Annotated in this window: 50 protein-coding genes and 1 other annotated feature (2 of these 51 only partly in view); of the genes, 48 read left to right on the top strand and 2 right to left on the bottom strand. The window is 43.5% G+C overall.

Annotated elements, in window-relative coordinates; all coding sequences use genetic code 11:
• From NST85_RS19915 to NST85_RS19735, 37 genes are all read left to right on the top strand, one after another.
• Positions 1 to 283: the 3' portion of a DUF3397 domain-containing protein gene (locus NST85_RS19915; protein WP_341190178.1), read on the top strand. The gene continues 89 nt to the left of window position 1, outside the view; the window shows 283 of its 372 coding nt (coding positions 90–372); the start codon falls outside the window, past its left edge; its stop codon occupies positions 281 to 283.
• 444 nt (positions 284 to 727) lie between these two features.
• Entirely contained in the window at positions 728 to 2,413 is a 1,686-nt protein-coding gene (locus NST85_RS19910; protein ID WP_341190177.1) for a peptide ABC transporter substrate-binding protein, read from the top strand.
• A 194-nt stretch (positions 2,414 to 2,607) separates the two neighbouring features.
• A complete protein-coding gene (locus tag NST85_RS19905; RefSeq protein ID WP_341190176.1) occupies positions 2,608 to 3,540 on the top strand; it encodes an ABC transporter permease in 933 nt (310 codons plus the stop codon).
• Between the two features lie 27 nt (positions 3,541 to 3,567).
• Entirely contained in the window at positions 3,568 to 4,494 is a 927-nt protein-coding gene (locus NST85_RS19900) for an ABC transporter permease (protein WP_341191141.1), read from the top strand.
• Between the two features lie 12 nt (positions 4,495 to 4,506).
• Positions 4,507 to 5,499 (top strand): ABC transporter ATP-binding protein, encoded by a 993-nt coding sequence (locus NST85_RS19895; RefSeq protein ID WP_341191140.1) that lies wholly within the window; start codon positions 4,507 to 4,509, stop codon positions 5,497 to 5,499.
• Complete coding sequence (locus tag NST85_RS19890) at positions 5,499 to 6,395, top strand: ABC transporter ATP-binding protein (RefSeq protein ID WP_341190175.1); 897 nt, start codon at positions 5,499 to 5,501, stop codon at positions 6,393 to 6,395. The genes NST85_RS19895 and NST85_RS19890 overlap by 1 nt, the downstream gene beginning before the upstream one ends.
• A gap of 159 nt (positions 6,396 to 6,554) precedes the next feature.
• On the top strand, positions 6,555 to 8,192 hold the full coding sequence (bshC, locus tag NST85_RS19885) for a bacillithiol biosynthesis cysteine-adding enzyme BshC (RefSeq protein WP_341190174.1): 1,638 nt from the start codon (positions 6,555 to 6,557) through the stop codon (positions 8,190 to 8,192).
• Positions 8,193 to 8,683: 491 nt separating this feature from the next.
• Positions 8,684 to 9,952, top strand: a complete 1,269-nt coding sequence (locus NST85_RS19880) for an adenosylhomocysteinase (protein ID WP_341190173.1) — start codon at positions 8,684 to 8,686, stop codon at positions 9,950 to 9,952.
• 481 nt (positions 9,953 to 10,433) lie between these two features.
• Positions 10,434 to 10,742, top strand: a complete 309-nt coding sequence (locus NST85_RS19875) for a hypothetical protein (protein ID WP_341190172.1) — start codon at positions 10,434 to 10,436, stop codon at positions 10,740 to 10,742.
• Positions 10,743 to 11,270: 528 nt separating this feature from the next.
• Entirely contained in the window at positions 11,271 to 11,708 is a 438-nt protein-coding gene (mraZ, locus tag NST85_RS19870) for a division/cell wall cluster transcriptional repressor MraZ (RefSeq protein WP_127191134.1), read from the top strand.
• A 23-nt stretch (positions 11,709 to 11,731) separates the two neighbouring features.
• A complete protein-coding gene (gene rsmH / locus NST85_RS19865) occupies positions 11,732 to 12,706 on the top strand; it encodes a 16S rRNA (cytosine(1402)-N(4))-methyltransferase RsmH (RefSeq protein WP_341190171.1) in 975 nt (324 codons plus the stop codon).
• Between the two features lies 1 nt (position 12,707).
• Positions 12,708 to 13,100 (top strand): hypothetical protein, encoded by a 393-nt coding sequence (locus tag NST85_RS19860; protein ID WP_127191132.1) that lies wholly within the window; start codon positions 12,708 to 12,710, stop codon positions 13,098 to 13,100.
• 51 nt (positions 13,101 to 13,151) lie between these two features.
• Positions 13,152 to 15,362, top strand: coding sequence for a penicillin-binding transpeptidase domain-containing protein (locus NST85_RS19855; RefSeq protein ID WP_341190170.1), 2,211 nt, complete (start codon positions 13,152 to 13,154; stop codon positions 15,360 to 15,362).
• A gap of 80 nt (positions 15,363 to 15,442) precedes the next feature.
• Positions 15,443 to 17,395: a stage V sporulation protein D gene (locus NST85_RS19850; RefSeq protein WP_127191130.1), complete on the top strand. Its 1,953-nt coding sequence runs from the start codon at positions 15,443 to 15,445 to the stop codon at positions 17,393 to 17,395.
• Positions 17,396 to 17,478: 83 nt separating this feature from the next.
• On the top strand, positions 17,479 to 18,969 hold the full coding sequence (locus tag NST85_RS19845) for a UDP-N-acetylmuramoyl-L-alanyl-D-glutamate--2,6-diaminopimelate ligase (RefSeq protein ID WP_341190169.1): 1,491 nt from the start codon (positions 17,479 to 17,481) through the stop codon (positions 18,967 to 18,969).
• On the top strand, positions 18,966 to 20,366 hold the full coding sequence (locus NST85_RS19840; protein ID WP_246053990.1) for a UDP-N-acetylmuramoyl-tripeptide--D-alanyl-D-alanine ligase: 1,401 nt from the start codon (positions 18,966 to 18,968) through the stop codon (positions 20,364 to 20,366). The genes NST85_RS19845 and NST85_RS19840 overlap by 4 nt, the downstream gene beginning before the upstream one ends.
• Before the next feature lie 23 nt (positions 20,367 to 20,389).
• Complete coding sequence (gene mraY, locus NST85_RS19835) at positions 20,390 to 21,355, top strand: phospho-N-acetylmuramoyl-pentapeptide-transferase (protein ID WP_127191128.1); 966 nt, start codon at positions 20,390 to 20,392, stop codon at positions 21,353 to 21,355.
• Positions 21,356 to 21,357: 2 nt separating this feature from the next.
• Positions 21,358 to 22,782: a UDP-N-acetylmuramoyl-L-alanine--D-glutamate ligase gene (gene murD, locus NST85_RS19830; RefSeq protein ID WP_341190168.1), complete on the top strand. Its 1,425-nt coding sequence runs from the start codon at positions 21,358 to 21,360 to the stop codon at positions 22,780 to 22,782.
• 50 nt (positions 22,783 to 22,832) lie between these two features.
• Entirely contained in the window at positions 22,833 to 23,930 is a 1,098-nt protein-coding gene (gene spoVE / locus NST85_RS19825) for a stage V sporulation protein E (protein WP_127191126.1), read from the top strand.
• Between the two features lie 5 nt (positions 23,931 to 23,935).
• On the top strand, positions 23,936 to 25,039 hold the full coding sequence (murG, locus tag NST85_RS19820; protein WP_341190167.1) for an undecaprenyldiphospho-muramoylpentapeptide beta-N-acetylglucosaminyltransferase: 1,104 nt from the start codon (positions 23,936 to 23,938) through the stop codon (positions 25,037 to 25,039).
• Positions 25,040 to 25,277: 238 nt separating this feature from the next.
• Positions 25,278 to 26,183, top strand: a complete 906-nt coding sequence (gene murB, locus NST85_RS19815; protein WP_127191124.1) for a UDP-N-acetylmuramate dehydrogenase — start codon at positions 25,278 to 25,280, stop codon at positions 26,181 to 26,183.
• A gap of 16 nt (positions 26,184 to 26,199) precedes the next feature.
• Positions 26,200 to 27,480 carry a UDP-N-acetylglucosamine 1-carboxyvinyltransferase gene (gene murA, locus NST85_RS19810; protein ID WP_307396255.1) on the top strand — a complete coding sequence of 427 codons (1,281 nt, stop codon included), beginning with the start codon at positions 26,200 to 26,202 and terminating at the stop codon, positions 27,478 to 27,480.
• 76 nt (positions 27,481 to 27,556) lie between these two features.
• Positions 27,557 to 28,324 (top strand): cell division protein FtsQ/DivIB, encoded by a 768-nt coding sequence (locus NST85_RS19805; protein ID WP_341190166.1) that lies wholly within the window; start codon positions 27,557 to 27,559, stop codon positions 28,322 to 28,324.
• Positions 28,325 to 28,568: 244 nt separating this feature from the next.
• Entirely contained in the window at positions 28,569 to 29,816 is a 1,248-nt protein-coding gene (gene ftsA, locus NST85_RS19800) for a cell division protein FtsA (protein ID WP_127191121.1), read from the top strand.
• A gap of 56 nt (positions 29,817 to 29,872) precedes the next feature.
• Positions 29,873 to 30,991, top strand: a complete 1,119-nt coding sequence (gene ftsZ, locus NST85_RS19795; RefSeq protein ID WP_127191120.1) for a cell division protein FtsZ — start codon at positions 29,873 to 29,875, stop codon at positions 30,989 to 30,991.
• A 216-nt stretch (positions 30,992 to 31,207) separates the two neighbouring features.
• Positions 31,208 to 32,224, top strand: coding sequence for a sigma-E processing peptidase SpoIIGA (gene spoIIGA / locus NST85_RS19790; protein ID WP_307396659.1), 1,017 nt, complete (start codon positions 31,208 to 31,210; stop codon positions 32,222 to 32,224).
• Between the two features lie 18 nt (positions 32,225 to 32,242).
• On the top strand, positions 32,243 to 32,965 hold the full coding sequence (sigE, locus tag NST85_RS19785; RefSeq protein WP_127191119.1) for an RNA polymerase sporulation sigma factor SigE: 723 nt from the start codon (positions 32,243 to 32,245) through the stop codon (positions 32,963 to 32,965).
• A gap of 89 nt (positions 32,966 to 33,054) precedes the next feature.
• The gene (gene sigG / locus NST85_RS19780) at positions 33,055 to 33,837 is read left to right on the top strand and encodes an RNA polymerase sporulation sigma factor SigG (protein WP_127191118.1); all 783 of its coding nucleotides are present in this window, start codon (positions 33,055 to 33,057) and stop codon (positions 33,835 to 33,837) included.
• A 163-nt stretch (positions 33,838 to 34,000) separates the two neighbouring features.
• Complete coding sequence (locus NST85_RS19775) at positions 34,001 to 34,342, top strand: YlmC/YmxH family sporulation protein (RefSeq protein ID WP_341190165.1); 342 nt, start codon at positions 34,001 to 34,003, stop codon at positions 34,340 to 34,342.
• A 77-nt stretch (positions 34,343 to 34,419) separates the two neighbouring features.
• Positions 34,420 to 35,271: a peptidoglycan editing factor PgeF gene (gene pgeF, locus NST85_RS19770; RefSeq protein WP_127191182.1), complete on the top strand. Its 852-nt coding sequence runs from the start codon at positions 34,420 to 34,422 to the stop codon at positions 35,269 to 35,271.
• A gap of 7 nt (positions 35,272 to 35,278) precedes the next feature.
• Complete coding sequence (locus tag NST85_RS19765) at positions 35,279 to 35,971, top strand: YggS family pyridoxal phosphate-dependent enzyme (RefSeq protein WP_341190164.1); 693 nt, start codon at positions 35,279 to 35,281, stop codon at positions 35,969 to 35,971.
• Positions 35,971 to 36,420 (top strand): cell division protein SepF, encoded by a 450-nt coding sequence (locus NST85_RS19760; RefSeq protein WP_127191115.1) that lies wholly within the window; start codon positions 35,971 to 35,973, stop codon positions 36,418 to 36,420. Before NST85_RS19765 ends, NST85_RS19760 begins: the two co-directional genes overlap by 1 nt.
• Positions 36,421 to 36,427: 7 nt before the next feature.
• Positions 36,428 to 36,697 carry a YggT family protein gene (locus NST85_RS19755; protein ID WP_127191114.1) on the top strand — a complete coding sequence of 90 codons (270 nt, stop codon included), beginning with the start codon at positions 36,428 to 36,430 and terminating at the stop codon, positions 36,695 to 36,697.
• Positions 36,694 to 37,476: a YlmH family RNA-binding protein gene (locus tag NST85_RS19750; RefSeq protein ID WP_127191113.1), complete on the top strand. Its 783-nt coding sequence runs from the start codon at positions 36,694 to 36,696 to the stop codon at positions 37,474 to 37,476. The genes NST85_RS19755 and NST85_RS19750 overlap by 4 nt, the downstream gene beginning before the upstream one ends.
• 111 nt (positions 37,477 to 37,587) lie before the next feature.
• Positions 37,588 to 38,130, top strand: a complete 543-nt coding sequence (locus NST85_RS19745; protein ID WP_127191112.1) for a DivIVA domain-containing protein — start codon at positions 37,588 to 37,590, stop codon at positions 38,128 to 38,130.
• A gap of 66 nt (positions 38,131 to 38,196) precedes the next feature.
• Positions 38,197 to 38,475, top strand: a binding site (T-box leader).
• 66 nt (positions 38,476 to 38,541) lie between these two features.
• The gene (gene ileS, locus NST85_RS19740; RefSeq protein ID WP_127191111.1) at positions 38,542 to 41,637 is read left to right on the top strand and encodes an isoleucine--tRNA ligase; all 3,096 of its coding nucleotides are present in this window, start codon (positions 38,542 to 38,544) and stop codon (positions 41,635 to 41,637) included.
• 150 nt (positions 41,638 to 41,787) lie between these two features.
• Entirely contained in the window at positions 41,788 to 42,168 is a 381-nt protein-coding gene (locus tag NST85_RS19735) for a DUF5665 domain-containing protein (RefSeq protein ID WP_246053989.1), read from the top strand.
• Here NST85_RS19735 and NST85_RS19730 read toward each other — a convergent pair.
• On the bottom strand, positions 42,155 to 42,931 hold the full coding sequence (locus tag NST85_RS19730) for a TraR/DksA C4-type zinc finger protein (RefSeq protein WP_341190163.1): 777 nt from the start codon (positions 42,929 to 42,931) through the stop codon (positions 42,155 to 42,157). The genes NST85_RS19735 and NST85_RS19730 overlap by 14 nt on opposite strands.
• Positions 42,932 to 43,088: 157 nt before the next feature.
• Between NST85_RS19730 and lspA the strand changes: the two genes are divergently transcribed.
• The 10 genes from lspA to pyrE all read left to right on the top strand — a co-directional run bounded on the left by lspA (position 43,089) and on the right by pyrE (position 55,363).
• Positions 43,089 to 43,589 (top strand): signal peptidase II, encoded by a 501-nt coding sequence (gene lspA, locus NST85_RS19725; RefSeq protein WP_127191109.1) that lies wholly within the window; start codon positions 43,089 to 43,091, stop codon positions 43,587 to 43,589.
• 35 nt (positions 43,590 to 43,624) lie between these two features.
• Positions 43,625 to 44,533: an RluA family pseudouridine synthase gene (locus NST85_RS19720; protein WP_370877672.1), complete on the top strand. Its 909-nt coding sequence runs from the start codon at positions 43,625 to 43,627 to the stop codon at positions 44,531 to 44,533.
• A 471-nt stretch (positions 44,534 to 45,004) separates the two neighbouring features.
• On the top strand, positions 45,005 to 46,258 hold the full coding sequence (locus NST85_RS19715) for an LL-diaminopimelate aminotransferase (protein ID WP_341190162.1): 1,254 nt from the start codon (positions 45,005 to 45,007) through the stop codon (positions 46,256 to 46,258).
• Positions 46,259 to 46,729: 471 nt separating this feature from the next.
• Positions 46,730 to 47,269 carry a bifunctional pyr operon transcriptional regulator/uracil phosphoribosyltransferase PyrR gene (pyrR, locus tag NST85_RS19710; protein ID WP_127191106.1) on the top strand — a complete coding sequence of 180 codons (540 nt, stop codon included), beginning with the start codon at positions 46,730 to 46,732 and terminating at the stop codon, positions 47,267 to 47,269.
• Positions 47,270 to 47,274: 5 nt separating this feature from the next.
• Complete coding sequence (locus NST85_RS19705; protein WP_127191180.1) at positions 47,275 to 48,186, top strand: aspartate carbamoyltransferase catalytic subunit; 912 nt, start codon at positions 47,275 to 47,277, stop codon at positions 48,184 to 48,186.
• Between the two features lie 54 nt (positions 48,187 to 48,240).
• Positions 48,241 to 49,533 (top strand): dihydroorotase, encoded by a 1,293-nt coding sequence (locus NST85_RS19700; protein ID WP_341190161.1) that lies wholly within the window; start codon positions 48,241 to 48,243, stop codon positions 49,531 to 49,533.
• A 34-nt stretch (positions 49,534 to 49,567) separates the two neighbouring features.
• Positions 49,568 to 50,704, top strand: coding sequence for a glutamine-hydrolyzing carbamoyl-phosphate synthase small subunit (carA, locus tag NST85_RS19695; protein WP_307396226.1), 1,137 nt, complete (start codon positions 49,568 to 49,570; stop codon positions 50,702 to 50,704).
• Between the two features lies 1 nt (position 50,705).
• The gene (carB, locus tag NST85_RS19690) at positions 50,706 to 53,918 is read left to right on the top strand and encodes a carbamoyl-phosphate synthase large subunit (protein ID WP_341190160.1); all 3,213 of its coding nucleotides are present in this window, start codon (positions 50,706 to 50,708) and stop codon (positions 53,916 to 53,918) included.
• A 72-nt stretch (positions 53,919 to 53,990) separates the two neighbouring features.
• Positions 53,991 to 54,725 (top strand): orotidine-5'-phosphate decarboxylase, encoded by a 735-nt coding sequence (pyrF, locus tag NST85_RS19685; protein ID WP_341190159.1) that lies wholly within the window; start codon positions 53,991 to 53,993, stop codon positions 54,723 to 54,725.
• Positions 54,722 to 55,363 (top strand): orotate phosphoribosyltransferase, encoded by a 642-nt coding sequence (gene pyrE, locus NST85_RS19680; RefSeq protein ID WP_341190158.1) that lies wholly within the window; start codon positions 54,722 to 54,724, stop codon positions 55,361 to 55,363. The genes pyrF and pyrE overlap by 4 nt, the downstream gene beginning before the upstream one ends.
• An 85-nt stretch (positions 55,364 to 55,448) precedes the next feature.
• Here the strand turns inward: pyrE and NST85_RS19675 are convergent, their stop codons facing one another.
• Entirely contained in the window at positions 55,449 to 57,065 is a 1,617-nt protein-coding gene (locus tag NST85_RS19675) for an S-layer homology domain-containing protein (protein WP_341190157.1), read from the bottom strand.
• Positions 57,066 to 57,270: 205 nt separating this feature from the next.
• Between NST85_RS19675 and NST85_RS19670 the strand changes: the two genes are divergently transcribed.
• Positions 57,271 to 57,671 carry the 5' portion of an ABC transporter ATP-binding protein gene (locus tag NST85_RS19670; RefSeq protein WP_307396214.1) on the top strand. Its footprint extends 421 nt past the window's final position, so the window shows 401 of its 822 coding nt (coding positions 1–401); the start codon lies at positions 57,271 to 57,273; its stop codon lies beyond the right edge, outside the window.

Below are 57,671 nucleotides of genomic sequence, written 5' to 3'. Positions count from 1 at the left end.
GGCAGCCATTAAGCTTGCGATGGATGTAACCACGTTATTTCTAATTTTGTCGGTGTCAGCACTTTTTAACAATGTATTTAATTCAGGTTTTGGGTTATACCTTATAGTTCTTATATTACTGATTGTTGGCGGATTAATTGGGGGGGCGCAGAATCGTCTGAAAGGTAAGGTTGACGCGAAGAGGTTGTTTCGGGCAGTTTGGAGATTAGCCTTTGCGGGAACGGGGGTCGCGTATATAATCTTGTTTTTAATTAGTTTTATTACATATTTAGCGGCTGCATAGTTAAACATAATTAGTGAATATCTTTCCTCCAGTGGGGAATATTTAAGGCTTAATCTATAAATCAGTGATTGACAGTATGAATACAACAGTGGAGTTTGGAGGAATGTGGACAAGCGGAGTGTTCACAGTTACAAGGAGGATTTCCACTTTATGTGGTTCAATTCAAGCACTATTCCTTTAACAGTGATGGTAACATCCTCCTAAATATAGCACCATTCCACCGTAGGGACTGTACCTCTGATTTGGATCTGAGCCTTATTTTTTAAGGTAATAATTAAAAAATATCGAAATGTCAATAATGTATAATAGACAATATTGTTAATAATTTTGTTTTTTTTAGAATGTGCAACCCTATGTCCTTAATATTTAATGGATTTTTTTGACCGCTGGTTGTATAATCTTAAAACATATACCAAAAACTTTTTTTAGGGGGGAATTTGCAAGATGAAGAAGAATAAAAGTTTATTGCTTCTGCTGACATTTGTCCTTGCTATCGGCACGCTGCTCTCAGCTTGTGGATCTAAGGATAATGCGTCAAATGGAGGGAACAGTGCTACCAACAATGGAGCAAGTGCTGAAGAAGTGTTGGCAGCAGATCAAACATTAAGAATCAATCTGGCTTCGGAACCACCTACTTTTGATCCTGGTCAGGCTCAAGACAATCAAGCACATACAGTACTTAACATGATGTATGAAGGTCTTACAGCTATGGATGAGAACAATCAACCTGTTCCTGCTGCGGCTGAGAAGTATAGTGTTGATGGAACGAAGTATACATTTGAACTCCGTAAGGATGCAAAGTGGAGTAATGGTGATCCTGTAACAGCTAACGACTTCCTATTTGCTTGGGAACGGGTATTGAATCCGAAGACCGACCCCGCTCCACCTTATGCATATCAACTGTATTACATTGCAAATGCTCAGGAGTATAATGAAGGAAAGATTACAGATTTCAATGAAGTGGGTGTGAAAGTTGTTGATGATTACACACTTGAAGTCAATCTAACTGCTCCAACACCTTACTTCTTGGGACTAACTTCCTTTTACACATTTTTTCCGGTGCATTCATCGGTTAAAGACGATGCAAAATGGGCAGTTAATAAAGACAAGATGATCGTAAATGGACCGTTTACTTTGACTACGTGGACTAAGGGACAAACGATTGAAGTGACAAAAAATGACAATTATTGGGATAAGGATAACATCAAACTGAACAAGATTAATATATCTTTGGTTGATAGTGGTGCGACTGAACTTGCAAGTTACAAAAACGGTGAATTGGATCGTGCGGGTCATCCTAATGGCGAAATTCCTACAGACCAAATCCCGATTTTGAAGAACGAGCTTAAAGACGAACTTAATATTAAATCTGTTGCTAGTGTGTACTATTATCAATTTAATTTAACTGCTAAACCTTTCGATAATTACAAAATTCGTAAAGCTTTTGCAATGTCGATTAATCGTCAAGATATTGTCGAGAAAGTAACATTAGGTGGTCAAACTCCTGCGTACGGTTATGTTCCTTTAAATGTTGCGGGAGCCGATGGAGAATTCCGTAAAGAGCATAAAGATGATTACTTCCAAGAAAATATTGATGAAGCGAAGAAACTTCTTGAAGAGGGTATGAAGGAAGAAAATTATACGAAACTTCCAGAAATTAAATTGCTTTACAATACCAGTGAAAGTCATAAGAAAATCGCATTAGCTGTTGCTGATATGTGGAAGAAGAACCTGGGTGTTGATGTACAAACTGAAAACCAAGAATTCGGTGTCTTTCTAGAAACTCGTCGTAATCTTGATTACCAAGTTGCCCGTTCTGGCTGGGTTTCTGATTACAATGACCCAATGACCTTCTTGGATCTATGGACATCAAACAGTGGTAATAATGATACTGGCTTCAAAAATGAGGAATTCGATAAATTAATCGAGGATTCCAAAAAAGAAGCTGACGTCAAATTGCGTGATGAGAATCTGGCTAAAGCAGAATCAATTTTAATCAAAGACAATATGGCAGTAATGCCTATTTATTACTATACGAACGTTTCGGTTGTTAAACCTTATGTAAAGAATATAATTGTTGACTATAGTGGTGCTGTGAATTACAACCACGCTTACCTGATAGAACATTAATTATTTGTTTAATAAGTTAATTGAATGAGGCATCACGGGATATATATTGGGTATTCCATATATATCCCGTCTTTTTTATGTGGAAAATCGATCCAGCCTTGTGCGGATTGGCAATATATGAAATAGACAAATGAAAAAGTTTATCCTAAAATCGATTTATGTCGAATATTTGATAAGAGGAGGTGCTAACGGGCATGGCACGTTATATTGCAAACAAACTGTTCTATACATTGATTTCGCTGTTCATCTTAATCTCTGCCACCTTCTTTCTTATGAAAGCAATTCCAGGTGACCCCTTCATGTCGGAGAAAAAGGTTCCAGAAGCGATTCAAGAGCGATTAAACGAGCACTATGGTTTGGATAAGCCCGTATACCAGCAGTACTTTAAGTACCTGGGAGATATCGCGCAAGGTGATTTTGGTATTTCAATGAAGAAAATTAATCAAGATGTGTCCAGCATTATCGGACAAACTTTCTCTGCCTCACTAAAACTAGGTCTAGTAGCGATTGTTGTTTCTGTGATTGTGGGTGTTGTCCTAGGTCTCTTGGCAGCACTGTATCATCGCAGAATGATCGATAATATAGCGATGGTGGTGGCTGTACTCGGAATCGCGGTTCCCAGCTTTGTAATTGCGAGTCTACTGCAATATGTATTTTCCTCAAAGTTACACATGTTCCCGACGATGGGTTTTAAAGGTCCGATGTATTATTTCTTACCAGTTGCAGCACTAGCGGCACAGCCGATTGCATTTATTGCTCGTTTGACACGATCGAGTATGCTAGAAGTATTGCATGCCGATTATATCAAGACAGCAAGAGCTAAAGGTTTACGTTGGTACTCAATATTGTTCAAACACGTTATTCGGAATGGTATTCTGCCTATAGTTACTTATTTAGGTCCCATGACTGCAAATATTGTTACGGGTTCTGTCGTTATCGAGCAAATATTCGGTATTGGTGGTATCGGTAAGCAGTTTGTACAAGCTATTGGAGTTCGTGATTATCCGGTTATTATGGGGATTACGATCTTTTACGGAGCATTGTTGATGGTGGCACGTTTCTTGACTGACGTTGCTTATGTATTTGTTGATCCGAGGATCAAACTTAGTGGTGGAAAGGAGGACTAAACTTTGGATACTAATGATATTACAGTGATGTCATCACCGGTAGATTTAAAGCCTGAAGATTTCAGGAAGATCGGTTCGGACGAGAAGCAGGCCGAAGTAATTCAACGTGAAAGCTTATCAGCTTGGCGTGACGCTTGGCAACGGCTACGCTCTAACAAGATGGCCATGACAGCACTTGGCGTTCTTGGATTGATCGTTATTGCTGCCATAGTCGGCCCGTGGATTTCGAAATATAATTATTACTCCAATGATTTGCTCAACACGAATCAGAAGCCCTCCGCAGAACACTGGTTTGGGACGGATGATTTAGGAAGAGATATGTTCGTTCGTACATGGTATGGTGCTCGGATATCTCTGATCGTTGGTTTAGCTGCGGCTATGATCGATCTCTTTATCGGCGTTATTTACGGCGGTATTATGGGGTACTTCGGTGGTCGTGTGGATAATATTATGAACAAATTTTCGGAAATATTGTATGCAATTCCGTATCTGCTTGTAACGATCCTGTTGCTTGTTGTTATGGAGCCTAGCCTACCGACTATTATATTAGCTCTAACCATCACAGGGTGGATTAACATGTCATGGATCGTCCGAGGCGAGATCATGCAACTGAAGAGCCGTGAGTTCGTACTGGCTTCGCGTTCCATGGGGGCAGGTTGGGGGAGATTGTTATTCCGTCACTTGTTACCGAATGCGATGGGACCAATTATCGTTACAGTAACATTATCAGTGCCGAATGCGATTTTCGCTGAAGCATTCTTAAGTTTCCTTGGACTCGGTGTTCAGGCACCTGTCGCTTCACTAGGTTCAATGATCAATGATGCGCTTACTGGTTGGTTGTATTATCCGTGGCGGATGTTGTTCCCGGCCCTATTAATCAGTTTGACGATGCTTTCATTCAATATATTTGGCGACGGTCTACGTGACGCGCTTGATCCAAAATTGAAGAAATAGGAGGTGAAAATGATGAAACCGATTTTACAAATCAAAGATTTACATGTTTCCTTTCAAGTCCAAGGTGGAGAAGTGAAAGCTGTTCGTGGTATGAACTTTGAAGTAGGACAAGGGGAGACGGTGGCGATCGTCGGTGAATCAGGGAGCGGTAAAAGTGTTACCGCACAAACGATTATGCGTCTAATTCCGTCACCTCCTTGTAAAATCAAACAAGGCGAGATACTGTTCCATGGACAGGATATTTTGAAGAAGAGTATGAGAGAAATGGAAGCCATTCGTGGTAAAGATATTGGCATGATCTTTCAAGATCCTATGACATCTTTGAATCCTACCATCAGAGTTGGTAAACAAATTACTGAAGTCTTAATCAAACATCAGAATATGTCAGCGGGCGAGGCGAAAAAAGAGGCCATTGAAATGCTGAAGCTTGTCGGCATTAAAAATGCAGAAGCCCGCTTTAACCAATATCCTCATGAGTTCTCCGGCGGTATGCGCCAGCGTGTTATGATTGCGATTGCTCTAGCTTGCCGTCCGGCACTTCTTATTGCGGATGAGCCAACGACAGCTCTTGATGTAACAATTCAGGCTCAGATTATGGATGTTATGAAGGATATGCAGCAACGTCTAGGTACATCCATCATTTTGATTACCCATGATTTAGGTGTTGTTGCTGGTATGTGTGATCGTGTCATCGTTATGTATGCAGGTGAAGTGGTGGAAACTGGGGACAGATGGGAAATATTCAATAATCCTCAGCATCCTTACACAAAAGGCTTGTTACGTTCCATGCCTCGGTTGGATCAGAAGAAAGGCGAGCCGCTTATTCCAATTATCGGGACTCCGCCAGATTTGATCAAGCCACCTATCGGTTGCCCATTTGCTGCTCGTTGTGATCAAGCGATGGCAATTTGTGAAAGAATTGATCCGGCAGCTACTCAATTTAGCGAAACGCACACTGCGCGTTGCTGGGATCTGCATCCGATGGCTAAGGAGGCGCAATCATAATGAGTGAAAATCTAATCGAAGTAAAAGGTCTTAAGAAATATTTCAACGTGGGCGGAGGAAACATGCTCAAAGCTGTAAATGATATCAGCTTCTCGATAGCCAAAGGTGAAACGCTAGGCCTTGTAGGCGAATCTGGTTGCGGTAAGTCTACAGCAGGACGCACTGTACTACGTTTGTATGAACCGACTGGTGGAAGTGTTCATTTTGAAGGAACAGATATTTATAAACTGTCCCCGCAGAAAATGAAGGCGATGCGTCGCGATATGCAAATGATATTTCAGGATCCATATGCATCGCTTAATCCACGGTTCACGGTTACGGATATTATCGGTGAAGCACTAGATATTCATAATATGGCAGGAAGCAAAAAAGAACGGAAAAAACGCGTAGAAGATTTGCTCGATATGGTTGGACTCAATCCAGACCATGCCACTCGTTATCCGCATGAATTCTCCGGTGGTCAGCGGCAACGTATCGGGATTGCTCGAGCACTCGCGGTAAATCCTAAATTCATTATTTGCGATGAGCCGATCTCTGCACTTGACGTGTCCATTCAGGCACAAGTTGTTAACTTGCTTAAAGATTTACAGAATCGCTTGGGATTAACCTATTTGTTCATCGCGCATGATCTTTCGATGGTGAAGCATATTAGTGACCGTGTAGCGGTAATGTATTTAGGTCGGATCGTTGAGCTTGCGGAAAGTGAAGAACTTTACGCTAATCCGCTTCATCCTTATACAAAAACACTCTTATCGGCTATTCCAATTCCGGATCCGGCAATTGAGGCTAATAAGAAGCGTATTGTACTTGATGATACGAATAACAACTTTAATTTGGACAACTCTGAGCTTGTTGAAGTGTCCAAAGGTCATTGGGTATCAATGCCTACTAAGTAACAAGTAAGGCTAAAATAAAAGTATAGAAGTACTCATAACTGTTTTTCAGTTATGAGTACTTTTTTTCATGGGTTTCTATGAGGTTTACTTTGACGTGTGCTATGAATATTCGGTACAATCAAGGAAGGCTTTAAGGCAGAATAGGAGGGTAAACAAGAAATGGAAGTTGTTCATAAACCATTACTGTCCACTCAACCGCTGGCGGAAGCACTAATCAGTGACTTTGCCTCGGTAGGACATTTATATGAAAGTAATCCTCTTGATGAGGGGGATTGGGCTAAACGGATTGAGTGGTTAGATGGAACTGAGGATTTACGGATCGAACGTAAGGTACTTGTAACTACTTTGCGGGAATATAACTTGCTACATAATTCTAATGAGGCTGTCACGGAGTCATTGAATAAGTTGGAGAACCCTGGGACTGCGGTAATAGTCGGAGGGCAACAAAGTGGTCTCTTCTCAGGCCCGCTACTTGTTATATATAAAGCGATAAGTATTATTAAGGCCGCAGAACATGCGTCATCTAAACTGGGGCGCCCAGTCGTACCCGTCTTCTGGATTGCAGGCGAAGATCATGATTGGGACGAAGTGAATCATACGTTTGTATTATCCTCGGATTTGCAAATCAGTCGGATTCGCGTGCCAAGAGAGGATGAGAAACGTTCTCCGGTAAGCTTGACTGAGGTTAGTAAAGAAGAGTGGGACAGAGTTTCAGAGGAATTAGAACTGATGTTGCCTGGTAGTGAGTTTAAGGCGGGACTTATGGAGAACTTGAGACAAACTTTCGCCGAATCTTCAACCTTAAGCGAAAGTTTCGCAAAGCTTCTAGGTATTTGGTTCGGTAAGTATGGATTGATTCTGTTGGACTCGGCGGATCCAGCTCTTCGTAGACTTGAGATTCCAGTATTTCAAACTATCATTACTAGAAATGATGAATTAGAATCGGCATACTTTGCTTCTGCAGATCACATAGCTTCGCTGGGAGGAACACCACAGGCTGATGTAGCTGAAGGCGGAGCTAACCTGTTCTACATCCACGAGGGTGATCGACTTCTGCTATTTAAGCGTGATGGTAAATTTACGGATCGAAAAGGGAAGGTTGCTTTTACGGAGGAGGAACTCCTGTCGGTGCTGCAGTCACATCCTGAGCGTTTCAGTAATAATGTACTCACTCGTCCACTGATGCAGGATAGCTTACTACCTGTACTGGGATCGGTACTTGGTGCCGGAGAGATCGCTTATTGGGCGTTAACACGTCGGGCGTTTGATCAACTTGGACTTAAGATGCCGATATTGTTGCCTCGGATGTCCTTTACTGTTGTTGAAGGAACGCTACAGAAACAGATGGACAAGTATGATTTGACCTGGGAAGATGTAAAGGATCGAGAAATTTTCCGCGAGAAACGTGAGTCTTGGCTTGCTTTACAGGATTCGGTACATTTAGATGCTAGGTTTGATGAGATCAAAACAACCTTTGGTGATATGTATGAACCGTTGATTGAGCAGCTTGGTAGTATTCAGAATGGGCTGCTGAAATTGGGGAGTGCTAACAAGGACAAAATATTTGATCAAATTGAATATTTGCGTGGTCGCTCTAAGGATGCCTTAGAGAAAGTTAATGAAGTGGGCTTGCGGCACTTTGAACGGATTGAGCTCTCACTATTTCCACAGAACAAACCACAAGAGCGTGTGTATAATATTTTCTATTATTTGAACCGTTACGGGATGAATTGGATCGATGATTTGATGGAAATTCCGTATGACATAACGGGAAGTCACAGAGTTATCTATTTGTGAGTTTATGTTCACGAGTCTCTATAAGTTAAACTTTAATTTTGGTTAATTGGCTTTGAGTATGAAATGTTCTTAGGATCGCTGTTGTTCCTTGATTTCCTTGATTTTACGAATTCTGCTGTGGTAGAAATCCAGGAACAAAGGCGAACGCTTCGCTTCTTCAGAATCATTTCACACTCTAGCCTATACCCAATCTTTGAGGTTAATTAATTGTTTTGAACAAACTTATTCATTAATGTATTAAGCTCAATCTAAAAATCAGTGGATGGAAAAAACGAATACAACAGTGGAGTTTTGGAGGAATGTGGACAAGCGAAGCGTTCACCTTTAAAGGAGGATTTCTACCTTCTGATGTCCAATTCAGGAAATCCCCCTTTAACAGTGATGGTAACATCCTCCAAAACGTAACGCTGCTTTCCTCTATAGGGTCTTTCAACCGCTGATTTTGGTTTTGATCCATGTATTACCAACAAAACTTTTAGGAGGGTATTACAATGAACTCACAATCAATTAAGGACAGTATTGTTGCTGATTTGAAGCTAGCCCCTGAAGGACATTTGAAGATCGACTGGGTAGAGGCTCATATGCCGGTACTTGGGAGAATCCGTAAGCAGTTTGAAGCTGAACAACCTTTTAAAGGACTAAAAGTAGCTATTTCTCTTCACCTTGAAGCTAAGACTGCTTATTTGGCAAAAGTGGTGCAAGCTGGTGGAGCCGAAGTGACGATTACGGGGAGCAATCCATTATCTACTCAAGATGATGTGTGCGCTGCGTTAGTAGAAGATGGTGTGACCGTTTATGCGAAATATAATCCGGATCCGGCTGAATACAAAGAGCTTATGATTAAGGCTCTTGAGAACAAACCAGATCTAATTATTGATGATGGTGGCGATTTCGTCTCTATTATGCACTCTGAGCGTCCAGACTTGATGGAGAATGTCCGCGGCGGAGCTGAAGAGACCACAACGGGGATTCTACGCTTGAAAGCAATGGACAAAGAGGATAGCCTCAAGTTCCCGATGGTGGCTGTAAACGATGCGTATTGCAAATATCTATTTGATAACCGTTATGGTACAGGACAGTCGGTTTGGGATGGAATTAATCGTACTACCAACTTAGTAGTGGCAGGTAAGAATGTCGTTGTTGTGGGATACGGCTGGTGTGGTAAAGGCGTTGCTATGCGAGCTAAAGGGCTTGGTGCGAACGTTATAGTAACTGAGATTGATGCAATTAGAGCAGTTGAAGCTTACATGGACGGATTCCAAGTTATGCCGATGATTGAAGCAGCTAAAGTAGGCGAATTCTTCGTCACAGTAACAGGTAATCGTGATGTTATTCGTGGTGAGCACTACGAAGTGATGAGAGACGGAGCAATTTTGTCTAACGCGGGTCATTTCGATGTTGAGTTTAATAAACCGGAACTGAAGGAAAGATCAACTTCTGTTCGCACAGTACGTCGTAATATTGAAGAATATCAATTGAAAGATGGTCGTAAAATATACGTGCTTGCGGAAGGTCGCTTGGTTAACCTTGCTGCTGGTGACGGTCATCCGGCTGAGATTATGGATATGACCTTTGCACTACAAGCTTTGTCATTGAAATACGTGAACGAATCTTATGAGAGTATTGGAAATACGGTAGTAAATGTGCCGTATGAGCTTGATGAGCAAGTGGCTTGTTATAAATTAGAGAGTCTTGGTCTCGGTATCGATGTACTCACAGAAGAGCAACGGGTGTATTTGGACAGTTGGCAGGAACATTAATTATTCATAAGGTAATTTTCAAAAACCTTCCCGTTACTTGGGGAAGGTTTTTTTGAAGAAAGATGAAGTTGCCGTCTGAATTTAACGGCAGCCAAAATCAGTACATAGTGGTCATATAAGTTAGTAACATGTACAGAATGATTTTCTTTGATTAATTGAATATGGTTCAGACAATTTTGTAATGGTTATCAAAGCCCTTACGTTTCGATGAAGTGACGAATAGTTAATATTAATATACACATTCAGAAGAAATGGGGATAGGGATACAGGAATTTGTGACAGGATTTGATCATTTTCAGGAAACGGAGCCCTATTTGTATCAGAAATTCTCGGAAAGTAGGCGGCCTCATAGACACATTGTCGACACATTGGATCGATATATTCCTTTTATTTAGTTATATTACATAATTCCCCTTACTTCGACAAAATGAATAATGTAACATGTAATTGTAATCAATTACAATATATGGAGGTATTAATTATGGTAAAGAATAAATTTTTGGGTGTGTTGTTGGCTTCAGTCGTAATAAGTTCACTTGTCTCATTACCTTTTGCTTCTGCGACATCGTCAAGAACTGAGGTAAGTCCAACTAGTATCGAAATGAGGGCGCCATATAAAACCGTCTCTAAGGTTGTTAATTTTGCGAAGGGTGTTTCTATCCCGCAAACTTATTGGTATCAAGAAGGTTATTGGATGGGTTACATTCAATTAGAGAGTACAAGCGCTTCTATTGGTGGGTCGTATAATGCTGTATATTCTGGTACTGTTTATTATCTTGAAGAGAACTAATTTATACTTATTTCAACAATTTATAGTTTATTGAAATTTAGATTCAATACACAATAAACCCAATGCCTAAAAGGCATTGGGTTTATTGTATTGAGAGAATAGTAAAGGAATTTGGAGAACTCACTTGCTTGATAACGGCCCAAATTCTTGTTGAATAACGAATTCTAAATATGAATGCTGATATTGAGTCATACATGTAATGTCGAGTAGGATCTATATAATAAAGAAAACTCGTTTTACAATTGTAGATTGGTAAAGGATAATTTATTGTTCGATTAATTCAGGTGTTAGAGTAAGAATTATAGATTATGCAAAATATCTTTAAATTTGTTAGACACATGTTTGCTAACGTTCATTTAGGCATTTTTATTTTGGATATTATTGAGAGTAGATAGTGATATAAAAATTTACCAATAAAAAAATTGTGAACTTTAGAAGGAGTTTTTACATCGATGTTGAATAATAAGTATTTATAAGTGGTGAAAAGTGGTGTAAAGTGGGGGAAAGAGGTAAGGAGTGAGTTATCCAATGTTCATGGGAGAATTTCAACATAGCATTGACGATAAGGGTCGGGTTATTATACCGGCTAAATTTCGTGACCTCCTGGGCTCCTCTTTTGTTGTCACTCGCGGTTTAGACAAATGTCTGTTTGTCTACCCACTGCAAGAATGGGAAGTACTTGAGCAGAAACTTAAAGCTCTACCTCTGATGAAATCCGACGCACGTGCGTTTACCCGATTTTTTTTCTCCGGGGCAACGGAATGTGAGTGGGACAAACAGGGAAGGGTAAATTTACCGGGGAGTTTGAGGGATTACGCAAAGCTGGAGAAGGATTGCGTTGTTCTAGGTGTGTCGAACCGTGTTGAGATTTGGAGCCGGGATACATGGGAACAATACTTTCAACAGTCAGAAGATACCTTTAACGAAATTGCCGAGAAGTTGGTTGATTTTAATTTTGATTTATAAATTTTTGTCTGGAGGGCTGCAGCTTGTTTCATCACATCACGGTGCTTAAGAAAGAAGCGACAGAAGGGCTGCACATTAAGCCTGATGGCATTTATGTAGATTGCACCCTTGGAGGTGGCGGTCACAGTGCAGTTATTTTATCCAAGCTTGGTACAGAAGGCAGATTAATCGCTTTCGATCAAGATGATTGGGCGCTAGATAACGCGAAAGAACATCTATCCTCGGAAGGTGAACGTTTAACCTTGGTTAGAAGTAATTTTAGACACTTAGAAGAGAAGTTGGCTCAGATAGAAGGAGTGCCACAGGTTCAAGGCGTTCCTCAAGTAGATGGGATATTGTTTGACCTTGGTGTATCTTCTCCACAATTTGATGAAGGAGAGCGTGGGTTTAGTTACAACGCGGATGCACCTCTTGATATGAGAATGGACCAAACTGCTGAACTCACGGCAAGAGAGATTATCAATGGATGGTCAGAGCGAGATATCGCCAAAATATTGTTTCAATACGGCGAAGAGAAGTTTTCTAGACGGATTGCTAAGGTCATCGTAACGAAGCGTGAAGAAAGCCCGATAGAGACGACAGGACAACTTGTTGAACTGATTAAAGAAGGAATACCTGCAGCAGCACGTCGTACGGGTGGGCATCCTGCCAAACGAAGCTTTCAAGCGTTACGTATTGCGGTGAACGATGAGCTAGGCGCATTTGAAGAAGCGTTGCATGCGGCGGTTAAATGTTTAGCACCTGGAGGACGAGTCTCCGTCATTACGTTCCACTCGTTAGAAGATCGAATTTGTAAGCAAATATTTGTCGGATACGTGGAAAAATGTACATGCCCATCTGATTTTCCAATGTGCGTATGCGGTAATAAAGGTCAGCTTAAATTAATCAACCGGAAGCCAGTAGTTCCGTCAGATGAAGAGCTGGAACAAAATCCCCGGGCGCGCTCAGCAAAATTGCGTGTGGCGGAGAAATTGCAATACTTAGCGGAGGAAAAGTGATATGGCGTATACACGGGGGAATTTGGCAGTAAAACAAAAGTCTGCGGAACGCAGCTACCAACCAGAGCGTTACCGCGAGACGACCAAAGTTGTAACACGCCGGTCACAACTTCCGGTAGGAGAGAAGCTCCTTTATTTGCTGACGGTTCTAATCTGTGTAGCTGTAATGGGTGGTCTGTTATTGCAGAATTCGGGGATATACAATATTAAACGACAAATGTATAACATGGATGCGGAAATTCAGAAAATGAATACAGAAATCAATGAATTATCCATCCAGAAGGAAGTATTAGAACAGCAAATTCCTGAAAAAGCGGCAGAACTTGGCTACGTAGAGCCGCTAGTGGAAGGCTTTAACGTAACGGTTCCAACATCGACGGCAGACCATAGCTAACAGTGACAGTACAACTACGGTTCAGAAATAAAGAATTGATGAGGTCCTATTATGATAAAGAGAATTAAGCTTCGAACACTGTTGATAGGAGGGTGCATCACCCTCTTTTTTGCTTTATTGGTAGGAAAAGTGTTTGTGATTCAGGTAGTTCAGGCAGATTTTTGGCAGGGACATGCTGAGGAACTATGGTCTAAGAAAAAAATCTTGCCGGCTTCACGTGGGGTGATTACAGACAGAAATGGAGACGTGCTGGCTATTGATGCACCTGCATATACCGTAGCCGTTAATCCGAAGATCATTAACCAATATAATCTTCAGGACGAGATTGTAGAGGGCCTAAGTAAGATCTTGGATAAGAAAGAGAGCGAACTAAGAGTACTAGTTAACGCGAAGCGAGAGAACGGTGAATTTTATCCCCAACGAGAAGTACGCAAAGAAGGATGGAAGATCGATCAGGAGCTAAGAAATAAGGTCGAGGAATTCAAAAGTGAGCTCATGGAAAGCCATGATTTAGAAGACGTAGGCATTACTCTGATTAAGGAACAGAAGCGATATTACCCTAAGGAGACTCTTGCAGCTCATATTCTGGGTTATGCAGATCGTGAAGGTAATGCGGTGTCAGGACTAGAAGCCTATTACAATGAGGAACTTATGGGCCACAATGGCTCAATTGAATATAAAAGTGATGGTCGAGGGATTGAAATTCCCAAAGCCAGTGAGATATATACGCCTGCGAAGAATGGTAAGAATCTGCAACTCACGATAGACGATACAATTCAGTATTATATTGAAGAAGCTATGAAGGAAGCGTTTGAGGAGTTAGATCCGATCAGTATGACGGTCATTGCAGCTGATCCTAAGACAATGGAAATTCTCGGAATGGCAAATATGCCTACGTATAATCCAAATGAATACTGGAAAGATGTCGATCAGAAGAACTTTTATAATCATGCGATTAAATCAACATACGAGCCAGGCTCCACGTTCAAGATCGTGACATTGGCTGGTGCGGTTCAGGAGGGATTGTTTGATCCAAATGCGACGTATATGTCAGGTAGTATTCGAGTGCCAGGGCAGACCATCCATGATGTTAAAAGGTCAGGTTGGGGACCGATTAGTTATTTAGAGGGAGTCAAGCGCTCAAGTAACGTTTCCTTTGTTAAATTGGGATACGAAATGCTCGGCCCTGAGCGCTTAAAGGAATATGTCGACAATTTTGGTTTTGGACAAAAGACGGGGATTGAGTTACCAGGAGAGGCAAAAGGTACTGTTGCGCCAGTCCAACCAGCCGACTTTGCGGCGATGTCATACGGTCATGGGACCTTGGTAGTAACACCACTACAACAAATAGTTGGGGTGTCTGCTGTGGCTAATGGTGGTAACCTAATGGAGCCACACATTGTGAAGTCAATTACCGACCCACAGACGGATGAGACGATAGAGACACAACCCACGGTTGTTCGCCAAGTCATTACACCTGAAACGGCAAAGGAAGTCAGCAGTTATTTGGAACAGGTCGTATCGGACCAGAAGATCGGGACGGGGCGACATGCTTATATCGATGGTTACCGCGTTGCTGGTAAGACAGGTACCGCCGTGAAGCCTGTTAAGGGAGTATATGATTACACGAAACAGGTTGTTTCATTTATCGGATATGCACCTGTGGATGATCCTAAAATTGCTGTAATTGTTGTAATCGATGAACCTAAGAATTCAGATCTTGGTGGTGGGGCGATTGCAGCACCGATCTTTAAGAAAATTGTAAATCAATCGCTGCAATATATGGGTGTACCTAAGAAATATGCTGATGATACTTCAAATAAAACAACCGGGTCTCAAAGCAATACTTCCAAAGCGCCAGATTTAAAGGGGCTTTCCATAAGAGAATCCAAAGATCTACTCGCTAGTAAAGGAATTTCCTATGTTACTTTAGGCAAAGGTTCAGACCTTGTCTCTCAATTTCCTAAAGCCGGAAATCTACTCAAATCGGGACAGCACATGTATCTACTCACTGAGGAAGGGAAAAACATGAAAATCCCGAGTCTTAAAGGTGAATCGCTCCGCGATGCAATGGAACTATTATCGGTACTTCAAGTATCGGTTAAAGGACAGGGAGCAGGGTATGTGGTTGATCAAACTTCAACAGAGGAGAATGGCCAAAGAGTGGTCACTCTCATCTTGGAACCGCCCGCAGAGAATGAGAACGCGGAGGGAAGTAACTCATCTACTGTTCCGGAAGATGAGACTGGCGAGTCGCCATAGCTTGTTCTAACGCCTCCTTGTCCTGAATAATCATGATATGGAACAATTCATGTCTCAGGAAGTAACAAGGAGGGCAATCTATGAAAAATTCCAAGGTTATCGTCAGACGGAGGCTGTTATGGCTTCTAATGCTGTTATGTTTGCTGTTTGCGGCACTTGCCGTACGGCTTGCCTATGTGCAATTTGGCAAAGGTGCAGAGTTGTCAGCTCAGGCGGAGGATTTATGGCGTCGTAATATTCCTTTTTCTGCTAAACGCGGAGAAATTAGTGATCGTAACGGAATTACGTTAGCTTATAATATAACTACACCAACTGTCATGGCTATTCCGGTGCAGATTAAGTCACCTGAATTAACGGCTCGAAGTTTAGCACCACTCTTAGGTATGACTGAGGAAGCAGTACTGAAAAGTATTACCAAAAAACAATCTATAGTCAGGTTACAACCCGGCGGACGCAAAATTACGATGGAAAAAGGTCAAGAAATTCGTGATTTGGGTCTCCCGGGTATTGTTGTTGCCGAAGATAACAAAAGGTATTATCCTTATGAAGGGCTTGCTGCCCATATTCTCGGGTTTACGGGGAGTTATAACCAAGGACTAACAGGTCTTGAAAGCAAGTATAATAGTGAACTCAGTGGTATGAATGGTAGTGTATCCTATTTGTCTGATGCTGGTGGAAGATTGATGCCTGGCACATCGGAGAAGTATGTAGAACCGAAGGATGGCCTTAGTCTGCAGTTAACGATAGACAAGTCTATTCAGAGTATCATGGAGCGGGAACTTGATGATGCCATGACCAGATTGCAAGCCAACTCTGCACTTTCTATCGCGATGAATCCCAAAACGGGAGAAATATTAGGCATGGCAGCTAGACCGGGGTATGAACCGTCGCAGTATCAGGAGTATCCAGCTGATGTTTATAATCGCAACTTGCCGATCTGGATGACCTACGAGCCGGGATCTACTTTCAAGATTATTACACTTGCTGCAGCATTGGAAGAGAAGAAGGTTGACCTGTACAATGATCATTTTTTTGATCCAGGATATGTTTCAGTTGGCGGTGCCAAACTACGATGCTGGAAGCGAGGCGGACACGGTAGTCAGACCTTTCTTCAAGTCGTAGAGAACTCCTGTAACCCAGGGTTTGTGGCGCTTGGCCAGCGTTTAGGTAAGGAAACACTGTTCAAATATATCAAAGACTTCGGTTTTGGGACCAAAACGGGTATTGATCTTTCTGGTGAGTCAAATGGAATTCTGTTCAAATTGCCTCAAGTTGGACCTGTAGAATTGGCAACGACTTCATTTGGTCAAGGCGTATCGGTGACACCGATTCAACAAATCACGGCCGTCTCCGCAGCTATTAACGGTGGGAAGTTATACAAACCATATGTAGCGAAATCTTGGACTAATACCGAGACGGGAGAAGTCGTCGAGAATGTGGAACCACAGTTAGTTCGGCAGGTCATTTCCGAGGAGACTTCGAAGTTAGTTCGTTCCGCTTTGGAAAGCGTAGTGGCCAATGGAACTGGAGGGAATGCGTTTATCGACGGTTATCGTGTCGGTGGGAAGACAGGTACGGCTCAGAAGGTTATAAACGGACGATATTCTTCAAATGAACACATTGTCTCGTTTATTGGTTTTGCGCCAGCTGATGATCCGCAAATCGTCGTGTACACGGCAATAGATAATCCACAAGGGATTCAATTTGGTGGCGTTGTCGCTGCGCCAATCGTCCGTAACATTCTAGCGGATGCACTGGAGTATATGAAAGTTCCACCTCGTAAGGATCAAGTTGTTAAGAAGTATAAATACGGAGAAACACCGATTGTAACGGTCCCTAGTTTGGTTGGTCAGTCAGCGCAAGAGATCTATGAGGATATGAACATGAACTTTAATCTAGCTAAATCAGGCGTAGGAACTGTGGTTATTAATCAAGCACCAAAGGCGGGTGCGAGGGTAGAAAAAGGTTCGACAATTCGAATTTATATGGGCAGCGAGTCTGAAGCGGAACAGGGCCACGATCACAGTGAGTAAAAATCCTGAAATTTCAGCTTTTTGGTGATAATATATATAAGAGTATTTTTCAGAAATTGAAGGATTTGACGGAGGGGTAATCTATGCTGCTAAAAGATTTATCAACTTACTTAATAGCTTCCCAAATACAGGGAGACGGTGAGACGAACTGCAATGGAATCGTAATTGATTCGCGTAAAGTTCAGCCGGGCGATTTGTTTCTTTGCCTGCCGGGACATACAGTTGATGGTCACGATTATGCACAGCGGGCTGCTGAGCAGGGTGCTTCCGCACTAGTAGTGGAGAGATGGCTGGAAGATGTATCGCTTCCTCAGCTTAAAGTGAAAGATAGCCGGCTAGCTATGGCGGTACTAGGCAATGTCTTCTTCCAAACACCGAGCTCTCAATTGAAGGTAATTGGGGTGACCGGAACCAATGGAAAGACGACAACTACTTATTTGATTGAACGCATTCTGCAGGAGCAGGGTAAAAATACGGGGTTGATCGGTACAATCGAGCGGAGATATAACGGACAAACTTTTCCTATGTCTGGAACGACACCAGAGTCGCTTGATTTACAGCGCTATTTACATGAGATGGTTCAGGCACAAACTCAGTATTGTGCTATAGAAGTATCTTCGCATGCGCTTGAACAAGGACGAGTAAAAGGAACAAATTTTCGTACCGCAGTATTTACAAACTTAACTCAAGATCATTTGGATTATCATAAGACGATGGATGAATATCGTGCTGTAAAAGGTCTGTTCTTTTCTCGCTTAGGCAACACTTATGCAGCGGACCCTGAATCGCGAAGCTATGCGGTATTAAATGTGGACGATGAAGCTTCCGCATATTATGCCAAACAGACAGCGGCAGAGATTTTTACTTATGGCGTGGATAATAAGGCGGATGTTTCCGCTTCGAACATTGCAGTAACCTCTAAAGGGACCTTTTTTCATGTGGATTCTCCTTACGGAAGTACGGATATTTCTCTTCGTATGGTTGGTAAGTTTAATGTATATAATGCACTGGCAGCTATTGCAGCAACCCTACTTGAGGGTATTGCACTTGAAGATATCAAGGCGAGTTTGGAATCCATTCCTGGTGTAGAAGGCCGGGTAGAAGCAGTAGAAGAAGGTCAGGATTTCGCAGTGATTGTTGATTATGCACATAGTCCTGATGGGTTGGAGAATGTACTAAAGACAGTGAATGAGTTTGCTAAAGGCCGTGTGATTTGTGTCTTTGGTTGTGGAGGGGATCGAGATCGTACGAAGCGGCCGATTATGGGGAGAATTGCTGCTCAGTATGCAGACCATGTCATTGTGACATCTGATAACCCTCGTACTGAAGATCCAGAGTTGATTCTAAAGGACATCAAGGTTGGACTGGAAGAAGCAAATGTAAGCTCAGAACAATATGAACTTATTATTGATCGGCGGGAAGCTATTCAAAAGGCTATTGAAATGGCAAGCCATGAAGATGTAGTATTGATTGCGGGGAAAGGTCATGAGACCTATCAATTGATCGGAACTGCGGTGCACGATTTTGATGATCGTGTCGTTGCAAAAGAAGCGATAAGGGGTTTGGCAAAGTGATAAATAGAAGCTTAGCGGAAATTGCCGCGTTGTGCGGCGGACATGTCGCAAATGTCGGCGATTCCGACATATTCATAAAGGGAGTCGCTACTGACTCCCGTAGTATTTCGGCCGGATGTCTGTTTGTCCCTATACGGGGAGAACGGTTTGACGGCCATGTCTTTGCCGGTGATACTTTAAAGGCTGGTGCTGGAGCATTACTGTGGTCAAAGAGCAATGGCCAACCGCCTGGGCCAGCAGTAGTTGTAGATGATACGCTCCAAGCATTACAACTTCTCGCGAAGAATTACCTACTCGAATGTAAAGCGAAAGTGATTGGAATTACAGGAAGCAATGGTAAGACGACGACTAAAGACCTCGTTTTCTCATTGTTAAGGGCAACCTACAAAGTGCATAAAACGAAGGGTAATTTTAACAATCATATTGGACTACCACTGACTATTCTGGCGATGCCGGAAGATACTGATATTGTAGTATTAGAAATGGGAATGAGTGGGCGCGGAGAGATTGAAATGCTGTCGATGCTTGCAGAACCAGAGACTGCTATTATAACGAATATTGGTGAGTCTCATCTTTTGCAGCTCGGTTCGAGATTAGAAATTGCTCGGGCCAAGCTGGAAATCTTAGCGGGACTAAAACCTGGTGGTCTCTTAGTCTATAATGGAGACGAACCTTTGATAACGAAGACGCTACAAGACCCTGCTACAATAAAACCAACGGAGTTCAATACGGCTACCTTTGGATTACAAGCAACCAATGATGATTATCCAAGTGGAATGATGTTTTTGGAGGGGAGCACCGTGTTTACTTCGAGCAAAGAGGGGGGCACGCCATTGCAACTCCCACTACTTGGAGAACATAATGTTGTAAACTGCTTGGCTGCCCTGACGGTGGCTAGGCATTATGGCGTTTCAGAGGAAGCGATCCGAGAAGGCCTACAGCATGTTGAACTTACAGGAATGAGAATTGAGATTGTCAGCGGGATCAGCGGAATTACGATTCTTAATGATGCATACAATGCTAGCCCTACCTCGATGAAAGCGGCAATCAGCGTGATGGAGAAGCTGAAAGGATATCGACGGAAGTTTCTGATTCTCGGTGATATGCTAGAGCTAGGAGAGTTGGAGCAGGATTATCATAAGGAAATAGGCAAGTTTCTAACGGTGGATAAGGTGGACCAATTATTCACTTACGGTCCTTTGGCAGGGTTTATAGCGGAAGCGGCTGCTGAAAATTTGGACACGAACAACATTCATGCATATACTGATAAAATCGAGCTTATTGATAAGTTGAAATCGATGTTACATCCGAAGGATGCCTTGCTTGTTAAGGCGTCACGAGGAATGAAACTGGAGGAAGTCGTTGATGCAGTCAAAGACTTTAATCTACAACAATAATACCGGCGAAAGGGGGTAATCCCATGGATTTTGGACTTATACTAATAACGATCGGCGTTTCATTTATTCTGGCGGTTATTGCGGCTCCACTTGTTATTCCGTTGCTACGAAGAATGAAATTTGGACAACAGATACGGGGCGAGGGACCGGAATCTCATCAGAAGAAGTCGGGAACGCCAACAATGGGTGGTATTATCATTATTTTGGCGTTTACTTTGGCTTTCTTGAAATTTTCTGTCGTTAATACAGACTTTTATATTTTGCTTGTGGCCACGCTTGGATTTGGGCTTGTTGGCTTCTTAGATGATTACATCAAGATCATATTCAAACGTTCCTTGGGACTAACGCCCAAGCAGAAATTGTTCGGACAGCTTCTTTTTGCCGGTATCATCGTTGCACTTCTAATTTCAGAAGGACATAGCACCGCAATCGGTATTCCGGGAACTGGGGTATCCTTTGATTGGGGCGGTTGGTTCTACTATCCTTTTATTGTACTAATGATGTTAGCAGTAACCAATGCGGTTAATTTCACCGATGGTCTAGATGGACTGTTGTCCGGTGTTAGTGCGATTGCATTTGGAGCATACGCAGTTATTGCTATGCAGGCTACATCGATCCCAGCAGCAGTCTCCGCTGCAGCGATGATTGGAGCAGTGCTAGGATTTCTTGTCTTTAATGCGCATCCTGCGAAAGTGTTTATGGGTGATACGGGCTCATTGGGTATCGGTGGTGCTATATCAGCGATAGCCATTATTACGAAGAGTGAACTCCTGTTTCTTGTGATCGGTGGTATCTTTGTTATCGAGATGTTGTCCGTGGTGATTCAAGTAGTTTCCTTTAAGACGCGAGGTAAGCGAGTATTTAAGATGAGTCCTATCCACCATCACTTCGAGCTATCAGGGTGGTCGGAATGGAGAGTTGTAGTTACTTTTTGGACCGTTGGTCTCATACTAGCGGTAGTTGGACTTTATTTGAACAAGGGGTTGTAGTGATGAATCATCCAGAAGAATACCGGGGGCAACAAGTGGTTGTCCTCGGTCTCGCTAAGAGTGGAGTGCAGGTCGCCAAAACCCTTCATCGGCATGGTGCGATCGTAACGGTAAATGATAGAAAAGAAAGACAACAATGTCCCGAAGCTTCTGAACTTGAGGCTTTGGGAATTTCTGTAGTTTGCGGAGGTCATCCGGAGGGACTGATTCATCCGGAGGTACAGCTTGTAGTCAAAAACCCAGGTATTCCTTATAGTGCGCCTCCTGTGGCTAAAGCATTGGAACTTGGTATCGAAATAGTGACAGAAGTTGAAGTGGCCTATCACTTGTGCCGTGCTCCAATCATTGGTATAACGGGTTCTAATGGGAAGACAACAACGACGACATGGGTCGGAAAGATATTAGAAGCAGCGGGACTTAACCCAATTGTAGCGGGTAACATCGGAACACCATTATGTGAAGCTGCCGAACATGCCGAATCGCACAATTGGATGGTAGTTGAACTGAGCAGCTTTCAATTAAAAGGGACTCAGGAATTCTTACCGAAGATCAGTTGCCTGCTGAATATTGCGGAGACACATCTTGATTATCATGGCACGATGGAGGATTATATCTCCTCCAAAGCCAAGCTGTTTGCTTGTCAAAGTGAGAGTGACACAGCTGTGATCAACTGGGACGACCCTGTTTGTAGACAGTTGGTTCCCTATATTAAAGCTAGACTAATGCCTTTCTCTATGACAGAGGAATTACAGTCTGAAGGGGTATTTGTTCAACCTTCGTTTATACCTGATGTGGAAGATGGCTTGAAGCGTACTTTAGTCTATAGAAATGCACTGGGTCAACTACATACCATTGTAGAGGTGGATGAGATCGCTCTTCCTGGCCGTTTTAACCTTGAGAACGCTCTTGCCGCGATTGCAGTGTCGCTTGCTGCCGGGGCGGCCCCAGAGGCTCTAGCAGAGCCGTTGCGGAGTTTTCGCGGTGTAGAGCATCGACTGGAATATGTGGATGTTAAGGAAGGTGTAACTTACTATAATAATTCCAAAGCGACTAATTCCAAGGCAACAACGATGGCATTAGGCGCTATAAGCGCTCCTATTGTTCTTATTGCCGGGGGACTGGACCGGGGATCGGATTATATGGAGTTGCTGCCTGTGTTTAAAGACAGAGTTAAGGCTGTTGTAGCGATTGGCGAGACGAAGGAGAAAATCGGGCATGTCGCGACTCTTGCCGGATTAACCGCCATTAAGCTTGTCGATACTGGAGATAACGCTGCCGAAAGTCTGCGCTCCGCAATAATAGAAGCTGCTAGATTGGCGAAGGCTGGAGATGTTATATTGCTCTCTCCGGCGTGTGCTAGTTGGGATATGTTTGCTTCTTATGAAGAGCGTGGACGCATTTTTAAAGAGGTGGTGCATACCCTTTAAGTAGGGGGGTGGATAAGCCCCTACTTCCTGGTTAAGAGGTGGCTTCCACGATGGGAAAGAGCCGTACGGCACCGGATTTTTGGTTGTTGGCCAGCATTCTAGGACTGCTGGCCATTGGAATTGTAATGGTCTATAGCGCGGGTTCTGTACTCGCTTTTCACGATTATGGCGATTCTTTTTATTTTGTGAAGCGTCAGCTATTATTCGCTACACTTGGTTTGGTTGCTATGTTCTTCATGATGAACTTGGATTATCGAATCGTGCGAAAGTATGCTAAGATCATACTCATTATCTGTTTCGGCATGCTTATACTGGTGCTAATTCCAGGTGTCGGTGTTGTGCGTGGTGGTGCAAGAAGTTGGATTGGGATCAGTTCTTTTGGTATTCAACCATCTGAATTCATGAAGCTTGGGATGATTTTGTTTCTCTCGTATTGGTTAGGAAAAGAGGATTATAGAATTACCTCTTTTAACAAGGGCCTGTTACCTCCGCTCGCTCTCATGGGGTCTGCATTCGGTTTGATCATGCTCCAACCGGATTTAGGGACAGGAACGGTCATGATGGGAGCGTCATTATTGATCGTTTTCACTGCCGGTGCAAAAATTAAGCATTTGGCGGGACTTGCATCGATAGGTGTCTTAGGATTCATAGGTTTGATTTTAGCCGCTCCATATCGACTTCAACGGATTACAGCGTTTCTTGATCCTTGGTCAGATCCACTAGGAGCAGGATATCAAATTATTCAATCGTTATACGCCATTGGGCCAGGGGGACTGGCAGGTTTAGGGCTTGGAATGAGTCGTCAAAAATACAGCTATGTACCTGAACCCCAGACTGACTTTATTTTTTCGATTTTAGCTGAAGAACTAGGATTTATTGGAGGCATGCTTGTCCTCTTATTATTTTTGATTTTGGTGTGGCGTGGTATGAGAGTTGCCATGACTATAGATGATACTTTTGGGAGTTTACTTGCCGTCGGAATCGTTGGAATGGTAGCTGTGCAGGTTGTTATTAATATCGGTGTTGTCATCGGTTTGATGCCTGTCACAGGGATTACTCTACCGCTGATCAGTTACGGTGGTTCATCGTTAACGCTAATGCTTACAGCATTTGGCATTCTATTAAATTTATCCCGTTATGCGAGGTGAGGACTATGCGCGTAGTACTAAGCGGCGGCGGAACGGGAGGACATATTTATCCCGCACTAGCTGTTGCCAGTCAATGTGCTGCTGAATATCCCGATGCTGAGTTTTTATATATCGGTGGGCAAAAAGGATTAGAGAGCACTTTGGTGCCTAAAGAAAATATTCCATTTGAAGCGATCGACATTTCCGGCTTCCGTAGGAAGCTGTCATTAGAAAATATTAAAACGGTTGTTAGGTTCCTCAGAGGCGTATCAACTTCCAAAAAGTTACTGCGTCAATTCAAGCCGGATGTGGTAATCGGTACAGGTGGATATGTATGTGGACCGGTTGTTTATGCAGCGGCGAAGCTTGGAATTCCGAGTATTATACACGAGCAGAATGCAGTTCCGGGGTTAACCAATCGTTTCTTAAGTAAATATGTATCTACGGTTGCCGTGAGCTTTGAGGACTCGAGTGCGTCTTTCTCTGGCGCAAAGAAAGTTATTTATACCGGAAATCCTCGGGCAACAACGGTTCATGAGGCAGATAAGAATAAAGGCTTTGCCTCTCTAGGCTTGCCCAATGGCAGTTCTGTAGTATTGGTGGTTGGCGGTAGCCGTGGAGCGAGGGCGATTAACGACGCTATGATTGCGATGGCTCCGTTTGTGAAGTCGATGGAGCATATTCGTTTTGTATATGTAACAGGTGACAATTATTATAAACCTACATTAGAGGCAATTACTTCTGAACTGGGACAATTGCCTGATAATCTACAGGTGCTACCCTATGTGCATAATATGCCGGAGGTACTGGCATGTACCTCGCTTATTGTAAATCGTGCCGGTGCGTCTTTTCTAGCTGAAATCAACTCGCTCGGAATTCCCTCGATTCTGATACCGTCACCGAATGTGACTAATAATCATCAGGAGAAAAATGCGAGAACACTGGAGAAGTCTGGTGCGGCCGAAGTTATTCTGGAACCAGCTTTATCAGGAAAGACCTTATTTGCTTCCATCGAGCGAATTATGAAGAACCCGTCGATGCATAGTTCTATGTCGGCTGCTTCAAAACGGCTAGGTAAGCCGGAATCGGCTCGTTTGATTGTTGAAGAGATAGGTAGGCTAATAAAATAATTCATGCATCGCTAGAACGTGAAGTGCGCAATGGGCGACTGTCACACTCTCCGTGAGGAGGGCATAAGATACTCTATAAATCGTGACAATCCATACGGGGATGAAGAAGAAGGTTCTGCTCCTTCACACCTCTCTCCGTGGACCCGGACGCCTGGCGGAATTTCAAGTATAACTGGAATTAAGAGGGTGCTATGCCAAAGAGATTTTCCCGGCACTTTAGTCAAGGAGGAATATTGCGATGCAGCAGTGGATATCGAAATTATCAGAGCAAGAAGTGGGGACTGTAATACCAAACGAGCCTATGTCTAAGTATACAACTTGGAAAATAGGTGGCCCCGCTGACGCTATGATCGTTCCCGAGAACAACCAACAGCTAGCGTGTCTTATTACTCAGCTCTATGAAGGGCAGATTCCTTGGTTGATCGTCGGAAAAGGCTCAAATATGCTTGTATCTGATAAGGGAGTCCGCGGAGCTGTGATAAGACTGAGTGGAGAATTGGAAGAAATTCGATTCTCCGATAACGAAGTCGTGGCTGGTGGTGGTGCTTCATTTGTCAGGTTAAGTATTATGGCGGGAAAACAAGGATTGACTGGTCTGGAGTATGCCGGAGGTATTCCTGGCACCGTCGGTGGTGCCGTATATATGAATGCTGGAGCTCATGGGTCCGATGTGTCACGTATATTCAAATCCGCTGAAATTGTTCTGGAGAACGGTGAATTGGCAACTTATACTGCGGAGGATATGGACTTTTCTTATCGTCATTCTATCCTGCACGAAAGGCGTTGCATTGTGACAAGGGCTTCATTCTCACTCGACAAAGGAGAGAGACTAGAGATTGGGGCAGCTATGGCAGCGTTCAAGGATAGACGTCGTAAGACGCAGCCTTTGAAGCAACCTTGCGCTGGAAGCGTCTTCCGTAATCCGCAAGGAGATCATGCAGCAAGACTGATCGAGGCGGCCGGTCTTAAAGGTCATAGAATCGGCGGAGCTGAAGTCTCCAATTTGCATGCTAATTTCATCGTCAATACTGGGCAAGCGACAGCAGAGGACGTTCTTACGCTCATGGAGCAAATCAAGGACACCATCGCTTCGAAGTTTCAAATTGCACTGGTGCCGGAGGTCTTCTTCGTGGGTGAACGGTAAACTCGGAGGTGATACATTGGACAAATTGGTGATTGAAGGTGGGAGACCCCTATCAGGATCCATTCGTATCCATGGAGCGAAAAATGCCGCACTGCCGATTCTAGCAGCCAGCTTGCTGTCCGAAGGCAATGTGGAGCTTAGAAATGTTCCACGTCTGCTGGATATTGAAGTTATGCTGGGCATACTGAGCCGCTTGGGCTGCAAAGCGTCACACAATGGCGATACGGTGATAATTGATGCGGGCTCCACCGATTCCTATCATGTGCCGGAAGATTTGATGAAACAAATGCGATCATCCATCTTTCTTATGGGACCTCTACTGGCCAAGTTCGGTGAGGTGTGCATCTACCAACCGGGTGGCTGTGCAATTGGAGAACGAAAGATTGATCTACATTTAAGAGGGTTACAGGCGCTAGGTGCGAGTGTTGAAGAGAGAAATGATCAAATCTGGTGTAGAGCTAGCAAACTGATAGGTAGCGACATTCATTTGGATTACCCAAGTGTAGGGGCCACTGAGAACATTATGATGGCAGCGGCACTAGCTGAAGGGAACACTGTAATTACCAATGCTGCTCGTGAACCAGAAATTCAGGACTTGCAAAACTTTCTGAATTCTATGGGTGCCAGCATCATGGGTGGAGGAACGGACACGATTACGATCCGGGGAGTTAAGCGATTATATTCTTGTCAATACGAAATCATTCCCGATCGAATTGTGGCCGGAACTGCGTTAATCGCAGCAGCTGCTACTAGAGGAACAGTCACGCTATCCCATTGTAATCCCTCGCATTTGATCTCGCTGCTTCATGTACTACGGCGCGTCGGTGTTCAAATCAGGGCATGTAATGATATAATAACTGTAAGTAGCGTTGGACGACCGAAGGCGGTAGAGGCTATTGTGACCTCACCCTATCCTTCTTTTCCTACCGATTTGCAATCTCAGGTCATGGTACTCCTGTCTCTGGCTGACGGATTTAGTCTGATGAAGGAGACAGTATTTGAAGGCAGATTCAAGCATGTGGACGAATTAGTTCGTATGGGTGCTGACATTTCTGTGGACTTGAATTCGGCGTTCATTCGCGGTGTGCCTAGGTTATACGGGGCAACGGTGGAAGCGACTGATCTGAGAGCAGGGGCTGCACTCGTTATTGCTGGATTGGCCGCACAGGGAAGAACGATTGTTGAACAGGTTCATCATATTGACCGCGGATATGACCGGATTGAATTGATGTTCCAATGTCTGGGTGGCATCGTGCATCGGGAAGTGCCCATATTGAAACAATTGGATTTAGCCTGATCAATGCCTTGATTGTCCCCTCCGAGTGAGGGGATAAAGGCTTTGTCATATATTTAAATGGTATCGGAGAAATGGTATGCCAAAAGCAAATGTTCCTATCCTAAAAGAGCTAAAACCCAAAAAGAAAAGTAGCAAGAAAATACTAGGGATACTCATCCTATTATTTCTTTCTTTGCTGTGCGTGCTTTTCTTTCGTTCTTCTCTGAGCAAGATTACGAAGATTAGTTTTGTAGGCAATTCGTATACAACGAATGCTGAGTTGCTTCAAGCTAGCCAATTGAAAGTCGGAACTGCGTTCTTCGGGGTCAGCGCTAACTCAATTCAGAGTAAATTACTTGAACTCCCTTCAATTCAAAATGTAGAGGTGGACAAGTCTTTTCCTGGGGCTATCGAAATAGTAGTACAAGAATATAGTCTTTCTGCCTATGAACTTACCTCAACTGGACAACTTAATGGGCTGCTAGCGAATGGAACAAAGATTGATTTGGGCAAGGGTTCCATCCCGATAGATAAACCGATTCTGACCGGATGGAAAGGGGATGATCCTAATTTGGCCAAGCTGTGCAGTGCACTTGCACAGATTCCAGATGAACTAATCTCTGATATATCGGAGATAACCCCATCACCTACATTGTCGTATCCCGATCGGATCAAAATGTATACGAAGTCACGTTTTGTGGTGATCTCAGCGGTTTCATTGTTACCTAGTAAAGCAGAATATATGAATATGATCTTGGAAGCACAAGATCCGGGTACACTCAAAATGTTAGATGCTGATTCATATGTGCCATTTAATCCCGCCGGAAGCGAGGATGAAGAAGAAAATGATACTACTAATCAGTGAAAAATAATGATAAAATACAATTTATGGACCCGTTTCTTTTCTCTCTCTTTTTTCTTTTGATTTTTGCGTGTAGGTTATAGGTAGGACAACACTTTCTAGTAATAGTTCTATCTACTCTAATGTAAATGTTGGAAGGTAAAAAATTTGTAGAAAAAAGAGGGAAAGGTTAAACGACGTTGAATATGTAGAGAGTACATTTTGCTTGATATTATATTTTTACTGAGAAATAGGAGGTGCCAGGGGCTTGAGCAACAATGACATCATTGTTAGTTTGGACATCGGTACATCCAAAGTTCGTGCTATTATTGGGGAAATTAGTAATGGAACCTTTAATATTATTGGGGTTGGATCTGCCGACTCGGAAGGTATTCGCAAAGGTGCGATTGTAGATATTGACCAAACCGTTCAGTCAATCCGCAGTGCTGTGGATCATGCAGAGCGTATGGTGGGTATTCAAATATCGGAAGTATATGTCGGCATTTCAGGAAATCATATTGGACTCCTAACGAGCCACGGAGTTGTAGCCGTACAGAACGAAGACCGCGAGATCGGGGAAGATGATATCGATCGGGTCTTAAAAGCAGCGGAAGTGATTGCGCTGCCACCAGAACGGGAAATTATAGACATCGTAGCTAAACAATATGTGGTAGATGGCCTTGAGGGGATTAAAGATCCTCGGGGTATGATTGGTGTACGTCTGGAAGTGGAAGCGACAATTATTACTGGAGCTAAGACAGCGATACATAATTTGCTCCGCTGTGTGGAGAAATCTGGACTTAAGGTTTCGGATCTAGTTCTTCTATCGCTTGGCGCAGGTCAACTTGCATTATCCAAGGACGAGAAGACAATGGGGGCTGCGTTAGTAGATATTGGCGCAGGTTCTACAACGATCGCAGTGTTTGAAAGCGGCACTATTGTAGCGACATCAACGCTTCCGATAGGAGGAGAATTTATAACGAATGACATTGCCTACGGACTCCGTACTTTAACCGAGCAAGCAGAGAAGGTCAAGCTTAAATATGGCTGTGCTTCAATGCAAGATGCGGCTGCGGACGTCACTTTCAAAGTGACGAGAATCGGAAGCAATGTGGACAAGGAATTTACACAGGAGGATCTCGCTGCGATAGCTGAACCTAGAGTTCAAGAAATATTCCAGTTGATCTCTCAAGAAATGAAGCGACTTGGTTATAATGAACTCCCTGGAGGTTATATCCTTACGGGAGGTACTGTTTCAATGCCAGGTTTGCTGAAGATTGCACAGCAAGAGTTAGACGCTTCTGTCCGGGTGGCTGTGCCTGATTATATTGGTGTACGTGATCCCGGATTTACGGGAGGCGTAGGAATATTGTACAAAATAATCAAAAATATCCGTGTCCGTAACGCTGCTCCGAAGAAGCCGGCGAATAGGAATAAGCCTGCTGGGACAAAAGAAACCGTCCGGAAATCAGGTGTTATGGAACGCCTTAAGAATATATTCAGTGAATTCATATAATGGTTCAAAGATGATGGACGAGCCATCCATGCATAACGAGGGGGAGATGGAAGCGTATGTTGGAATTTGATTTCGAAATGGAAAGTTTGGCTCAAATAAAAGTGATTGGTGTTGGTGGCGGTGGTAGTAATGCCGTAAACCGAATGATCGAGAACGGAGTGCAGGGAGTAGAGTTCATCACTGTGAACACGGATGCCCAAGCTTTACATTTGGCTAAATCCGAGCACAAACTGCAAATTGGTGATAAATTGACGCGTGGTCTGGGTGCAGGGGCTAACCCAGATGTAGGTAAGAAAGCCGCCGAAGAATCTCGCGATCTGATTGCCAGCACACTTAAAGGTGCGGATATGGTTTTTGTTACAGCGGGTATGGGTGGAGGTACAGGTACAGGTGCGGCTCCTGTCATCGCGGAGATTGCTCGCGAGTGTGGAGCACTTACCGTAGGTGTTGTTACACGTCCATTTACATTTGAAGGACGTAAGCGTTCTTCTCAAGCTGAGCTAGGGATTGAAGGATTAAAGGAAAAAGTTGATACTCTAATTGTTATTCCTAATGATCGGCTCTTAGAGATTGTCGACAAAAAGACACCGATGTTGGAAGCCTTCCGTGAAGCGGATAATGTATTGAGACAAGCTGTTCAGGGTATCTCTGACCTGATTGCTGTACCAGGTCTAATCAATCTTGACTTTGCAGATGTAAAGACAATTATGACTGAACGCGGTTCTGCTCTAATGGGGATTGGTGTAGCATCCGGTGAGAATCGTGCTGCTGAAGCAGCTCGTAAAGCAATTATGAGCCCACTTCTTGAAACTTCTATTGAGGGTGCACGTGGAGTTATTATGAATATTACGGGTGGTTCTAATTTATCACTCTATGAAGTCAATGAGGCAGCAGAGATTGTAATTTCTGCATCTGATCCAGAAGTTAATATGATCTTTGGTGCTATTATTGATGATAGCTTGAAAGAAGAGATCAAAGTTACGGTCATTGCGACTGGCTTTGAGCAAAAGACTTCAGCACCTCTAAGTCGTAAGCCTATTGCTGGTGCATCAGAACCACAGGATAATCGTTCGGCGGCGCCTAGTCTTAGGCCATTTGGAAATGGTCCGACTAGTGGCGATCAGTTGGATATTCCGACGTTTCTCCGCAATCGTTCACGTAACGATAACGAATAATTACTATAATAATTCTCTCCCAAACAACCTTCATTCCACGATTAGTGGACTGGAGGTTGTTTTGCATTCCTCGACAAAATTAGTGCAGTTCTTCATTCAATTTTAGACAGACTTTACATATAGATATATTTATACTGATAAGAGTCTCCCCGCCATATGTCCATTATTTATAGCCTGGTAAAAAGAAGCTTAATAGGGAGCAGGCAGGTGAATCATGTGATCGTTTATATCGATTTGATTTTCTTAATGAATCTACTTATCGATGCCATCCTGTTGGCTGCTACAGCCTGGATGAGGAAACAGAGAATGGTAATATGGCGAATCTCACTATCGGCAATAGTTGGAGCATTATATGTGGTAATGATGTTTTTGCCGGAACTTTCCTTCCTATTTACCTTTCTGGTGAAGTTTCTATTCTCTGTTGTTATGCTGTGGATCGCATTTGGTTTTGGGAGTCTGCAAAACTATTTGCGAAATATGGGGGCATTTTACATCATTAATTTTGTGGCGGCCGGAGGGATTCTGGGCGTTCATTATTTGCTACAAAACTCAGGGCAAGTTTGGAGCGGAATATGGTATTCAGCTTCTGGCGGACTGGGGTTTTCATTAAAAATTGGTACCTTATTCACGTTTATCTTATTTTTTGTTGTATTGATTTGGTTTAAAGTCGTAATTGGTTCAAGGCGGAACGTAGAGAGGGTGGCTTCTTTCCTTGCGGAAGTTGAAGTCCGGATTGGCGAGACAAAGATAGGTTGTATGGGATTGATTGACACGGGTAACCAACTTCGAGACCCGCTCAGCCGTTTGCCAGTGATGATAATGGAAGCCTCACTCTGGCAAGAGTTTCTCCCAGATTCATGGAAGGGCAAGCTGAATGCAGAGCATGCGGACAACCTTATCATGGAATGGATGGAAGAGGACTCTTTTATATGGCGAGATCGGTTAAGATTGGTACCCTACCGTGGGATCAACAAAAGTACGCAGTTTATGATTGCTTTGAAACCGGATGAAGCCTCAGTGAATTTAGAAGGTCGAATTATCAAATCCACCCGGTTACTTGTTGGTTTAGACGGGGGGGCATTATCAACCGAGGGGGCGTATCAAGCCATTATCCATCCGGTGATGATTGAAGGAGTGGAGGGTGGAATAACTCCACCAACAGCTACTATGAATTTGGAGCGTGCTCCTGAATTAGAGCGGGGTTCTGATTTCATTTATGAAGCAGGATCGTAAAATGGGAGGAAAGAGAAGATGTATGTAAAATGGAAACTGTTGCTCCAGTTACAGTACTACCGGTTGTTATTTTTATTTGGGCTTAAAAGCGAAGAAATTTATTATATCGGTGGAAGCGAAGCACTCCCCCCTCCATTGACTCGTGAAGAAGAGGAAGTTTTACTATTACGTCTTCCTTCCGGCGACTCAGCTATCCGGGCAATGCTGATCGAAAGAAATCTGCGTCTAGTGGTTTATATTGCTCGAAAATTTGAGAATACAGGTATTAATATTGAAGATTTGGTATCTATCGGGGCTATCGGGCTTATCAAAGCTGTGAATACGTTTGATCCAGAAAAGAAGATCAAACTTGCCACGTACGCATCCCGTTGTATAGAGAATGAGATTCTAATGTATTTACGGCGGAATAGTAAAATCCGTACCGAAGTTTCGTTTGATGAGCCGCTGAATATTGATTGGGACGGTAATGAATTACTTTTATCCGATGTACTTGGTACGGAGAACGATACGATCTATCGTAACATTGAGGAACAAGTTGATCGTAAATTACTACACAAAGCACTTGATAAGCTCAGTGAACGGGAACGGATGATTATGGAACTCAGATTCGGGCTGGTAGATGGAGATGAGAAAACACAGAAAGATGTCGCAGATCTATTGGGTATTTCTCAATCTTATATCTCACGTTTAGAGAAAAGAATTATCAAACGCCTCCGCAAAGAATTTAATAAGATGGTCTAAATGAATTCCTCTTGTTTCGAATTCAGGAATAAAAAAGCAACCCCGGGAGATACTGATCATTAATGTTTCTCCTTGGGAGGTAAGACACGATGACCCGAAATAAAGTTGAGATTTGTGGCGTGGATACCGCCAAATTACCCGTTCTAAACAATACGGAAATGCGGGAATTGTTCCACTCCTTGCAACAGGACCACGTGAGATCAGCTAGAGAGAAGTTAGTGAATGGTAACCTCAGATTAGTGCTTAGCGTCATCCAGCGCTTCAATAATCGAGGGGAGTATGTGGACGACCTGTTTCAAGTTGGCTGCATCGGACTCATGAAAGCTATTGATAATTTCGACTTATCGCAGAATGTCAAATTTTCAACTTATGCAGTACCGATGATCATTGGAGAAATTCGGCGCTATTTGCGTGATAATAACCCAATTAGGGTATCTCGTAGTTTGCGTGACATCGCCTATAAAGCGCTGCAGATGCGGGACAGCCTAACGAACCGAAATTCGCGAGAACCAACAGTTTCTGAAATCGCTGAAGCGCTAGGTATACCTAAAGAGGATGTTGTATTTGCTCTAGATGCGATTCAGGATCCAGTTTCCTTGTTTGAGCCCATTTATCATGATGGTGGCGACCCGATCTACGTTATGGATCAGATTGGTGACGAGAGGAACAAGGATGTATCTTGGATTGAGGAAATAGCACTTCGTGAAGCGATGCAGCGACTTAATCGCCGTGAGAAAATGATTCTTTCGATGCGCTTCTTTGAAGGTAAGACGCAGATGGAGGTTGCCGATGAGATCGGTATCTCCCAAGCCCAAGTCTCTCGACTTGAGAAATCCGCCATTGTACAAATGCAGAAACATGTAAAGTCGTAAATATGAAAAGACAAAGGTCCCTGCGGGGGCCTTTTTCTTATGAGTAAATAAGCGATGTGTTGACCCCGTCATTTCTTTTTTGGAGACACGATACATATAGTATATAGGCAATATGATTAGCAGGATGGGGGCGCGTCAATATGGATAGCGTGGTGAGAGTAGTATGAAAATTTCTGATTTTCAAACGAAAGACGTCATCAATGTTGTCGATGGGAAACGACTAGGACAAATTAGTGATTTGGAGTTAGATCTCAGACAAGGCCTGATTGAGGCTATTGTTGTACCGGTAAATACTAAATTCATGGGGCTGTTTGGGGGAGGGAGCGATCTCATTATCCCATGGAAGAATATTGTTAAGATTGGTGCGGATGTGGTCTTAGTTAAAATGGATGAGGTAAGAGAATCACGCGTTGGCCAGCAGCAATATGAGAATACCGTGTATATTGACAGGGATGGACGGGCGGAGCGGACGGAACGAGTAGAACGAACAGAACGTCGAAATTAAGCGTTGTCGCCTATGTTGTGGTAAACTGGGAACAGGTTACAAGTTTTGGATGAGAATCTGTATGGAGGAGATGGATGATGGAACCGTTTATATGGAACCCTAGACAAGAACAACCCGAGCGGTTCGATCTCAACTCTTGGAATTCCATGTTGCCTGGCCTAAGCGTTGGTTTTACGGGTCGAAGTGGTGGGATTGGTCGTTCACCTTATGACAGTTTGAATTTAGCATATCATGTCGGGGATGACCCAGTGATGGTTAAGGAGAACAGACGAAAGCTTGTTGAAGAACTGGGCTTTTCATCGAATTCTTGGGTATGTGGAGAACAAGTTCATGGTGTCAGGGTAGCTATTGTCAAGGATAGTGATCGTGGTAAGGGCTACTCAGATCGGAGTAGTGCTTTTCAGGATACAGACGCTTTAGTAACGAATGTACCGGATGTTCTGTTGACTTCATTTTACGCTGATTGCGTTCCGCTCTATTTTCTAGATCCGGTTCATCATGTCGTTGGGCTGGCGCATGCTGGGTGGAAAGGAACGGTAGGGCGAATAGCTGAAGCTGTAATAGAGACTATGGAAACTGAATATGACAGTTGTAGAAGTGACATTATGACTGCCATCGGTCCTTCTATCGGTCAATGTTGTTATGAGGTGGATGAAGTTGTAATGTCCAAGGTCGGGGAGGCAATACCGTTAACTGAAGGTGCTACAAGCAATCCTAATTTGATTACAGCTTCCCGAAATAACGACCGAACGATGTTGAACTTGAAAGAATTGAATCGAATTATTATGATAGAAGCAGGAATATTGCCGACTCATATCGAATGTACATCATGGTGTACAAGCTGTCATCCAGATAAGTTCTTCTCATATCGTGAACAGAATGGGATAACAGGGAGGATGGCGAGCTGGATTGGCATGAAAGTGAGGTGATCCTTCTTTGTCGCTTAAAGAACGGATAGAGCATATTAGACAGCGCGTCAAAGAAGCATGTGAACGGAGTGGGCGCAGCGAGGAAGAGGTAAACATTGTTGCTGTGACCAAGTATGTGTCCTTAGATACAACGCGATCCGTTTTGGATGAAGGGATCTTACACATCGGAGAGAACCGTCCACAGAATGCAGTCCCGAAATGGGAGGCACTTGGCGGCAGAGGAACATGGCATTATATAGGCCATTTGCAAAGTAACAAAGTCAAAGATGTCATTGGAAGATTTCAATATATTCATTCGCTTGATCGACTCTCTCTGGCGAAAGAACTGGAGAAGAGAGCGGCGACTACAGGAACTAAGGTTCTGGCGTTTCTTCAAGTTAATGTATCAGGTGAATCTTCCAAACAAGGGATACAACCCCATGAAGCAGCAGCCTTCCTTAAAGAGACAGCGGAATTATCCCATGTAAAGATTATTGGACTTATGACTATGGCTCCAATTGTAGATGACCCGGAGTTAACAAGGCCAGTTTTTCGAGCCTTACGGGAACTTCGGGATGACCTAAATACTCAGGCTTTGACTAAGGAACCATTGAAGGAACTATCAATGGGGATGTCTGATGATTTTGAAGTGGCGATTGAAGAGGGGGCGACCTGGGTGCGCCTCGGGACTCTTTTAGTGGGGAAAGGGGAAGAGACGTAATGGGAGTAATGAATAAGTTTATGAACTTTCTGGGTCTACAGGAAGAAGAAGAAATTGTGGAGCGCGAGAAATTTTCCGGTCAGGAAGAGTTAGATTTTGAAACCCCGAGCTTTGAATCCCGTAAGAATCAGAGAGGAAACAATGTGGTAAGTATTCATTCGCAGAAAAATGTTAAAGTGATTCTGAATGAACCACGTTCCTATGATGAAGCACAGGAAATCGCTGACCACTTACGATCCCACCGAACCGTTGTTGTAAATTTACAGCGGGTGCGAAATGATCAAGCTATGCGTATAATCGATTTTTTAAGTGGTACGATATATGCATTAAGCGGAAGTATTTCGAAAATTGGTGGAAATATCTTTCTCTGTACGCCAGATACAGTAGAAATCCAAGGAGCCATCACAGAGATACTGACAGAGGATCCAGATTACAACAGAATGAGGTGAAGACATCTTGGCATTTACTATTATTAGTTTGGTTAATTTGCTGTACAATATTTATTTCTATATGATTTTAGCGTATATTTTAATGTCTTGGCTTCCTAATGCTCGTGAGAGCTTTATTGGCGAATTACTTGGCAAACTAGTAGAACCATATTTAGCACCGTTCCGGCGTTTTATTCCACCTATTATGGGGACGATTGACATTTCTCCTATCGTGGCACTTTATGTACTTCGTTTAGCCCGGTACGGTCTGGTGAGTCTGATCCTTTATTTCGTATGAATTTTGATATATATGAGCATTTTCGTCCGGAAGAACGTCCATTTGCTGATAAGGCATGGGAATGGGTTAGGAATGCCGGGGAATATCACGAGGTTAAGCGGAGTGATTTCCTCGATCCGCGGCAAAGTTACATTTTGGAAACGTTGGCGAATCGCCATTTGGATGTAGTATTTCGCTTAGATGGTGGGTATGAAGGTGCTGAGAGACGGCGTGCTTTGATTGCCCCGGATTATCGGGATATCGCTAGCGAACCAATGGGCATGAAAGTACTTAGCATAACTTCAGGGGATCAGAAGTTTATTTCCCTTCAGCATGGAGATTATTTGGGCGCTATCCTCGGCTTAGGGCTCAAACGGGACAAAATCGGTGATATTCATGTTCGAGAGGACGGATGCCATGTTGTCGTGGCGGAAGAGATTACATCGTTTTTGCATTTGAACCTGCATCAAGTACATCGAATCGGTGTCATGACCGATATATTAGAACTTGAAGCACTGAGAACGACAGAGTCTACGCTCCAGCCGCTGGATTTAACGGTGGCTTCTTTACGTTTGGATGGGATTGTAAGTGATGTATTTCGTTTGAGCCGGAGTAAAGTGCTAGTTCCGATTAAGGCAGGACGGTGCAGAGTGAACTGGAAGACGGAGGAAGATCCTTCTAAATCTCTGAAGGCTGGCGATGTCGTGGCACTACAAGGTTTCGGCAGATTCAAAGTCATTGAGATAGACGGAATAACCAAAAAAGGAAGACATCGTGTCAGCATCGGTAAATTTGTGTGAAAGTTTGGCAGGAATTCGCGGATTCCTGTCGAATTTAACTACAAAATATGTACCGAAGACATCATACTCTTCCCTAAGGGATGTTTCGAAATCTATAGGAGGTGCGGGTCAATGCCATTAACGCCGCTGGATATACATAATAAGGAGTTTTCTAGACGTATTCGCGGATACGACGAAGATGAAGTTAACGAATTTCTTGATCAAATAATCAAAGATTATGAGATCGTAATTCGGGAGAATAAGGAATTTCAAAACCAGTTGATGTCCATGCAAGATAAGTTGAATCATTTCTCTAACATTGAGGAAACACTCAGTAAGACGATTATCGTGGCCCAGGAGGCCGCGGATGAAGTACGGAATAATGCGAAGAAGGAAGCTCAGTTGATCGTGAAGGAAGCGGAGAAGAATGCTGACCGGATCGTGAATGAATCGCTCTCCAAGTCGCGTAAAGTCTCGATAGAAATGGAAGAGCTTAAGAAACAGGCGTCTATTTATCGGGCCCGCTTCCGGACTTTAATCGAAGCTCAATTAGATTTGCTAAGCCATGATGGCTGGGAGTCGCTTGAAGAACGTGATCGGGATCGTGAAAGAGACCGTGAACGTGATCGTGTTCATGATACCGATCAGAATCGTGAAGTAAGAGAAATTTACTAGATCTCTCTCATGGTTGACATGATATGCATAATAAGTTATAACTAATACCAGATTAAATATACGTATATGTATTTGATGATGGGAACCAGTACGTTGCGATTTTGTTCCGCAGAGAGTTGGCATGATGCTGAAAGCCAATGTTCAAGGCGCAGACGGAATATCCTCCCGGAGAAACAAAGCTGAATTTCCTTTGGAAAGCGTAAGTTTTGTCGGCTGCCGGCCGTTATACCGGCCCCATATGAAGCGTATGGGATCAGAGTGTCATATTACTCTGCCTATCTATAAGAGAGGTCAGAGATGATATGAAACAAGGGTGGTAACGCGAGCTAAAGTCTCGTCCCTTTTGGGATGAGGCTTTTTTTGTTGTTTTTTGATTATTTAAATTTTTAAAATGGAAGGAAGTTGGTTGAAATGAAAAAAGTCGATGTTAAAGAACCTGTAAGACAACGCGATATGCGTATACTTGAGAAATGGAACACGGAGAATACGTTTAAACGTAGCATTGAAAATCGTGTGGGTCGCCCTAATTATGTTTTTTATGAGGGACCTCCGACTGCAAATGGTGCTCCGCATATCGGACACGTACTGGGACGGGTAATCAAGGACTTTATCGGTCGCTATCAAACGATGAATGGCTACAGAGTCGTCCGTAAAGCGGGCTGGGATACACATGGATTGCCAGTTGAACTGGGTGTAGAGAAGCAACTTGGGATTTCGGGTAAGCATGAAATTGAGACTTACGGTGTAGAGAAATTTATTGAGAAGTGTAAGGCTAGTGTATTTGAATATGAGAAGCAATGGCGAGAGCTGACTGAAGCCATCGGTTATTGGACAGATCTGGATGATCCATACATCACGATGAAGAATAGCTATGTTGAGACTGTGTGGCACTTGTTATCAACGATTCATGGCAAGGGTTTACTCTACCGCGGACATCGAGTTAGTCCTTACTGTCCAAGTTGTGAGACGACACTTAGCTCTCATGAGGTTGCTCAGGGCTATGAGGATGTTAAGGATCTAAGTGCAACAGCTAAATTCAAGCTTCACGATAGCGGGGACTATGTGTTAGCTTGGACAACTACACCTTGGACCCTTCCAGGACATTGTGCTTTGGCAGTTAATCCCGCGCTAACCTATGTTCGGGTGAAGCAGGAAGATGGCATCTATATTGTCGCTGAGAATCTAGCCCAGAGTGTGCTTAAGGGCGATTATGAGGTGCTATCGCAGCTTAAAGGATCCGAACTAGTAGGGAAAACTTATACAGCTCCATTTGATTACATCAAGCCTGAGAATGGACTTGTGATTGTGGCTGCTGATTTTGTAACGGATTCAAGCGGTACGGGTATTGTTCATATAGCACCAGCTCATGGTGAGGATGACTATAAGACTTGCCGCGAAAACGGAATTGAATTTATGAATGTTGTTAATCTTCAAGGGCGCTACGAGGATATCGTGAGTGATCTAGCTGGTAAATTCGTTAAAGATTGTGATATAGATATCGTAAAAATGCTGGCTGACCGTGGACTACTGTACAGCAAAGAGAAATACGAGCATAGTTATCCGTTCTGCTGGCGTTGTAAAACTCCACTGCTATATTATGCAACTGAGAGTTGGTTTATTAAGACAACAGCCGTGAAGGATCAATTAATTGCTAACAATAATTCAGTTGACTGGTATCCTGGACATATTCGTGAAGGTCGCTTTGGTAAATTCCTTGAGGATCTAGTGGATTGGAACATCAGCCGTAACCGCTATTGGGGTACACCGCTTAATGTCTGGGTTTGCGATAAGACGGGGAAAGAATATGCTCCAAGCAGCATTGCTGATCTGCGCGAACGTGCGATTGGGAATGTGCCGGAAGATATTGAACTTCACAAGCCATATGTTGATGCTATCAAGCTGAAATCACCATTCTGCGAAGACGGAGTGATGACGCGGACACCTGAAGTGATTGATGTATGGTTCGACAGCGGCTCCATGCCTTTTGCTCAACATCATTATCCTTTTGAGAACGAAGCGGCATTCGAGGATCAGTATCCGGCGGATATGATCTGTGAAGGGATTGATCAGACGCGTGGCTGGTTCTACAGCTTGCTGGCTGTATCCACACTGTATAATGGTAAAGCGCCTTACAAGGCAGTTATTTCTACGGGGCATATCTTGGATGAAAGTGGACAAAAAATGTCCAAATCCAAAGGTAATGTTATCAGTCCGTGGGAGATCATTAACGAATTTGGTACAGATGCATTCCGTTGGGCTTTGTTAGCGGACAGCGCACCATGGAACAGTAAACGTTTCTCCAAAGGTATTGTAGCTGAGGCTAAATCTAAAGTTGTGGACACGCTTGTAAATACCCATGCTTTCCTAACTTTGTATGCATCGATTGATGGATACAAACCTGAAGAGCATGCTTATCAACCGTCTGATAGTAAGCTAGATCGCTGGATTCTATCTCGCTTGAATAGCCTAATTCAAAACGTAAATAAAGGCCTTGAAGTGAATGATTTCCTCAATGCGGCTAAAGCGATCGAAGGTTTCATTGATGAGTTAAGTAATTGGTATATCCGTCGGTCACGTGACCGTTTCTGGGGTAGTGGTCTTGGTGAGGATAAATTGTCCGCCTATGGGACACTAACTTCGGTGTTACTGACATTGTCCAAGCTGATGGCTCCATATACACCACTGCTGTCTGAGGAGATCTATACGAACCTAAGTAATGGAGAAAGTGTGCATTTTGAAGATTATCCTAAAGCGGATGAATCGCTGATTGATCTAGAACTTGAAAGAGATATGGAAAGTGCGCGTCAAATTGTTGAGCTTGCCCGTAACGTTCGTAACGAAATTGGGATCAAGACTCGTCAACCATTATCAAGTCTAGTTGTATCCATGAATCGTGATTTCGCCGTGGCTGAATATGAAGAGATCATCAAGGATGAGATCAACGTCAAAGCTATTGATATCGAGACTAGCGACAGTGGATTTGTAGATTTCACACTGAAGTTAAACCTTAAAGTAGCTGGTAAAAAATACGGTAAGAATGTCGGCTTTTTACAAGGTTACATGAAGGGACTCTCAGCTGAGGAAACCGCTCAAATAGTTGAAAATGGACAGTTTACTGTGACTTCACCTGAAGGTGAAGAGTTGGTTGTTACGAGTGAAGAACTTTTGATCGAGAAACAAGCTAAACCAGGATTCGCATCGGCTTCAGGTTATGGTATTACTGTTGCACTTAACAGCGATATTACACCAGAACTAGAACAAGAAGGCTGGGTTCGTGAGGTTGTTCGTGCGGTTCAGGATACACGTAAAAAACTGGATTTACCAATCGAAAAGAGAGTACGTCTGTGCTTGGATGTAGACGATGAGCTAAAAGAAGCTATTACTGCTTTTGAAAATGTTCTGCGTGATAACGTTCTGGTTACGGATTTAGTCTTTGGCAAATGTGAAGGCGCTGGAGAGATAATCGACCTGGGTTCGAAGAAAATCGGTGTTTACATCGAAGCTTAAATTTGAATGGCGATAACTTTTAAAGGTCATACTAGAATAAACCAAAAACAAACGAGCTATGGCGTAATTCCCTTGGAAATAAGGGGGGCCAGGCTCGTTTGTATTTTGGCAGTATAAAGGCTCTGTATAAAAAGAGGATGGGATTAATGGATGATTCATCGTAATGGAAAGACGTCTGAAACTGTGGGCCCAACTGACAATCCAGAACAAGCAAAGGACAAGATCCCCGGAACACCAGAAGAACAAATGAGTGCGCTATACCAATTGACCCTGACATGGATCCAAAAACTTGAGCGATCACGTATTGCGGAATATACTGAACTGCTCAATCGTCCATGGCGCCTCATTTGGCTGAATATTCTCTCGGGAGTAGCCAAGGGAGTGGGGATCGCAATAGGGTTTACTTTTTTTGCGGCGACCATCATTTATGTTCTGCAGTTGCTTGGGGCGCTTAATCTTCCTATAATTGGTGACTATATTGCAGACATCGTTCGTATAGTTCAAAGGCAGTTGGATCTTAATACGTATTAGGCCCAGTTCCCAAAGAATCTTCACTGTCCTGACGTTCTGTAGAACTCATTAATTCATGGTATTGTCCATTGCGATAAAAGAAAACATTTTGCCCATAAATATCTGTAGCAACATAGCTTTCATAAGGTTCGACAAATCCATCCAGCTCGCTGGCTGCTTCGATTCCAATATCGCTATAGCTGTCAACATTGGAGTCTTCGGCGTATGCAGGCGAATCGGAAGAACCAAAGCCCTCTACAATTTGCCATGCATCTTCGCCGTCAAACCCTGGATTCTCGAATTCGTCCAAACTGGTTCGACCGAAAGGTGGGGAGAGTACTTCCTCTTCCACAGGTCGATCGTGTGAGACATATTGCTGAGGGCTGTGCTCTTTACAATATGCAGTCTCTGGAATGGCGCTCAGTCGATCAAAGCTAATGGGCTTGCCGCAGTTTGCACATACTCCATATTCGCCCGTGGCGATTCGCTCCAGTGCGTCCTCAATACGGGTCAATTGTAGTTCATCATGATCACAGAGTGCTAAATCTTTTTCGCGCTCAAAAAGCTCTGTTCCAATATCGGCGGGATGATTGTCAAGCGAGCTGAACTCGCTTGTATTGTCACGCATAGATCGTCCTATTCCGTAATGATCATTGTGTTCCAGATGCTGGATAAGGGAATCTTGATCGGCTTGGAGCTTTGACGTAAGTTCAGTTAACTGTTGCTTCGTCAGATGGGTCATGAGGTGCTCCTTTCGTAATAACGATGTTGGGTATTTCGTCATGATGATATTTTGCGCAAAAGCATGACGTTTTACCTAAGGAAAATCCTTTCGTGCATGGACGGGTTAATTCCCGCTGTGCTACAATATACAAGGCGTATATGTGGTTAATTCTGCCTCAGATGTTGGCAGGAAGACGAAAAACGAGGTGACTTACTGCGTGGTATACTATCTAATCGCATTGATTGTTTTTCTTATTGACCAAGGAACGAAGTATTTGATCGCAACTAGAATGACTTTGGGAGAACAAATCCCGGTTATTGGCGACTTCTTCCTCATCACATCTCATCGCAACAGTGGCGCGGCATTTGGCATATTAGAGGGCCGTCGGGTGTTTTTTATTTTAATAACAACTGTTGTTGTAGTAGGGATTATTTGGTTTTTACAAAAAGTGAAGCACACTCCAAACAAAATACTCCCTTTAGCACTTTCGCTTGTTTTGGGCGGAGCACTCGGGAACTTTCTGGATCGCGCAGTAACTGGGGAAGTAGTTGATTTTCTTCAGCTTAATTTCGGGAGCTATACGTTTCCGATATTTAACGTGGCGGACTCCGGCATTGTTGTAGGAGCTGTGTTGATTGTACTAGATTCATTGCTTGAAATGCGCAGAGAGAAACAAGCTGCACTTTCAGGACAAGAACAACAAGAGGAGAACGTATGAACGATAACAAAACCTTTGCTGATACGGAAAGTGGAATGATGGAGTGGAAGGTAGAGACTGCATCAGCCAAGGAGCGGATTGATAAATATGTTAAGGCGCTGCTAGGCGAAGATATGTCACGTAGTCAAATCCAGCTATGGATTCAAAACGGAGATATCACAGTCAATGGTGCGCAAGTCAAAGTGAACCATAAAGTGGCCGAAGGTGATTTGGTAACATTGATTATACCTGCACCAGAATATACAGAAATTGTTCCTGAGCATATTCCACTAGATGTTTATTTCGAAGATAAAGATGTAATTGTGATCAACAAGGAACGCGGTATGGTCGTCCATCCTGCTCCAGGACATCCGTCGGGCACGCTTGTGAATGCTTTGATGTATCACTGTCAAGATCTCTCTGGCATTAATGGAGAATTACGCCCTGGCATTGTTCATCGCATCGATAAGGATACTTCTGGTTTGATCATGGCTGCTAAGAATGATAAAGCACATGCATCACTTGCTGCTCAGCTTAAAGAGCACTCGGTAACTCGAAAGTATTTTGCGCTTGTTCACGGTAATTTGAGTCATGATCAGGGAACTGTTGATGCCCCAATTGGCCGGGATCCACATGATCGCAAAATGTATACAGTAATTGACCGCAACAGCAAGGAAGCAGTCACACATTTTCAGGTTGTAGAGCGATTTGGAGATTATACACTGTTAGAACTGAAGCTCGAGACAGGCAGAACACATCAAATTCGTGTTCACATGAAGTTTATCGGTCACCCGATTGTAGGTGATCCGTTATATGGTCGGAGTAAAGGTATTAAGATGAATGGACAAGCATTGCATGCTGCAGTTCTCGGTTTTGTTCATCCTTCAAGTGAGCAGTACTTGGAATTTACTGCACCGCTTCCTGACGATATGGAGGAAGTGCTTCTTGCACTTCGTAATCGATAGGAGTATCTGTTATCTGTATGCTCTGATTGAAACACCCCGAGTGTCAGTTCCGTGTAATTTCGGAATTGACGCCCGAGGGTGTTTTTTTTAGTTGTGTAATTTTGGCTCAATCTAGATATCAGTGGTTGGCTAGACGAGCGAACAGAGCGAAGGGTCGGAGGGATTCTGAAGAAACTAAAAGCTTTCCTTAGGAAAGCTACATCGGAAGCATAAGCTGTGTTCGCCTTTAAAGCCCTATTTCAACCACTAATCCTTTTCTATTCAAGAAATAAGGCTTTAACAGCGATCGCAAGAACCCTCCGAACCCGTAGCGATTCATTTAAGAGGCGTCAATCACTGATTTTGGCATTGAGCCGTAATTGTAGTCGAAAAATAAAAAAGTACAAACGTTGTGGTAATTAATCCATTCTATAAAAACCCGCCATCCTTCATATTTATAAAAGTAGATTTTCTTGAAGGAGATGGATAGTTATGACGATAGAGAGTTATCAAGATACTTATATTCAAGGGCAATTTGCGGATCGTATCGGTGGAGAGAATTACGGTAAGGATACAGCCATATATAAGTTTGAGAAGATTAAACGTGCTAAAGCGGCAGCAAAAAGGGATTATCCTAACGTAGAATTGATCGATATGGGAATAGGCGAACCTGATGATATGGCAGATGCCGGGATTGTTGCCAAGTTGGCTGAGGAAGCTACCAAGCTAGAGAATCGAGGATATTCAGACAACGGAATTCCAGAGTTCAAAACCGCCGCCGCCCGCTATTTGCAGGACGTGTTTGCAGTAGATGGAATGGACCCAGTTACGGAAATCGTGCATTGTATCGGCTCCAAGCCAGCGCTTGCTATGCTACCTACCTGTTTCATTAATCCGGGAGACATTACGATTATTACAGTTCCAGGTTATCCGATTTTGGGAACACACACGAAGTATTTGGGTGGCACAGTTTATACTGTAGAGTTAACGGAAGAGAATAACTTTTTGCCGGACTTGAACTCAATTCCAGAAGAAGTGGCCTATAAAGCGAAGCTCCTTTATTTGAACTATCCGAACAATCCTACAGGCGCGAGTGCAACGAGAGAATTTTTTGCGAAAGCTATTGCATGGGCTAAAAAATACAATGTTGTTATAGTTCACGATGCTCCGTATGCCGCATTAACTTATGACGGACAAAAACCGCTAAGTTTCCTCTCTGTCCCTGGGGCAAAAGATGTTGGTGTTGAGCTTCATTCGTTGTCTAAGTCTTATAATATGACTGGATGGAGAATAGGCTTTGTAGCTGGTAATCCACTGATCGTCAAAGCATTTAGTGATGTAAAGGATAACAATGACTCTGGACAATTTATCCCTATTCAGAAAGCAGCAGCGTATGGATTAGCTCATCCAGAAATCACTGAATCTATAGCAGCCAAATATTCCAGACGTCATGAGATGTTGGTTGCAGCATTAAATGAACTTGGGTTTAAGGCAAAGAAACCAAAGGGATCGTTTTTCTTATATGTAGCGGCACCAAAGGCAGTTGTTGGAGGGCCTACTTTTGAGACAGCGGAGGACTTTGCTCAATATTTGATTCGAGAAAAGTTAATTTCGACAGTACCGTGGGATGATGCAGGTCATTATGTCCGTTTCTCGGTAACATTTGAAGCAAACGATGAAGAAGCGGAAAAGGCAGTTATTTCTGAAATCAAGGCTCGTCTTGGTGAAGTTAAGTTTCAGTTTTAAATTTGCTGGAATGGGATGGCAAGGAGAGGACACGAAGAAAGAACGTGTTCTCTTTTTTTGTTTCCTTTCTGAAAAAGTTAACATAGAACGTTATTGTATAATTATTATATTTAATGTATAATTATAAGACAAGAGACATTGCTTATGCACAATAGAGAATCAATTATACAATTTGTCTTGCGTGGGATTACAATTTTTTACCAGGTTCGTTGTCTTGACAGGTTTAGCGCATTCTGTCATAATTCATGTAAATCAATATGAACCTTTAATTCAGTCCCGTGAGGCTGGCAAGGTAACGTGAATGGGTTTCTTAGGGAGACTGCGCTTATGGCGTTGGTCTGCCTTGGATCCACATGACAGTCATGGTTGTAAACTGTGACTAAAGACTCCTTGCCTAAATATAGGTAAGGAGTCTTTTTTTGCGCCTATCACGGTACCGGGTAAAATCATTGTCCTGAGGAGGCAAAGACTATGAGTACCGAAAGTCACATTATTATGGATGAAACAGCAATACGACGGGCTCTAACAAGAATTGCACATGAAATCCTAGAGAGAAACAAAGGGATCGAGGGATGTGTGCTTGCTGGTATCAAAACAAGAGGGGTATTCCTTGCGAAAAGGCTGGCTGAGCGGTTGGAAGAGATCGAAGGAAAGGCAATCCCTTGGGGAGAGCTGGATGTTACTTCATACCGGGATGATCGTGCTGAAGTGGCTACAGAGCGAATTTCCTTCTCAATACCGATTCACGACAAAAAAGTGATTTTACTTGATGATGTTCTATATACAGGCCGGACAATTCGCGCAGCCATGGAAGCAATCATGGATTGTGGACGGCCAGAGTCCATTCAACTAGCGGTACTGGCGGATCGTGGGCATCGTGAGCTGCCTATCCGCCCAGACTATATTGGTAAAAATGTTCCTACCTCCAAGGTGGAAGAAATTGAAGTTCTTCTTCAGGAAACTGACGGTATGGATCAGGTTAGAATTTTGCAATCACGTGGGGGACAATAGACATGATGACGATGACATCTGCAACATTGAAAGATCGGAGCTTGCTTGGCCTAAAGGATCTGAGTGCGACTGAGATCACTTCAATACTGGATCGGGCAGCTTACTGGGAAGGACAAAGTGAGAAGGTCACACCCGTTCTGAAGGACAAGTTTGTTGCGAATATGTTTTTCGAGAACAGTACCCGTACTCGCTTCTCTTTTGAAATGGCACAGAAACGATTAGGTGCGGAGGTATTGAACTTCTCATCTGCTGTATCTAGTGTCGAAAAAGGGGAATCGATTTATGACACGGTTCGCACGTTGGAATCGATGGGGATCGACGCAGGAGTCATTCGTCTTAAACCTGCAGGTGTGTTGGAACAACTTGCATCAAAGGTGTCGGTTCCACTTGTCAACGCGGGTGATGGTAACAATGAGCATCCTACACAAGCACTACTAGATATGTTTACGATGAAACAACAGTTTGGTGAGTTGAAAGGTCTTAAGGTGTCGATTATTGGCGACATCAAACACAGCCGGGTAGCTCGCTCAAACCTCTGGGCGCTGCAGAAGCTTGGCGCTGAAGTGAAATTTACTGCACCGGAAAGTATGCAGGCGCCTGAACTGGCAGCATATGCCCCTTATGTATCGATGGAAGAAGCGCTCTGTGCTGATGTCGTGATGATGTTGCGAGTACAGTTGGAACGCCATGCAGTAGGGGTTTTGAAATCGGCTGATGAATATAGGCTGCAATATGGGATGACAGAGGCCAGAGCTGCGAAGCTTGCTCCACACGTGATGATCATGCACCCTGCTCCAGTGAACCGGAATGTCGAAATTGACGATGCAGTTGTAGAGCATCCGCAATCTCGAATATTCAAGCAAATGGAAAATGGAGTACCCATTCGCATGGCAGTTATGGAAAGAGCGATGAAATAGGAATCTAAATTGAAGCATGACTTCAATTGCACATTAAAGAGCGGAGGTTTATACATGCAACTTATCATTCGGAACGCTAGTGTTTTGGATAACAATGGTGAATTAGTACAAAGACATATTCTTTTGAAAGACGGATTAATTGAGGCTATTGAAGAGAATTACGCTACGTTCCCTGAGGACAATGCTGAAGTTACAAGTATAGATGCTGCTGGCAAGCTAGTTACACCAGGATTCATCGATATGCATGTGCATTTGCGCGAACCTGGTTTTGAACATAAGGAAACGATTGAGTCAGGCTCAAGATCTGCTGCGAAAGGTGGATTCACAACGATTGCATGCATGCCAAATACACGTCCAGTAATTGATACTCCTGAGACTGTGAACTTGGTAAAAGAGAAGGCAGAAGCTGCTGGTCTAGTAAATGTTCTACCCTATGCGGCAATTACAAAGAATGAATTGGGACGCGAGTTAACGGATTTTGCAGCTTTGAAAGAAGCTGGAGCTATCGGTTTTACCGATGACGGTGTTGGAGTCCAAAACGCACAAATGATGAAAGATGCTATGGCACTGGCACACTCCCTGGATATGCCGATTATCGCTCACTGTGAGGATAACTCATTAGTAGTAGGGGCCCCTGTAGCTGAGGGAGAGTTCGCAAGACGGCATGGGTTAAAAGGTATTCCAAATGAGTCTGAAGCGATTCATGTCGGTCGGGACATTCTGCTTGCTGAGGCAACGGGCGTTCATTACCATGTGTGCCATGTCAGCACAGAACAATCGATTAGACTGATTCGTCAAGCTAAATCAATAGGTATTCATGTTACTGCTGAGGTTTGTCCGCATCACCTCATTCTGTCCGAAGAGGATATTCCCGGCATGGATGCCAATTGGAAAATGAATCCTCCTCTACGCTCCAAAAGAGATGTTGAAGCCTGCATCGAAGCGCTGGAAGATGGTACGATCGATATCGTCGTGACCGACCACGCCCCACACAGCGAGGAAGAAAAGGCCAAAGGAATGGAACTTGCACCTTTCGGAATAGTTGGTTTCGAAACGGCGTTTCCACTACTATACAGCGAGTTTGTCGAGAAGGGTCGCTGGAGTCTTTCCTTTCTGATCGAACGGATGACTAAGGATCCAGCTCGTGTATTCGGTCTTCAAGCGGGGAGACTCGAACCAGGCGCTCCTGCTGATCTAACCATTGTGGACTTGAGTAAGGAGCAAGCCGTTGATCCTGAGACATTTGCATCTAAAGGACGTAACACGCCATTCATCGGCTGGAAACTTAAAGGCTGGCCGGTTGCAACTATTGTGAACGGTAATGTGGTTTGGTCCGAGCAATCATAAAATATAAAATTGATCATAAGGAGTGCTTCGAAAAATGAAAGCAAGATTGTTATTGGAAGACGGAACGCTGTTTACCGGAAAATCATTCGGAGCCGAAGGCGACATGACTGGAGAAGTCGTTTTTAATACAGGAATTACAGGTTATCAAGAGGTATTGTCTGATCCTTCTTACTGTGGACAAATTGTAACGATGACATATCCACTGATTGGCAACTACGGTATTGCCCGTGATGATTTCGAATCTATCGCCCCATCCATTCACGGATTTGTTGTACGCCGTTATGAACCAACGCCAAGTAACTGGCGTGCACAATATAATCTAGGAGATTTGCTGAAGGAATATAACATTCCGGGGATTCATGATATAGATACACGTATGCTTACTCGGATCATCCGCCAACATGGCACAATGAAGGGGATTATTACAACCTCTTCTAAATCAGATCAAGAGTTAAAGGAAATGATGGCAGCAACGTCCATCGAAGAACTTCGCAACCAAGTAGCACAAACTTCAACGAAACATATTTACACTAGCCCGGGTGCAAAAGAACGGATCGTACTCGTTGATTTTGGAGCTAAAAGCGGTATTCTACGTGAATTAAATAAACGCGATTGTGATGTAATTGTGGTACCACATGATACAACTGCTGAAGAAATTCGCCGTCTGCAACCGGATGGAATTCAATTATCCAATGGCCCTGGGGACCCGAAAGATGTGCCTTACGCAGTTAAGATGGTCTCAGAGCTACTTGGTGAGTATCCAATCTTCGGTATTTGCTTAGGTCACCAGTTGTTTGCACTGGCTTGCGGTGCGGATACACAGAAACTGAAATTTGGTCATCGCGGTGGGAATCACCCTGTGAAGGAACTGCAATCAGGACGTTGCTACATCACTTCACAGAATCATGGTTACGCAGTAACGGATTCTTCAATTGCAGGTACAAAATTAGAAGTTACCCACATCAATAATAACGATAAAACGATTGAAGGCCTTAAGCATACTGAATATCCGGCTTTCTCGGTACAATACCATCCAGAGGCAGCGCCAGGACCGTACGATAACAACTATTTGTTCGACCGCTTCCTAGAAATGATTCAAGAACATAAGCGGCTTAACCCGCAAAGATCTCGTCAGGCTGAACTTATGGCCGCTGCGAAAGGAGAACTATAATATGCCGATTAATAAAGAACTCAAAAAAATTCTAGTCATTGGTTCCGGTCCGATTGTAATCGGCCAGGCTGCCGAATTTGACTATGCTGGAACTCAGGCTTGTCAGGCACTAAAAGAAGAAGGCGTTGAAGTAGTTCTCATTAATAGTAACCCCGCTACAATTATGACGGATACAAACATGGCGGATAAAGTATATATCGAGCCAATTACTCTGGAGTTTGTCTCACAAATCATTCGTCAAGAACGCCCTGATGGTCTATTGCCTACTCTTGGTGGACAAACCGGATTAAACATGGCTGTAGAACTTGCACGCGCCGGTGTATTGGAACGTGAGAATGTGAAACTCCTAGGCACACAGCTTACTTCCATCGAGAAAGCGGAAGATCGTGATTTGTTCCGTGACTTGATGCGTGAATTGGAACAACCTGTACCAGATAGCACGATCATCACTACAGTGGATGAAGCCATGCGTTTCGCCGAAGAGATTGGTTATCCTGTCATTGTGCGCCCAGCATATACCCTTGGTGGTACAGGCGGTGGGATTTGCGCAACAGAAGAAGAGTTGCTGGAGACAGTCGCTTCAGGTATCCGTTACAGTCCGATTGGTCAATGTCTAATTGAAAAATCGATCGCCGGTATGAAAGAAGTAGAATATGAAGTTATGCGCGATGCGAATGATAACTGTATCGTAGTTTGTAACATGGAGAACTTTGATCCCGTGGGTGTACATACTGGTGACAGTATCGTTGTTGCACCGAGCCAGACTTTGTCTGACCGTGAGTACCAAATGCTCCGTTCTGCATCACTTAAGATCATCCGTGCACTGAATATCGAAGGCGGATGTAACGTACAATTTGCTCTGGATCCACAGAGCTTCCAATACTATGTAATTGAAGTTAACCCGCGTGTCAGCCGTTCATCGGCTCTCGCTTCCAAGGCAACGGGATATCCGATCGCCAAAATGGCAGCGAAAATCGCATTAGGCTACACTTTGGATGAAATCGTGAACCCAGTTACAGGTCAAACTTACGCTTGCTTCGAACCAACGCTCGATTATATCGTCAGCAAAATTCCACGTTGGCCATTTGATAAATTCGTGCATGCAAACCGCAAACTCGGAACTCAAATGAAAGCGACTGGCGAAGTAATGGCAATTGGACGGACATTTGAGGAATCCATTCAAAAAGCGGTTCGTTCACTTGAAATTGGTACTCATCGCCTGTACTTGAAAGGCACAGAGGAACTGGATGCTGAAACGTTAGACCAGCGCCTAATCCAAGCAGACGACGAAAGATTGTTCTTAGTAGCCGAAGCGTTCCGTCGTGGCTATCCGTTGCAGAAGATTCAAGATTTGAGTCAAATCGACTGGTGGTTCTTGGATAAGATCGAGCGTCTCGTGAAGTTTGAGAGTGATATCGCAGCTGAAGCTACTTTGTCATATGAAACTCTTTATGAAGCAAAACGTCTAGGTTTCACAGACCGGGCTATTGCTGAGCTTCGTGCAAAGGTTCAACCAAGCGGAAGTCATCTGACTGAAGTGAGCGTGACTAATTTCCGTAAAGAGCATGGACTGCGTCCAGTTTATAAAATGGTTGATACTTGTGCCGCAGAGTTTGAGGCATCTACTCCTTACTACTACTCCACGTATGAGACAGAGAACGAAGTTTTGCGCACAGATAAAGAGAAAATCGTTGTCCTCGGTTCCGGTCCGATTCGGATTGGTCAAGGTATCGAATTTGACTACTCTACTGTACATGCGGTTTGGGCGATTCAAAAAGCAGGTTATGAAGCGGTGATCATCAATAATAACCCGGAGACAGTGTCTACGGATTTCAATACGTCGGATCGCCTTTACTTTGAGCCTTTGTTCTTCGAAGACGTAATGAACGTTATTGAAGAAGAGAAGCCAGTTGGTGTAATTGTTCAGTTCGGTGGTCAAACTGCCATCAATTTGGCGGCACCACTACAAGCGGCAGGAGTACGTATTCTGGGGACTTCCTTGGAGAGCATTGATGAAGCGGAGGATCGCAAGAAATTCGAAGCGCTCTTATCCAAACTTAACATTGCCCAGCCGAAAGGGAAGACGGTTACTTCAGTGGATGAGGCAGTAGGAACAGCCCAGTCACTTGGATATCCGGTTCTTGTACGACCGTCCTACGTACTTGGTGGACGCGCAATGGAGATTGTATATACGGATGAAGAATTGTTGAAATACATGACAGAGGCCGTTAACATCAATCCAGAGCATCCGGTATTGATTGACCGTTATATGCTTGGTAAAGAAGTGGAAGTAGATGCAATCTGTGATGGTGAAACTGTGATTATTCCAGGTATCATGGAACATATAGAGCGGGCTGGGGTTCATTCAGGTGATTCCATCGCAGTATATCCGCCACAGCACTTGTCTGCAGAGCTTAGCGAGAAAATCGTGGATATCACGATCAAAATTGCAAAAGAATTAAAAACGATTGGTCTAGTAAACATCCAATTCGTTATCTATAAGAATGAAGTTTATGTTATCGAGGTTAACCCACGGTCATCTCGGACAGTACCATTCTTGAGTAAAGTGACGAACATCCCGATGGCAAACGTTGCGACTCAGTGTATTCTCGGTACGAAGCTGAAAGATTTGGGCTACGTAGATGGTTTGTGGCCAGAAAGCGATTATGTCTCTGTTAAAGTTCCTGTATTCTCCTTTGCGAAACTTCGCCGTGTTGAACCTACACTCGGTCCTGAGATGAAATCGACGGGTGAGGTTATGGGACGCGATAAACAGTATGCAAAAGCGTTGTACAAAGGTCTTATCGGCGCAGGTATGAAGATTCCTACATCGGGTGCCATTATTGCTACTATAGCGGATAAAGACAAGGACGAAGCTGTTAGATTGCTACGAGGCTTTTACCATATGGGTTACGAGATTGTTGCGACTGGTGGAACGGCTGCTGCGCTTGTTGAGGCAGGAATTCACGTGACCACGATCAACAAATTGAGCGAAGGTTCGCCGAACATTCTGGATTTGATCCGCAATGGTAAAGCCCACTTCGTAATCAATACTTTGACAAAAGGCAAGGAACCTGAGCGTGATGGTTTCCGCATTCGCCGCGAAGCGGTGGAGAACGGAATCGTCTGCATGACTTCATTGGACACTGTTTCTGCCTTGCTGACGATGCTTGAGACGATCAACTTCTCATCCCAAGCCATGCCTTCCCTTTAAATTTAAATCTAAAAGCGCGGCTCCGGAAGCAAATGCTTCGGAGCCGCAAGCATGACAGGAGGAGAATAAATTATGGGTACTTTTAATCAAACTGCTGGTCGTCTGATGGTTGCACTAGATTATCCTGCTGTAGATGAAGCTAGAAAGCTAATCTCATTATTGGAAGGTATCCCCTGTTATATGAAGGTCGGCATGCAGCTCTATTATGCGGGTGGTCCTGATTTTGTGCGTGAACTAAAGAGTCTTGGTTACTCTGTATTTCTTGATTTGAAAATGCACGATATTCCGAACACCGTGAAAGGTGGTGCGAAGAGCATCACCCAGCTTGGAGTGGATATGTTCAACGTTCATGCTGCAGGCGGAGTAAAGATGATGTCAGCGGCGAGAGAAGGGGCTAAAGAGGCACTTGAAATAAACAGCTCTCTCACGATGCCACTCATAATTGCAGTGACACAGCTTACAAGCACGAATCAAGGAATGCTAAACGGAGAAATCGGTATTCCAGGCACAGTTGAGGAAGCTGTCGTATCTTATGCAGTGCTTACTAAGAAGGCTGGCCTTGATGGTGTGGTTGCTTCCCCTTTAGAAGTGAGTTCCATCAAGGAAAGATGCGGCCTAGACTTTCTGACGGTTACCCCAGGCATTCGTCCAAGGGGTAGCGAAGCGGGAGATCAATCTCGGACTTTGACGCCAGGAGAAGCGATCCAGCAAGGTACAGATTATATTGTTGTGGGTCGCCCAATTACTGCAGCTCCAAGCCCTCGTGAGGCGGCGGAGCAAATTATAGAGGAGATGAAACTTAAGTGATAAATAATAATGAAATTGCCGCGCAAATCGCAGGAAACCTTTTAGAAATTGGAGCAGTTGCATTACGTCCGCATGAACCATTTACTTGGACATCCAGTATTAAATCTCCGATCTATTGTGATAACCGCCTTACAATGTCTTTTCCAGAAATTCGTGATTTGATTGCCGAATCTTTTGCAGCAGTGATCAGAGAGTCTTATCCGGATGTAGAAGTAATCGCAGGAACAGCAACGGCTGGCATCCCTCATGCAGCCTTTGTTGCCCAGAAGCTTGGGTTACCAATGGCATATATCCGCGATAAAGCTAAGGGCCACGGCAAAGAGAATCAGATCGAAGGGATCATCAAACCAGGACAAAAAGTGGTTGTTATTGAGGACCTAATCTCTACTGGGGGGAGTTCGCTTAAAGCAGCAATTGCAGTAGCTGAAGCCGGCGCAGAGCCACTTGCAGTGCTTGCCATATTTAGTTACCAGTTAGACAAAGCGGTGAATGCATTTGCTGAGGCAGGTATCCCACTTCAAACACTGTCCAATTACACGGCTTTGATCGATGTGGCTGTAGAGCGTGGCGTAATTAAGGCGGATGATCTAGCACTTCTGCAATCATGGCGTCAAGACCCGGCATCCTTTGGTAAATAATTATTATAGGTAGATAAAGTGAAAGCCAGACCCCTAAACATAGGGTCTGGCTTTTTAAGTCTGATACTAATAAGTGATCGAATCTTTATTTAAAATTATAAGATGAGTACCTTTCTGCATTCCTAAGGCTTGTCCAAATATCGGGGGTCTCCCCACCTATAGACCAGTATGCGAATCCAGCGATTTGTCGATCAACCGCCATCTGATACTTGAGAGAAAGAGATCGTGCTTCTTCTAACCAGAGTCTATGGGCTATTCCGCTCTTGTAATAATCCACTATATATTGTCCAATCTTACTGTCCCATACCGGAGAGATCCCGATACGCTTTAACAATTCTGCTTGTTCTACGAGTGATATATCTTCCGAGGACAGGGCAGTTCCTTTTTGGTTTACAGTCCAGTCCCTATTGTAATGCGGTAGGGCCAAGATGACCTTATTAGCAGGGACTTCTTTCAACAAGGTGTCTAAGCCGCTACGTACCCACGGCAAAGAGGCAACAGGTCCAGGACTTGAGCTACCAGACCAGTGCTCGTCATAACCCATTAGAACAATATAGTCTGCGTTCTGGCCTAACAAACGGTAATCAAACACTTCAGTCCAATCTGATCCCAAATCTGGCGAAACGTCAACTGACAGAACGGCACCGATTGAATGTAGTTGTTCACTTAGGTTTGTAACAAAGGCTGAGAAGTTCTTCCGATCAGCGGGAGCCACATTCTCAAAATCTAGGTTAATCCCGTCTAGTTTATATTTAACAACTAATTCCTTGATCTTTTGGACGCCTGCTGCGGAACGTTGGGGAGAGCTAAGGAACTGATGCGTTATTTCCTGGGAAGAACGATTACCTAGTAGCGGCCATACTTTCTTCCCATTGTTTGTTGCCCAAGTTAAGAGGGCTGAGTTGGTATAATCACCAATAGTCTCATCTTTATCGAGAAAAAACCATCTTGGTGATAGAACGTTAACATTTGAATTCTGGATACTTTGTTCATATTCCTTAGTAGTCTGGCCATATTGCCATCCTAGTTGTATTTTAGTAGTTTTATTCTCGGCTTCTAATACAGTAGACCAGCGTTTGTTTTGCAGCAGACGGTCCAATATTACGGCAGTTTCCTGTCGCGTTATAGCTTGGTTAGGATAAAATCTCCCTTCATTCCCTTGCATTATTCCTAAGTTGGAAATGGTAGATACATAGGGACGCGCCCAAACAGCAATAGCTGAGGCGTCTTTAAATCCGGATGAGGTAGAAGAAGTCGATTGTTTCAATGCCCGAATAACCCAGGCTGCAGCTTCTTGACGGGTAAGCGGCTTATTGGGCTCAAATCTTCCTTCTCCCACGCCATCGGTTAGGGCAAGTTCAGTTGCAGTTTGAACATAGCCATAGTACCAAGCAGTAGTAGGTACATCTTTATATGCCGGAACTCTTGAGGATGAAGAAGGCTCCAGTCGGAGTAAACGTATGAGGGTAGTCATAAACTCTGCACGTGTTATCTTCTTTGTTGGTGAGAAGAGTTCAGAGGTTGTTCCGTTCATTATATTGTTCTTATGGAGATTAATAATTGCTTCCTTAGCATAGCTACTCTGTATATCGATAAATGGTTCAGTAGATTTCTTTTCTACTGTTGCTGAGAGTGCACTTATAGAAATTAGGGAAGAGAGAGTAAGAGTAGTTAGTAGGAAAATTAATTTAATTCTTTTCAAAATAGAACCTCTTTTCAATCAATTATGATAATATTTGCTATATTAACAGAGTGACTCCCAGAAGTCAGGGTGAAGATTATGGAAACAAAAATATCAATATCGTAAAATTCATTGTAACTTTTTGGCATGTGATTTCGTCTATAATGCAAGGCGTGATAGTTTTTTATAGAACGAAAAATTAGGAGACATAGGAGACCGATACACGATGATGCAATGGTTTCGCAAACCTGTAAAATCTGTAGAGCCAGGTGAATCAGTTGATTCCGAAGTGGAATTGTCGGATCTGGATTTAGATTCCGAGGTGGAATCGTCCGATCTGGATATAGGCCGTGTCACGACAGAAGAGGAAATTAGTGGTCCTATTTTGTCTGTGAAAGAAGTGCATCGGTCTTTTCCCGTTGGTGGGGGCGATATTCATGTATTAAAGGGGATTAATATGGAAGTGCTGCCCGGTCAATTGGTGATGCTAAGAGGCAGATCCGGATCGGGAAAAACGACGCTGCTTAATATGTTAGGTGGGCTCGATCAGCCAACGTCGGGGGAAATAATATTTTCCGGGCAACCTCTACACGAGCTCAGTGACGATAAACGGACGGAGCTAAGACG

The organism is Paenibacillus sp. FSL K6-2524 (genome assembly GCF_038005525.1).
Lineage (GTDB): Bacteria > Bacillota > Bacilli > Paenibacillales > Paenibacillaceae > Fontibacillus > Fontibacillus anaericanus.
The sequence above is the reverse complement of the archived record's forward strand: the minus strand, read 5'-3'. Positions and strand labels throughout refer to the sequence as shown.

Coding starts and splice junctions, on each gene's coding strand:
- NST85_RS19875 (WP_341190172.1), top strand. CDS start 10,434: ATGGTAAAGAATAAATTTTTGGGTGTGTTGTTGGCTTCAGTCGTAATA.
- NST85_RS19900 (WP_341191141.1), top strand. CDS start 3,568: ATGTCATCACCGGTAGATTTAAAGCCTGAAGATTTCAGGAAGATCGGT.
- carB (WP_341190160.1), top strand. CDS start 50,706: ATGCCGATTAATAAAGAACTCAAAAAAATTCTAGTCATTGGTTCCGGT.
- spoVE (WP_127191126.1), top strand. CDS start 22,833: ATGGGAAAGAGCCGTACGGCACCGGATTTTTGGTTGTTGGCCAGCATT.
- NST85_RS19730 (WP_341190163.1), bottom strand. CDS start 42,931: ATGACGAAATACCCAACATCGTTATTACGAAAGGAGCACCTCATGACC.
- ileS (WP_127191111.1), top strand. CDS start 38,542: ATGAAAAAAGTCGATGTTAAAGAACCTGTAAGACAACGCGATATGCGT.
- mraZ (WP_127191134.1), top strand. CDS start 11,271: ATGTTCATGGGAGAATTTCAACATAGCATTGACGATAAGGGTCGGGTT.
- pgeF (WP_127191182.1), top strand. CDS start 34,420: ATGGAACCGTTTATATGGAACCCTAGACAAGAACAACCCGAGCGGTTC.
- NST85_RS19720 (WP_370877672.1), top strand. CDS start 43,625: ATGATGGAGTGGAAGGTAGAGACTGCATCAGCCAAGGAGCGGATTGAT.
- NST85_RS19895 (WP_341191140.1), top strand. CDS start 4,507: ATGAAACCGATTTTACAAATCAAAGATTTACATGTTTCCTTTCAAGTC.
- NST85_RS19845 (WP_341190169.1), top strand. CDS start 17,479: ATGCTGCTAAAAGATTTATCAACTTACTTAATAGCTTCCCAAATACAG.
- NST85_RS19805 (WP_341190166.1), top strand. CDS start 27,557: ATGCCAAAAGCAAATGTTCCTATCCTAAAAGAGCTAAAACCCAAAAAG.
- NST85_RS19880 (WP_341190173.1), top strand. CDS start 8,684: ATGAACTCACAATCAATTAAGGACAGTATTGTTGCTGATTTGAAGCTA.
- NST85_RS19905 (WP_341190176.1), top strand. CDS start 2,608: ATGGCACGTTATATTGCAAACAAACTGTTCTATACATTGATTTCGCTG.
- NST85_RS19750 (WP_127191113.1), top strand. CDS start 36,694: ATGAATTTTGATATATATGAGCATTTTCGTCCGGAAGAACGTCCATTT.
- sigE (WP_127191119.1), top strand. CDS start 32,243: ATGTATGTAAAATGGAAACTGTTGCTCCAGTTACAGTACTACCGGTTG.
- sigG (WP_127191118.1), top strand. CDS start 33,055: ATGACCCGAAATAAAGTTGAGATTTGTGGCGTGGATACCGCCAAATTA.
- NST85_RS19760 (WP_127191115.1), top strand. CDS start 35,971: ATGGGAGTAATGAATAAGTTTATGAACTTTCTGGGTCTACAGGAAGAA.
- NST85_RS19910 (WP_341190177.1), top strand. CDS start 728: ATGAAGAAGAATAAAAGTTTATTGCTTCTGCTGACATTTGTCCTTGCT.
- NST85_RS19745 (WP_127191112.1), top strand. CDS start 37,588: ATGCCATTAACGCCGCTGGATATACATAATAAGGAGTTTTCTAGACGT.
- NST85_RS19855 (WP_341190170.1), top strand. CDS start 13,152: ATGATAAAGAGAATTAAGCTTCGAACACTGTTGATAGGAGGGTGCATC.
- murB (WP_127191124.1), top strand. CDS start 25,278: ATGCAGCAGTGGATATCGAAATTATCAGAGCAAGAAGTGGGGACTGTA.
- mraY (WP_127191128.1), top strand. CDS start 20,390: ATGGATTTTGGACTTATACTAATAACGATCGGCGTTTCATTTATTCTG.
- murD (WP_341190168.1), top strand. CDS start 21,358: ATGAATCATCCAGAAGAATACCGGGGGCAACAAGTGGTTGTCCTCGGT.
- NST85_RS19715 (WP_341190162.1), top strand. CDS start 45,005: ATGACGATAGAGAGTTATCAAGATACTTATATTCAAGGGCAATTTGCG.
- NST85_RS19775 (WP_341190165.1), top strand. CDS start 34,001: ATGAAAATTTCTGATTTTCAAACGAAAGACGTCATCAATGTTGTCGAT.
- carA (WP_307396226.1), top strand. CDS start 49,568: ATGAAAGCAAGATTGTTATTGGAAGACGGAACGCTGTTTACCGGAAAA.
- NST85_RS19850 (WP_127191130.1), top strand. CDS start 15,443: ATGAAAAATTCCAAGGTTATCGTCAGACGGAGGCTGTTATGGCTTCTA.
- murG (WP_341190167.1), top strand. CDS start 23,936: ATGCGCGTAGTACTAAGCGGCGGCGGAACGGGAGGACATATTTATCCC.
- NST85_RS19700 (WP_341190161.1), top strand. CDS start 48,241: ATGCAACTTATCATTCGGAACGCTAGTGTTTTGGATAACAATGGTGAA.
- NST85_RS19735 (WP_246053989.1), top strand. CDS start 41,788: ATGATTCATCGTAATGGAAAGACGTCTGAAACTGTGGGCCCAACTGAC.
- NST85_RS19860 (WP_127191132.1), top strand. CDS start 12,708: ATGGCGTATACACGGGGGAATTTGGCAGTAAAACAAAAGTCTGCGGAA.
- bshC (WP_341190174.1), top strand. CDS start 6,555: ATGGAAGTTGTTCATAAACCATTACTGTCCACTCAACCGCTGGCGGAA.
- pyrF (WP_341190159.1), top strand. CDS start 53,991: ATGGGTACTTTTAATCAAACTGCTGGTCGTCTGATGGTTGCACTAGAT.
- pyrR (WP_127191106.1), top strand. CDS start 46,730: ATGAGTACCGAAAGTCACATTATTATGGATGAAACAGCAATACGACGG.
- NST85_RS19890 (WP_341190175.1), top strand. CDS start 5,499: ATGAGTGAAAATCTAATCGAAGTAAAAGGTCTTAAGAAATATTTCAAC.
- ftsZ (WP_127191120.1), top strand. CDS start 29,873: ATGTTGGAATTTGATTTCGAAATGGAAAGTTTGGCTCAAATAAAAGTG.
- NST85_RS19705 (WP_127191180.1), top strand. CDS start 47,275: ATGACGATGACATCTGCAACATTGAAAGATCGGAGCTTGCTTGGCCTA.